Here is a 57671-nt window from a genome sequence, read left to right on the forward strand (position 1 = left end):
CCACTGGGGACAAGCCCGTCTGTCTGCGTTGGGAAGCGTCCTGACAAGTCGCTGAACTGCGAAAACTCGATCTAAACCACGCGCTGTGTACCCGGGCCAGCTGGCTCGACGCCAGCCTCGGTGGGGCGGTCTGGCTGGGGTCACTTGCTGGTGATGCTCCACGCGCCGTCGTCCGTGGCGGCTTTGCCGAGGGCGGTCCACGCGGTGTCGTCGACGGTGAGGGCGCCGAGGAGGTAGGCGGAGATCGCGTCGGCGACGAGGGCGACGCGGGCCGGGGCCTCGTCGGTGGTCTCGGCGACCTTCTCGCCGGCGACGCCGCCCATGGTGTGCTCGCCGTCGGCGATGGTGAGCAGGCTCTTCGGGGCCGGGCTGAGGTGGTAGGCGTCGGTGAACCAGTCCGGCCCCCGGGTGGAGAGCTGCGACTGGTCCCTGCCGCCCGCGATGACCAGGGTCGGGGTGGTCATGGTCGAGTAGTCCGGCCTCATGAACGCGAGGTGCTCGGTGGCGAACGGGGTGAGGGTGTCGCCGGTGCCGGTCGCGGCGATCAGCGCGCCGGCCGAGACCGCGGGGTGGGAGTAGTCCTCGCCGGGAACGCCGTCGGCGTCGAGCACGCGCGCGCCGAGGACCGCGCCGGCGGTCTGGGCGCCCCAGGAGTGGCCGACGACCGCGACGCGCTCGCGGTCGACGCGGGTCCCCAGGTCGCCGGCCTGGAGGAGGATGTCGCCGAGGCCGTCGAGCACCGCGTGGACGTCGGCGATCCGGACCCGCCAGATGGTGGCGAAGCGCGGGTCGTCCCAGCCGATGCCGTTGCGGCGGGAGTCCAGGTGGGTGGGCTGCACCACGACGAATCCGGCGGCGGCCCACCGGTCGACGAGCGGCCCGTATCCGTCCAGGGACCAGGCGTTGCCGTGCGAGAACACGATGACGGGCAGGTGGCGGCCCGAGAGCGGGGCGGTGACCTTCACCCGCAGGTCGAGGCCCCGGCCGGGCGCGGCGACCGTGATGGGCTTGACCGCGAAGATCCGCTGGTCGAGGGTGCTGGAAGACATGGGGGACCTGCTCTTTCTCCGAGGGAGCGCTCTGCCATACTTTGACGGAACGTCGTTCCGCCAATTTAGCGGAACATTGTTCCGCGAGCAAATGGAGGAGTCGTGCCGGAACCCGCCGGAGTACGCCAGGCCCAGGCGCAACGCACCCGGAGCGGGGTACTGGCCGCCGCCGCCGCGGTCTTCGTGGACCAGGGCGTCGGGGCCCCCATCCGCGACATCGCCGAACGCGCCGGAGTCGGCGTCGGCACCATCTACCGGAACTTCCCGACCCGGGCGGACCTCGTCACCGCCGTCTACCGGCACCAGATCGACACCTGCACCGCGCTCGCGCCCCGGCTCCTGGCGGAGTCGGCCTCGCCGTTCACCGCCCTGACCCGCTGGGCGGACGCGTTCGTGGAGTTCCTGGTGACCAAGCACGGCCTCGGCGCCGCCCTGGGGTCCGGCGATCCGGGGCTGGAGAATCTCCACGCCCTCATGCTCGACACCCTGGTCCCCGCCTGCGCGACGCTGCTCGACGCCTGCGCCGCCGCCGACGAACTCGGCCCCGGCATCACCGCCTACACCCTGCTGCGCGCCATCGGGAACCTCAGCATCACCGGCCCCGACTACGACCAGGCCGACGCCAGGCGCATGGTCGCCGTCCTCCTCGCCGGATGCCGCCGCGAGGCCCGGCCCTAGCACCGCCCACCGCTCGTCCGGGCCATAGTCGCTGGTACGACACGGGCTGGGGCCGGACGCGTGGACATGCGAGGTGCCCAAGACCCGGGGGAACTCGCAAGGACCGGCCCCACAGGTGGGCCGCGAAACAGAGGTGTCCAGGACCCGGGGGAGCCCGACGGTCCCGAGCCGGGCGGGACGGTCCGACCCGGAGCCCCGACGCGCTCATGCCGGTCGGGATTCCGCGCGGTTACATCCGGGCTCTGAGGACGTCGAACTCGCAGCCCGGGGAGTCCGGGTCGAAGCCGTGCTCGATCAGCCAGCGGGCCGCCCGCAGGCTCCGTAGCGACCACCAGCCGCGGATCACGTCGAGGTCCACGTCGGAGCCGTAGCCGGCGAGGAGGTCGCCCAGGTGCTCCTCGTGGCCGAGCGTCAACGTGGCGAGGTCGTAGAGGGCGTCGCCCTGTCTCGCCTCCGACCAGTCGATCACGCCGGTGACCTCGGCGCCGGCCACGAAGACGTGGGCGATCTGCAGGTCGCCGTGGATGAACACCGGCGTCCACGGGCGCAGCGCCGCCTGGGCGACCTCGCGGTTGCGGGTGACCAGGTCCGCCGGGAGGACGCCGTTCGCGATCAGCCACTCGCATTCGCCGTCGAGGTGCGCGGCGATGTCCCCGGGGCTCTGGTCGGTCCACGGTGGCAGGGGCGCGTCGTGCAGCCGCCGGATGGCGGCACCGGCCGCCGCCCACGCCGCCGGTGACGCGGTCGACGGCACGCCGAGGCGGCCGAGTGCCGCGCCGGGGACGGCGGCGAGCGCGAGTACGGGCGGCTCGTGCCACAGGACCCGGGGGGTCGGGATCGGCACGAGGGCCATGGCCTCGACCTCGACGGCGGTACGCGTCCGGTCGGCGTCGACCTTCAGGAACACGTCACCGACGCGCAGGGTCGTGCGCTCCTTGTGGGCTACGACGACCTCGACCTGATCCACGTCGGCCATTATCGCGGGGACGGCCACCGACGTCGCCGGGTTTTACCGCGCGCGACCCCGAGCCGAGTCCGCCGCAGGGCGGCCCCGTGCGGGCGACCGTCTCCGGCACGGCGGACACCTGCGTGCGACCGCCTCAGCCACCGGCGGCCACGTGTGTGGAACCGCTTCGGTCACGGGTGGTCATGTGCGTGCGACCGCCTCAGCTACCGGAAGTCGCGCGCGTGGAACCGCTGCCGTCACCGGCGGCCACGTGCGTGCCGCCGGTGGCGGGTCGCAGCCGGTGGAGCCGATCCGCCCGGTACCCGGGAAAGGTCAGTTGATCGTGACCTTGGCGCCGACGGTCCCCGGGGAGGCGTGCAGCTCCAGGTGCGTGAGGCTGGCCGTCTTCGGGATGTCGAACACCAGCACGCCGCTCGACCCGACGCCCGGGTTGTACTCCGTGATCCCGAAGTTGTCGTGCTCGAAGTTGACGAGCAGGGCCGCGCCGTAGTCCAGGCCGTACATGGTCCCGTCCGGGCCGAAGGCGCGCTGGCTGGACGACATGTACCACGTCTGCCGCTGGCCGATGTTCTTCACACTCATGTCGACCAGGCAGAACTGCCCCTTGGCCTGCTGGTCGAGCACCCCGGAGCGGACCTCCGGCACCCCGCACTGCACCTTCGTCACCGTGAACTCGAAGACCCCGTCCCGGACCGGCGTGTTCAGCCCGACCGTGACCGGCGACGGACTGGCCGACGGGGTCGGCCACGAGAACGGTGTGCGGGTGTCGGCCGCGCCGGGCCGGGCCGGACGCCGGTCGGAGGCGTCGTCGCGGGACCGGAGTACCAGGAAACCGGCGACGCAGCATGCGCCGATCAGCAGGAGCGCGCCGAAGGTCGCGCCGAGGACGATGAACAGGGTGCGGTTGCTCTTCCCCGCCGGGGGCTGCGGGTAGCCCGGGACCGGGCCGGCGGGCACCGGGTGCGGGCCGGTCGGCTGCGGGCCGGTCGGGTGGGCGCCGCCCGGGATCTGGAAGCCGCCGGTCGGCGGGTCGCCGGGGGTCTGGAAGCCGTCGGTCGGCTGCGGGCCGCCCGGCAGGTGGAAACCGCTGGTCGGCTGGGGTCCGGTGTGCGGAGCGACGGGGTCGGTCGCCGGCAGCCCGCCGGTCGCCGGGGGAGCGCTGACCGCCGGGGACGCGTCCGAGGGGCTGTCCGAGGCCGGGGACCCGCTCGGGGCCGACCACGGATCCGGGGAAGTGGGCTGGTGGCCCTCCGACGGGGTCGGCTCGGGACCGGGCTCACTGGGCGCTGACATGACGGTCCTTCGGGTCCTGGGGCGGGGCTCAGGGACGATACCCCTGCTCAGGGCCGGTTGAGGGCCCGTGGCCGCCGAATTGTGACCCTCCCGACCCCGGGGAGCCCGACCGGGGCCGCGTCGTCCGCGTCATGCGGCGGCGTCGTTCCCGTGGCGCGCCGCCGCCTCGGTGTCGGCCTGGCGGGGACGAGGGCCGACAGCTGGGAGGTCCATCGTGGCGGTCGGATCGGGTGAGCTTGACGGTCCCGCGCGCACCACCTAGAAAGAGGGCTCGCGTTCGGGTCTACCACGGGGAATGTCGACATGCGTCGTTTGGGTGTATCGGTACTGGTCACTGTGCTCGCGCTCGCCGGATGTTCGGACGGCTCACCGGGAAAGGCCGTGGAAAAGAGCGGGGCCGGTCCGGCCGCGTCGGCGGACTTCGCCCTGGACGACAGCGGGGACGCGACGGCGGCGGTCCTGAAGTTGGACAAGAGCCTGTGTGGCAGGTTCGACCTGCGGCCGTTGCTCGCGGTCTACCCGGCCATCAAGGCGGGGTCCGCCACCGCCGAGGAGGAACTGGTCAGCTGTTCGTTCAGCTACGCCAAGGACGCACCCGAGCGGCTGTCAGGATGGATGAACATCTCCGACCGGAAGTCCGCCCGGCTGGCCAGGTTCACCGTGCGGGGACTGTTCGTCGGGGAGGGCGAGGAGGACAGGAATCCGGAGGTGCTCGCCGACTTCGCGCAGCCCGCCTTCGTCGTCGCGAGGCGCAGTAAGCCCGACGCGAACTACCACAGCGTGAGCTACAACCTGTACGCGCAGGCGGACAGCCTCACCGTCGACTTCTTCTTCATCGTCGAGAGCGCCTCCCCGTTGCCGCCGAACGACAAGCTGCGGCCGGCGGTCCTCGACGCCGCGCGGAACACGCTCCTCCGCGTCACCGGGTGAGGCGCGCCCCGGTACCCGTCGGATCGGATCTTTCCCAGGTGGGTGGAAACGGACACCGGCGGGCCGGGCGCGTGGAAGCATGATCCTGGTGACCGGACCGGGGGAGGAACGCGTGACGGCTGACGGCACGTCCGGGGGCGACCGGTGGCGGTTCGAGGACCCGGGCACCGACTTCCCCTACTACGACGGCCGCCCCGTCGCGCTCACCACCCGCCAGTGGTGGCTGGTCGTCGCCGCCGTGGCCGTGGCGTTCGCGGTGCTGATCGCGCCGATCCGGGGCCTCAACGGCACGTACACCCAGCTGATCCCGGCCCTGGTCTTCGCCGCCCTCCCGCTGGCCGTGCTCGCGTGGGCCGCGCCGGGGCACTGGACCGCCCTGTTCCGCCGGGTCCGGGCGCGCGACGTCGGCTGGATGGTCGGGTTCTGGCTGCTGAACCTGGTGGTGACGTTCGTGGTCGGCGGCCTCGTCTCCGTCGTGTTCGGCACGAAGGCCAACCCCGCCGTCGAGGGCGTCGGCGACCTCGACACGGCGGGGAGGGTGATGTTCTTCCTCAAGACCCTGCCGCAGCTCCTCGGCGAGGAACTCCTCACCGTCCTGCCGTTCCTCGCCCTGCTCACCTGGCTGCACACCCGGAAGAACCTGAGCCGCAAGCGGGCGGTACTCCTGTCCTGGCTGCTCACCGCGCTCATGTTCGGCGCGCTGCACCTGCCGACGTACGACTGGCAGGTCGCCCAGGCGCTGATCGGGATCGGGGCGGCCCGGGTGGTGCTGACGGCCGCGTACATCAAGACCAAGAACCTGTGGGTGTCGACCGGCGCGCACGTCCTCAACGACTGGTCGCTGTTCGCCCTGGCCCTCTGACCCGCGAGGCTGACGATGAAGCCGATCGAATACACCCCTGACGGCGGGTACGTGTTCGCCGCCGACGAGGACGACATGAACCTGCTGCTCGCCGGTCTGGGGCTGCTGGAGGACGACCTGGTGGGCTACTCCCCGGAGACCAACGCCCGGGCGAAGGTGCTCCGCGGCGCGCTGCTGCGGTTCTTCGAGGCCGAGGCCGCCTGAGCCGGTGGGCGGCGGGGCCGGTGCCCGAGCGGCATCCCCCGCACTCCCCGGCTGTCCGAACTGACCGGGCTCGCCGGCGCCGCCCAGCCCCACCTCACCGTGGGGGTCGTCGCGGAACCGTCACCTGAGGACTGACGTGGCCGCCCGCGAGGAACGGCGTGGGCGTCGCGGGTGAGCGCGGCCGGACCTACCGTCCGCACACCGGGGAAGCGTTGGCCGGCACGGCGCCTCCGGCGGACTTCGCAGACCTGGTCGCCCGCACGTCCTGTTGCCGGTGGTCGATAGATTGGGATCATGGCGAAGGTTCTGGACCAGCTTCCGGCGTTGATCGGCCTGATGGGCGTCGTCGTCGGCGGGCTGGGGACGCTGCTGACCACCCGGTTCAACGAGCGGGCCAGGTGGCGTCGGGAGCAGCGGGTCCGGTGGGACGCGCGGCGCCTGGACACGTACGTCACCTACGCGGCGGTGGTGAAGGAGATCCACGCCGTGGCGCTCCGGATGACCGCGAACCATCGGCGGGTCACGTGGTCGCAGGCCATGGACTACGACCTCGGGCTGGAGGCGATCGCGCAGGCCGACCTGCGGCGGACCCGGGAATGGGAGTCCATGCTCCTGCTCGGCGACGAGGCCACCGTCGGCGCGGCCCGGGACTGGTGGACGGCGATCGTCAGGGTGGAGCGGATCGCCCGCGGGCTCCCGGCGTTCGACAACGAGGACTGGGACCTGGCGATCGAGGGGGTCGACACGGCCCGGGACCGGTTCTACGTGGCGGCCCGGGCGGGCCTGTCGGTGGACGGCGGATCCGTGGCGCAGGGGCCACACCAGCGTGCGAGGGCTTGGCGGGCGTGACCGCGCGCGGCCCGCGATGATGGTCGGCCGGCATCCGGTGACCGCCCGATGGACCGGACGCGGCGTCAGCCACCCGGGGTCGGGGTCAGACCAGGGTCAGCAGGTGGTCGGTGGGGGTGTAGTCGATCTTCCAGTCGGTGTAGACGCCCGCGAACGCGTCCCGCCGGCACAGCAGCCCCACCGTCACCCAGCGGACCGTCCCGTCGTCGCCCAGGGTGAACGCGACCGCCGCCTCGAACTCGCCGCCGCCGCACGGGCACTCGGCCTCGTCGGGTTCGGCCTCGTCCCAGTACTCGCCGCTGTCCGCGAGGAACGCCCGGGCCCCGCACGCCGCGCACTCGCGTTCCGCCGCGCCCTCGGTGTCGTCCAGGCGCACCACGAACGCGCGCCCGCCGCACCCGGCGCACACGCACGCGACGACCCTCAGTGGACGCCCGTCGCCCCCGTCGGCGAACAGCTCCACGAGCTGCGCGGGTACGGACTCGTCGATCTGGTCGTCAGGATGCACGCCGCCATCGTCGCAGACCCGTTCCGCGCCCGACCGTCCGACGACCGGCCAGACTTCCGCCGGGCCAGGGACGCTGGGTGGACGCGTCGCGCATCGCGGCGAACGTTCGTCCGTTGACGAACACAGTGGGCGTCCATCGGCCGCCGGGCGGGAGGACACCTCTCGGCGGCCGGCCTGGCGGGCAGCCGGCGGCTACCGGACCGGCAGCTGTCTGCCGCAGGGGCGACCTGGGGCGGGCCGAACCCGCCACGCGCGTACCCGGAAAAGGGGTTCAGGAGGCCCAGATCGTGCGGACGTGGTTGATGTGCAACGTCATGATCTTCTCGGACTCCTCGGTGTCGCCCTTGGCGATGGCGTCGAGGAGGGTGTGGTGCTCGCGGGCCGAGTCGACCAGGCCGCCGCGCTCGTGCAGCTCGGTGAGGCCGTAGAGCCGGGAGCGGGTGCGCAGGTCGTTGACGACGCTGACCAGGTGCTGGTTGCCGGCGAGCGCGAGGAGGCCGAGGTGGAAGCGCAGGTCCGCGTCGATGTAGGCGATCAGGTCGCCGCGTTCGGCGGCCGCGACGATCTCGTCGGCGATGGGGCGCAGCGCGGTGAGCGCGGGCTGGCTGGCCTGCTCGATCACCCGGCGCATCATCGGGACCTCGATAAGGGCGCGGATTTCGAGGAACTCGTCGAGGTCGCGGTCCGACAGCGCGGTGACCCGGAAGCCCCGGTTGCGGACGACCTCGAACATGCCCTCCTTGACCAGGTCGAGGAGGGCCTCGCGGACGGGCGTGACCGAGACGCCGAACGTGCTGGCGAGGGTGGCGGCCGAGTAGACCACGGCCGGGCGGAGCTCACCGGAGATCAGGGCGGCGCGCAACGCGGCGGTGACTTCCTCACGGAGGGTGCGCCGGGCTGCGGACGGCAGCCGGAGCGTGGGGAGGTCGTGCTCGCTCACCACAGGGTTCTCCGTTCGCCAAGGTGACCAGACGTTACCACCTGAGAGTCGGGAACCCGGTGTCGCGAAGGCCCGATTCTATGTAGTACGTCATATGCTAGGTCACTCTTCGGGCGGCTGCCAGCCGGCCACGATCATGGATAGGTACGGACCTCCACCGGCACCCTTGGCGAAGTCGGCCCTGCCAACAGCGTGCGGTCGTCCTGCGCACCCGTCAAGCCGGCAGGTGAAGGGGGCCTGCGGGGACCCGTCGCTCCCGGCCACGGCGTCCAGATCGATCGGCGGGTCGGCCCGTCCGGCTCGGGTGCCGTCCACCGGTGCGGCCGAGGGCCACCATCGGTGCGGGGCGGCCGGGCTGGGCCCCTCGCCTGGCCCGGCCGCCCCAACTCTCGCCGCGGCGACGACCGCGCGCCGCGCTCCACCAACGGACCGCGCCGCCCGCGCCGCCCGCGCTATCCGCGCCATCCGCGCCGCCAGGCGCTGCCGGGCGCTACCCCGCGCCGTACCAGGAAAAACTGCTCCATGCGTTTCGGGGAAGCCGTCGGTCGCCGGGGGCGGCGGACCGACGACTTCCCCGAGGGGTCCGCGTCACCGAGGGGCCGGCGGCGCGGCGGGTGGGGGTGCCGGGGAGGAGGGACCCGGCACCCCGTGTCCTACGGCTGCACGGTCCACTTCTGGTTGGCGGCCCCGGAGCATGTCGCCAGCTCCAGTTTCGTGCTGTTCGCGGTGCCGTTGCCCACCGGCGCCAGGCACTTGCCGCCCAGCCCGGTCACGGTCCCGTCGGACGCCTGCACCCACTGCTGCCCGGCCGCGCCGGAGCAGTTCTGGACCGCCACGACCGCCGCCGTCCCGTCCAGGCAGACGCCGTTCTTGCCGGTCAGCGTGCCGTTGCCGTTGAAGGCCCACTGCTGGTGCGGGGCACTGTTGCAGGAGTAGAGCGTCGGCTGCGTCCCCGGGGTGGTCACCCCGGCGGGCAGGTCCGCGCACTTCGACGACGTCTGGTGCACGAGGGCACCGGCGGTCGGCAGGGCCGGCGGCACCGTGCCGGTGGCGGACAGCTCCGCCACGGACGTCCACGGCCCGCGGTTGCCGGCCTCGGTGGTCGCCTTGAGCCGGAGGTAGCGGCCGATCTTCGGGGCGAACGTCACCGTCTTCTCGGTCGCGTCGTCGGCGAAGGTGCCGGTGGCCACGGCCGTGCCCCAGTTGCTGGTGGAGTCCGACACGTAGACCTCGTAGGAGCCGATCCGGCCGTTGACGCCGCCGTCCTGGCGGGGCAGGACCTTGAGCGAGTCCACCTTGTACGACGCCCCCAGGTTCACCTGGATCTCGTGCGGCAGGGTGCCGCCGTTCCAGACGGAGTGCCACATGGTGGACGTGTTGCCGTCGAACGCGTTGGTCGCCGCGTCGCCGCCGGTGGTGTTCTGCTGGCTGTCGACGTACTGCAGGGACCAGCCCGACTTCGGGATGGGCTGCGAGCCGGTCGGCGGGGTGGTCGCCGTGGGCAGGGTCGCCCCGGTCAGGGTCACCGCGAACGCGCCCGACTGGGAGCCGACCTTGGTCCAGAGCACCTTGCCGTCGAAGTACCAGCCGGTGGCGGCGCTGTCGTAGCCGGCCTTGGAGGACTGCTGCGTCAGCGTGGTCGAGCCCAGCTTCACCGTGCTCGGCGCGCCGGCCAGGTGGGTGGTGAACTCGTAGCCCCGCGAGGAGGGCTTGCCGGTGTAGGAGCCGGTGGAGGCGCCCACGTTGACCGTGATGTCGCCGGTGCCCGTCGTGGGCGCGGTCATCGTGACGGCCTGGGTGGCCGAGGAGCCGGTCCGGTACGCCCGGGTGATCCCGTCGTCCTCGTACAGGGTGAAGGAGGAGTTGCCGCGCGGGTACAGGTCGTACGTCAGCGTGGAGACGGCCTTCTCGCCGGTGTAGTTCATCTGCGGCCACATCGGGACGATGGCACCGCCCTTGACGAACAGCGGGAGGGTGTTCAGGGGCGCGCTGTAGTTGTTGATGGTGGTCGGTCCCTGGTAGACGGTCCCGGTCCAGTAGTCGGTCCAGGTGCCGGCCGGCAGGTAGATGCCGTCGCGGGTGCTGGTGTTGGTGACGACGGGGGCGACGAGGAACGAGTCGCCGGACAGGAACTGCCCCGACGTCTGGTTGCCCCGGGCGACCGGGTCGTTCGGGTAGTCCAGGACCATGGCGCGCACGGCCGGGGTGCCGGTGACGCTGGCGTTCTGGCTCATCGTGTACATGTACGGCATCAGACGCATCTTGAGCTGCAGGTACTTGCGGTTGATGTCGTTGTGCGCGGTGTCGAAGCGCCACGGCTGCTTGTCGCTGTACCCGGCGGCCGGGTTCGTCGCGCCCCAGCCGGACATGGTCATGAACGCCGGGGTGAACGCCTTCCACTGCAGGTCGCGGGCGTAGGTGTCCGGCGAGCCGCCGTAGATGCCGTCAACGTCGCCGGAGGCGTAGTTGAGCCCGGACAGGCCGGCCCCCGCGATGGCCGGCACGTGCCAGCGCATGTTGTCCCAGTCGCCCTCGGTGTCACCGGTCCACACCACGGCGTTGCGCTGGGTGCCGGCCCAGCCGTCCACGGTCCAGACGAACCGGCGGGCGTCGGAGTTGTCCTCGATCCCCGCGACGGCCTGGTTGACGCCGGTGAACGCGTTCTTGTAGCCGCCGCCGACCCAGGCGACGTCCGTCTTCACCGCGCGGGTGCCGGACACGCCCACCTCGGTGCCGATGTTGCCCAGGGTCCGCTCCGTCCACAGGCCCGTCTTGAAGCCCTTGGCGTTGAGGTCGGCCACGGTCTGGGTCAGGTCCTCGTACTCGCAGCCGTAGCCGTCGTTCGGCAGGAACCAGCCCGAGGGCATGTCCTTGGCGCGCGCGTCGGTGGCGTAGGCGACCACGTCGGGGGTGTGCCCGTGCCCGGCCCGGTTCACGGGGCCGCGCGCCGGGTCCGTGTTCCAGGTGCTCCAACAGTCGGCGTTGCCGAGCTCGAAGCCCCACATCGGCGCGAGGAACGGCTTGCCGGTGACGTCGGTGTAGGCGTTCAGGACGCCCTTGAGGTCACCGGGGCCGTTGCCGGCGAAGTAGTACGCGTCGAACCGGTTCTCGTTGTGCGTCAGGGCCGACGGGCCGGTGAACGCGTAGGAGCCGGTGGACCAGGTGTTGCGCAGGACGCCGTACCCGTTGGTCGACATGTAGAACGGCGCCGGGGAGGCGTTGTCGTTCTCGTTCCAGTGGTTGTCGATCTTGACGGGTACGGTCTTGTCGCGCAGTGCCCACTCGCCGAGCCGCAGCCCGGTGCCGTAGAACTGCTCGTCGGCGCCCCGGGTCAGCGACTGGGTCGTCGCGCTCCCCGTCCAGCTCAGCGCGGCGCTCTCCGACCACAGCAGCGTCGTGTTGTCGGCCTTGTACGCCGAGAACCGCAGCGGGGTCTTGTTCACCCGCAGCGAGACGGAGCTGGTGGCGACCTTGTAGTACGTGCCCTCGTCGGTGAACGCCGGCGCGGTGTACCCGAAGTCGGTCTTGATGGTGATGTCCGTGCCGGCCGGGTCGTCGTACGTCCCGTTCGGCGCGACCTGCACCCGGAAGATGTCGGCCCGCGCGAAGACCACTCTGGCCTTCGCGGTACCCGACGTCGTGATGTTGTACGTGTTGCCGGACTTGCTGAACCCGGTCACGTCCCCGGCGGTGGCGGCGGCCGCCGGGGAGAGGGGAACCACGCTCAGCGCGCCGCCGACGAGCAGCGCTCCGATGAATAGGCGGAGTCTTCGAGGGGAAGTCATGGCGTCATTGGACGAACGCTTGAGCATTCATGTCAATACTTGACTGGAAACGAGCAACTGCGTGCACCAATGCGCGTGAGCCCTGCGTATTCACGCAGATTCCGTGCAGGATCGCGGCCATCGTTGTCACATATTGCAAGTTCGCCACGGCCCGGCCCCGCCCCGGCCATGGGCCTACCCGCCGGGGGGCGTGCCTCAGGCGTTGACGTCCTCCAGGGCCTGCTCCGGCCGGGCGGCGGGCGTCCCCACCAGGTGCGCCACCACCTCGGCCACCACCCCGGGGTCCCGCAGGATCCGCCGGTGCCCCAGACCTTCGGTCGACCGCAGCTCCGCCCCGGGCCACGCCGCCACCAGCGTCTCCGCGTCGGAGTGCCGGACCTCCTTGTCCCGCAGGTCGTGCACCAGCAGCGCCGGCGGCAGCGGCGACACGGCCGCCCGGGCCCGGACCGGGACGTCGAAGTCGGTCATCCGCCGCTTGACCCGCAGTTCGAGCCGCGACAGGAAGGCCACCCGGGTCCGCTCGGAGAACCCGAAGGTCGCCGCGTAGTCCCGGGTGTAGGGGATCGCGTCGGCCATCGCGGCGACGAGGACCAGGTGCCGGGTGCGCAGGCCGTCGAGGACGGCGATGGCGGCGGCGGCCCCGCCCAGGGAGTGCCCGACGACGGCGTGCGCCGGCCCGACCGCCTCGACGACCCGGGTCAGGGCCACCGTGAACTCGGGCAGCAGCCCGCGCCCCCTGCCGAAGGACCCGGCGTCGGAGTCCCCGTGGCTGGGCGCGTCGAGGGCCACCACCCGGAACCCGGCGTCGAGCAGCGGCTGGCGGAACGCCGCGAACTGGCCGCGCCAGCCGCCCCAGCCGTGCAGCAGGTACACGATCGGGCCCTCGCCCCAGGACTCGACGACCACCGACCGGCCGTCCACGGGCACCACGAACCGTTCGCCGGGGACGTCGAAGGGGCGGACCGGGCCGCGCGGGACGGTGCACCACAGGCGTTCGGCGAGCCGGACGGCGGCGGGCGGGGCGACCTTCTCCAGGGTGCGGAACGTCACCCGAAGAGAACGAACGATCGTGCTTTTTACGAGCGAGACCTCAGCCATGGCGTACTCCAAAAAAGGGTTTTAGGGTCGGGCGTTGTTCAGGAGGGTGTCGAACGCGCGCCGGGCCCGGGTCTCGGCCAACGGATCGCGTAGCAGCCGGAACGCGTGGTAGAAGCCCAGCATCACGCCGTTGACGTCGTGCGCGAACTGCTCGGCGTCGGCGTCCGCGCGGAAGGTGCCCTCGGAGACCCCGGCGCGGAACATCTGCGCGACGGAGTCCAGCATGTCCTGGTGGTCGTGCACGAGCTGCTCGCGGACCGGGCCCTCCCGGTCGTCGAACTCGGTCGCCGCCGACACGAACAGGCAGCCGGCGGCGAAGGTGAGCCCCAGGTCCAGCCAGCGGTCGAGCATGACCTGCAGCCGGGGCTCGCCGCGCGGGGCCGCGAGGGCCGGGCGCAGGACGAGGTGGGTGAAGTTCTCCCGGGCGTGCGCCAGGACCTGCAGTTGCAGGGCCTCCTTCGACCGGAAGTGGCCGAACAGCCCGCTCTTGGACATGTTCATGCTGGTGGCCAGCGAGCCGATGGTCAGCCCCTCCAGGCCGAGCCGGGCGGCGATGGTGGTCGCCTCCTCCAGCACGGCCTGCTTGGTCAGCTCACCCTTGCTCATGGGGCCCATTCTGCGCACGGTCGTGCGGAAGTGTCAACCGGCGCACCAGGCCGAGCGCGTCCTCCACGCTCCCGGTGACGTCGGGGATGGGGTAGAGCACACCGCGTACGGTCCGGGCGGCGTCCACCACCAGCGTCAGGCGCTTGAGCCGGGCGGTGCCGGCGGCCCGGAACGTCGGCAGCCGCAGCGCCGTGGCGAGTTCGAGGTCGGAGTCCGACAGCAGCGGGAACCGGATCCGCTCGGCGGCGGCGAACGCGGCCTGCTCGGCCGGGGTCTGGGTGCTCACCCCGTGCACGGTCGCGCCGAGGGCGGCGAACTCGGCCAGCCGGTCGCGGTACGTGCAGGACTCCAGGGTGCAGCCGGCCGCGCCGGGGACGCCCGCGGCGCCCAGGCCGGTGCCGGGGTAGCAGTACAGCACCGTCCAGGGGGTGGCCGAGACCGGGTCGAAACCCTCCAGAACCGGGATCCGGGTACCGACGAGGGAGTGCACCCGGCGCGCCTCCGCCGAGTCCGGCGCGGCCGTGGCCGTCGTGCTCCCGTCACCCATCAGCCACCGGTCCCCCCAGTCCTGGAGCGCGACCAGCACGGGCAGCAGCCCCCGGCCGAGCTCCGTCAGCACGTACTCCGACCTCGGCGGCCGGTCCGTGTACGGCCGCCGCTCCAGCACCCCGTGCCCGACCAGCCCGACCAGCCGCTCGGTGAGCACCTTGCGCGAGACGCCGAGCGAGGACCGCAGCTCCTCGAACCGGTGCAGCCCCCGGGCCACGTCGCGCAGCACCAGCAGGCTCCACCAGTCGCCGACCACGTCGAGGGACTGGGCGATGGCGCAGGCGGGGTCCCGCAGCCGGGTTGTGCGGTCCATGCCGACCAGTCTAGGGTCAGTTCCGAAAAGAGACTAATTCGAAGTACCCCGGTGCGCGACATCCCCCGCCTCGTCTGGGTCCTGGCCGGCGGCCGGTTCGTCAACGCGATCGGCTCGTTCGTCTTCGTCTACCTGTTCCTGTACCTGACCGGCCCCCGGCACCTCACCCTCGGCCAGGCCGCGGTGGTCACGGCGGCCAGCGGCCTGGGCGTGCTCGCCGGCAACTTCACCGGCGGCTGGTTCGGCGACCGGTTCGGGCACCGGCGCACCCTCGTGGTCACCTCGGCGGTCGTCGGCCTCGGCATGATCGCCGTGCCCTGGCTGCCCTCGGGGGCGCTCGCCGTCCACCTGGCCCTCGTCGGGTACGCCAACGCCACCCTCATCGTGTCCCAGGGCGCGCTGGTGGCCCTCGCCGTGCCCGAGGGGGACCGCCGCCGGTCGGTGGCCGTCAGCCGGGCCGCGTTCAACGCCGGGTGCGTGCTCGGGCCGCCGCTGGGCGCGGTGCTCGCGAGCCACTCCTACACGTGGATGTTCGTGGTCGACGGGCTGGTGACCCTGGCGGTGCGGTCCGTGACGGTGCGGATGCTGCCCCGGGAGCCGGCCGTGGTCCGGCACGCGGGGGAGTCCGGTTCCGTCGTCCGGGGTGCGGGGGACCCCGGACGACGGTCCCCGGCCGGCGGCCCGCCGTTCTGGCGCACCCTGCTCGCCGACCGCCGGCTGCTCGCCCTGCTGCCCGCGATCGTCGCCGTCGACCTCGTCTACCGCCAGCTCTACTCGACCCTGCCCGTGTACCTGCGCGACCACGGCCATCCCGTCGGCCTGTACGCGGCCCTGATCGCGCTGGGCTCCGGCCTGATCCTGGTGTGCGAGATCCCGGTGACCCTGGCGCTGCGCGATCGGCCGCCCCTGGGGATCATCGGCACCGGGTACCTGCTGGTGGGGGTGGGTTTCGCGTTCTTCGGCCTCGGCCCGGCGGCCTGGACCATCGTGGTCGGCATGATGGTGCTGACCGCCGGGGAGATCCTCTACAAGACCACCGCGAACGCGCACGTGGTCGACGCCGCCGCCCCCGAGCTCGTCGGCCGCTACCAGGGCCTCTACGTCGGCCTCGCCACCAGCGGCACCCTGCTGTCCGCCCCGCTCGGCGCCGCCGTCTACGCCCGCGCGCCCGGCGTCCTGTGGGGAGGGTGCGCCGCGCTCGCCGCCGGGGCCGCCGTCCTCACCTGGTGGTCGGCGCGGGTTCCCGCCAGGGTCGCCGACCCCGTGTAAACGGCCGGCCCTTGCCGGTCCCTTGCCTACTCCCTTGTGCCGTTGTTCCGAACGGGAAAGTCCCCTTAACGTCCGTTCACCGGGTCGGACCTAGATCGAATCCCCTCACACGGCCCGGTGAAGGGAACAAGATGTCCAGCAGGAAGATGACGGTCGCCATCGGGGTGGCCGTGGTCGCCGTCGCGGTGACGGGGGTCGGCCTCGCGCAGGCCGGCACCGGGGCCAGCGGCGAGACCCTGGTGACCGCTAGGGCGCTCACCCCCGAGGCGCGGGCCGCCGCGCTGCGGGTCGGCCAGGACGAGGCCGTCGCCGCCGCCAAGGCCCTCGGCCTCGGCGCGAGCGAGAAGCTCGTCGTCAAGGACGTCGTGGTGGACTCCGACGGCTCCCGGCACGTCCGGTACGACCGCACCTACGCGGGCCTGCCCGTCGTCGGCGGCGACCTGATCGTGCACCGCGCCCCCGGCGGGGCCGTCCGGAGCACCCAGAAGGCCGTCAACGCCACGGTGACCGTGCCGAGCACCACGCCGAAGGTCAGCGGCCCCGCGGCAGCCTCGCGGGCCACCGGCGCGGTCGCCGGGATCACGGCGGGCAAGGCCAGCCCCGAGCTGGTCGTCTACGCCGTCGACGGCACCCCCACCCTGGCCTACCGCAGCACTGTGGAGGGTACTGACGCCGAGGGCCACTACGCCAAGTCCGCCGTCGTCACCGACGCGCAGACCGGCGCCCTGATCACGACCTACGAGCTGATCCACTCGGCCGTCGGCTCGGGCAAGGGCCAGCACAACGGCACGGTCAGCCTCGACACCACCCAGTCGGGCTCGCAGTACACGATGACGGACCCGGTCCGGGGCAACACCAAGGTGATGGACTCGCGCAACAGCCCGGATACCAACCCGGGCCAGAACGCGGTCGCCTACACCGACGCGGACAACGCGTGGGGCAGCGGCGCCAACTCCGACCGGGCGACGGCCGGCGTGGACGTCAACTACGGCCTGGCCCGCACCTGGGACTACTACAAGAACGTGCACGGCCGCTCGGGCATCCGGGGCGACGGGGTCGGCGCGACCGCGTACGCGCACGTGGGCAACAGCCTGGTCAACGCGTACTGGAACGACGACTGCTTCTGCATGTCCTTCGGCGACGGCGGCTCCCAGAACGGCAACCTGCCGCTGACCTCGCTGGACGTGGCCGGGCACGAGCTGACCCACGGGGTCACGAGCAACACGGCCGGCCTGCAGTACCAGGGCGAGTCCGGCGGGCTCAACGAGTCGATGAGCGACGTGTTCGGCACGATGGTGGAGTTCAACGCGGGCAACGCCAACGACGCGGGCGACTACTACATCGGCGAGAAGATCGGCTTCAACGTCGGCGGTTCCGGCGCGATGCGGCGGATGGACAACCCGACCGCGGACGGCGTCAGCAAGGGCTGCTGGTACTCCGGCGTCGGCAGCCTCGACGTGCACTACTCCTCGGGCATCGGCAACCACGCGTTCTACCTGCTCGCCGAGGGCAGCGGCACGAAGACGATCGGTGGCCGGGCGCACAACGGCACCACGTGCAACAGCTCCACCGTGGCCGGGGTCGGCCGGGACAAGGCCGCGAAGATCTTCTACCGCGCGCTGACCACCTACATGGGCTCGACCACGAACTACTCGCAGGCCCGCACCGCGTCCCTCAACGCGGCCAAGGACCTCTACGGCGCCTCGTCCGTCGAGTACTGGCAGACGTCCGTGGCCTGGGCGGCCGTCAGCGTCGGCACCGCCGTGCCGCAGCCGACGAGCACCCCGACCGGCGGTCCGACCTCGTCCCCGACGGCGTCGCCGACCACCTCGCCGACCGTCGGCCCCACCACGGGCCCCGGCGGCAACCTGATCGCGAACCCGGGCTTCGAGTCGGGCGTCACCGGCTGGACCCAGTCCGCGCAGGACATCACGAACAGCACGCAGCAGGTACCGCACGGCGGCACGTGGTACGCCTGGATGAACGGCGTGGGCTCGGCGAACACCGAGACCCTGTCCCAGAGCGTCACCATCCCCTCCAACGCCGCCGGGACCCTCACCTTCTGGGTGAAGATCTCCACGGCCGAGTCCGGCTCCACCGCGTACGACACCCTCAAGGTGCAGGTGGGGAACACGACACTGGCGACGTACTCGAACGCCAACGCCAGTGCCGGATATGTCCAGAAGACCGTGAACCTCAGCGCGTACCGGGGCCAGACGGTCACGCTGAAGTTCCTGGGCACCGAGGACCAGTACCTGCAGACGACCTTCCTCGTCGACGACGTGTCGCTGACGTAGGAGAGGCCGCCGGATGAACCGGCGGGTCCGGACGGTGGGCGCCGTCCGGACCTGCCGGTCTTTCGCGTACCCCGGGAGGAAGCGCACACTGTCCCGCATGAGCGATCAACCGACCCTGTTGGGGCGCGAGGACGTTCTCGAACGGTGCCGGGCCCAGCTGGACACGGGTGCCGGCGTGCTGCTGTACGGGCCGGCCGGCATCGGCAAGTCCGCGGTCGTGGAGGCACTGGGCGCCGAGGCGGCCGCCCAGGGGCAGCTCGTCCTGCGCAGCACGCCCTCGGCCGTCGAGGCCGGACTGCCGCACCTGACGCTGTGCGACCTGTTCTGCGGCGTGCTGGACGTGGACCCGCCCACGCTGCCCGGCCACCTGCGGGCCGCCCTGGAGACCGCCCTGCTGCGCGGCGCGCCCCTCGCCGGCGCGGCCACCGACCAGCTCGCCATCCGGCTCGGCGTCCTCGAACTGCTGCGCGGGCTCGCCCTGCGCGGCACCGTCCTGCTCGTCCTCGACGACGCGCACTGGATCGACCCCGCCAGCGCCGAGGTGCTCGCGTTCGCCGCCCGCCGGCTCGGCACGCTGCCCGTCCGGATGCTCGTCACCGAACGCGTCGAACCCGGCTCCGAACCCCTCGCCATCGAGCTGCTCCCGCCGCAGATGACGGAGATCCCGCTGGACGGGCTGCCGGAGACCGTCCTGGGTGAACTGTTGCGCAACCGGCTCGACATGCCGTTGACGGGCGACACCCTCGGCCGGGTACGGGCGTCCAGCGGCGGCAACCCGCTGTACGCGCTGGAACTCGGCCGGGCCCTGCGCCGCCGGGGCGAACCGGTGCGCCCCGACGAGCCGCTGCCCGTCCCCGACCGGCTCCGCCCCCTGCTGTCCGCCCGGCTGGCCGAACTGCCCGTCCAGGCCATGCCCGCGCTGCTCCTGGTCGCCGCCGCCGCCCGCCCCGGCCGCGAACTGCTGCCCACCGACGACCCGGGGCTGGCCGTCGGCCTGGCCACCGGCGTGCTCGGCCTGTCCCCGGGCGGCGAACTGCGGTTCAGCCACCCGCTGCTCGGCGAGCTCGTCTACGCCGACGCCACCCCGGCCCAGCGCCAGGCCGCGCACACCCGGCTCGCCGACCTCGTCCCCGACCCCGTCGAACGGGTCCGGCACCGGGCCCTGGCCACCCCGGGACCCGATCCGGCGCTCGCCCGGGCGCTGGAGGCGGCGGCAGAGGTGGCCCTCGCCCGGGGCGCGCCGGGCACCGCCGCCGAGCTGTGCCGCCTGGCCGCCGAGCACACCCCGGAGATGTCGGGGGAGATCAACGGATCATTCGGGTACTTCGGCGACGCGGCCGGTGACGCTTCCGGCGGCCCGGACCAGGTCGACGGCCCCTTCCTCGTCTCGCACCGCCTGCTCGCCGCCGCCCGGCACGCGCACGCCGCCGGCCTGCCCGAGCAGGTCCGCTCGGCGTGCCTGGCCGTCACCCGGGGCCCCGACCACACCGACCGGGTCGGCGCGCGGCTCCTGCTCGCCCGCCTCCCCGGCCAGGACCCGGCCGAGGTCAAGACCCTGCTCGACGCGGCCGAGATCGACGCCACCGGCGACCCCCGGCTCACCGGCTGGGTGCTGCTGGCCCGCGCCTACCAGACGTTCCGTGAGACGGGGGTCCGGGTCGGACCGTCCGGACTGGACCGGATCGAGCAACTCGCCCGCGACGCCGCCGACGAGGAACTGGAGGTCGAGGCGATCGCGACCCGCCTCGCCCACCAGCTGCACCGCGACCCGAAGGGCTCCCTGGAGATCCTCGACCGGGGCTGTGCGCTCGCCCACGGCCAGCCGCTCACCGAGGCCACCATCTTCATGCGGCAGATCCAGGCCGTGGCGCTGGTCCGCTCCGGGGACGTGACCGGGGCGCTCGGCACCCACGAACGGCTGAGGGCCGACACCGAACGCGCCGGCCGGACCCTGGACCTGTGCGACCTGCTGTTCACCGCCACCGGCCTGTACGAGCGGGCCGGCCGGTGCGCCGAGGCCCACGCCACGGGCCAGTACGGCGGGCGGCTCCGGGCGGAACTGGAGTCCGACCGGCTCGGCGAGCTGCTGCAACGCGGCGCGGCCGAACTCAACGGCGGCACCGCCGAGCGCGCCTTCGAACTCCTCGACGCCGCCGCCTCCGCCTGGGCGCGCACCGACGCCGTCGAGTGGCTGGCCTACGCGCTCGGTCTGCGCGGCCGGGCCGAATGGCTCCTCGGCCGGTACGAGGCGTCCGCGCGCAGCCAGCGCCGCAGCCGGTCCCTCCTGCACCGCCAGGGGTACACCGACCCGGCGATGTTCCTCGTCGACGCCGACCTCGCCGAGTGCCTGATCCTGACCGGCGCGACCGCCGAGGCCGCCGGCCTGCTGGGCGAGGCGCGGGCCGAGGCGAACCGGCTGGGCCGCGACGTCGTCACCCTGGGCCTGACCCGGTCCCGGATCCTGCTCGACGGCGTGACCGGCGACCCCCGGGCGGCGGCCGACGCGTTGCGCGCCCAGCTGCCGGCCGAGCACCCGTACCCGCTGGAGGTGGCCCGCGCGCTGCTCACCCTCGCCGCCCTGGAACGCCGGGCCCGGCGGCGCGCGGCGGCCCGGGCGGCGTTGCAGGACGCCGTGGAGCGCTACACCCTCGCCGGGTGCGTGCCCTACCTGCGCTACGCCGAGGCGGAACTCGCCCGCCTGGACGCGCCCGAGGGCCCGCTGACCGACCTGGAACTGCGGATCGCGGAGCTGGTCCGGGCCGGGGCCACGAACCGGGAGATCGCCGGGGTGCTGCACCTGTCGGTGAAGGCCGTCGAGGCGAACCTGACCCGGCTGTTCCGCCGCCTGGGCGTCCGCAACCGGGCCGAACTGATCAGCCGGGCGCCGACGGCCTGAGGCGCGGACCGGCCGCCCGGTCCGCGCCCTCCGACATCAGCCGCCGCCCGCCCGGCTCGTCACCGACACCCAGTCCACCAGCATCGGCTTCCCGGACACGGTCGCCGCGTTCGGGCCGCCCGGCATCGTGCCGCCGACCGCCACGTTCAGGATCAGGAAGAACCCGTGGTCGGTGGCCTGCCGCCAGGTCGCCGCGTCCACACTGTCCGCCCGCACCGTCTGGGTGAGGACCCCGTCGACGTACCAGCGGACCTCGGCGGCCTCCAGCTCCACCGCGTAGCTGTGGAACCCGGTGACGCACGCCGCGCACGGCCGCTCGCCCCCGCCCAGCCCCTTCGGCTCGGCGCACGGCCCGCCCTGGTAGACCCCGCAGTGCATGGTGGCCAGGACGCCCGGCCGGCCGTTGAGCTGTTCGACGATGTCCAGCTCGCCGACGCCCGGCCAGCCGGTGTACCCGTCGCGGAGCCGGTCGCCGAGCATCCAGAACGCGGGCCAGTACCCGGCGCCGTTGCCGGGGTCGACCTGGGGGAGCTGGATCGACGCCTCGACCCGCAGCGTGCCCGACCTCGGGGTGGCGAAGTCGGCGCGCCGGGTCTCGATCCGCCCCGACGTCCACCTCCCGTCCTTGAGGGTCGGGGTGATCGCGAGCCGGCCGCCGGCGACGGTCACCGCCTCGGCGGTCATGGTCTCGACCTCGCCGGTGCCCCAGTTCTGCGCGGGGCAGCCGGGATAGCAGGTGCCGAGGTCGTACAGCCAGTCGCGGGTGGACAGTGCCGTGCCGTCGAAGTCGTCCCGCCAGACCTGCTGCCAGCCGGTGCCGCCGAGCAGGCCGCGCTGTTCGAGCAGCTGGTCGATCCGGGGCGCGAGCAGCGTGGTCAGGGTGGCGGTCAGGTGGCTGTCGTCGCGGTAGAGCAGCACGCCGCCGATGACGGCCGGGCACTGCTCGGCCGGGCAGAGCAGGTCGTTCACGTCGACGACCCGCACCCCGGCCGGGGGCCGCTCGGCCAGCGGGTCGGGGCGCAGCGCGGCGGCGCGCGGGAACTGGCAGGCCCGCCAGTCGTCCAGCGCCCCGGACACGCAGGTCGGGATGTCGCGCCCGGGCAGCGGGGTGGCCCGCAGGTACCCCACGTTGAGGTCCCCGAGCCCGGCGAGGGTGGCGTCCCAGCCGGCCCTCGGGTCGGGCACGTACGCGTTGAGGGAGGCCACCAGGACGAGCTTGGGTTTCGGCCAGGCGTTGACCCGCCCGAGGGCGTGCCGGCGCCACTCGGCGCACTCGCGGTACTCGCGGCCGAGCTGCGGGTTGACCACGCTCAGGGTGGCCAGGGGGCAGCCCTGTTTGGTGAGGACCTCGACACCCAGGCCGCGCCGCCCGGCGAGCTGGAGCACGGCGGGGAACCACTGCGCGGCCTGCGAGTCCCCGAGCAGCACGATCCGGTCGGCGGAGACGGCCCCCGCCGAACCGGCCCCGAACCGGCACGGCGGACTCTCCACCGCCGCCGGCGCGACCAGGCACTCCCCGGGCAGCGGCCCGTAGTCCACCCGCGCGGCGGCCGGCGGCGGCACCACCGGCCCGCGCACCCCGGGCACCCCCGACGTCGCGGCGGCCGTGAACTCCGCCAGCGACGGCACCCGGCCGCCCCCGGTCCCGAGCCCGCGCGCCGCGTCGGTGCCGAGCAGCAGCCCGGCGATCAGCGGCAGCACGACGGCCGCCGCCCCGATCGCCAGCCCCCGGCGCGGGAACGCCGAGATGCTCACGGAGAACCGCACGGGGCGCTCCACGAGCCACAGGGTGGCCGCGGCGGGCAGGCCGGCGCCCAGGACCAGGGCGAGCTTCACCGGCCAGTCCAGCGGGCCCTGGGCGGCCTCCGCGAGGACCAGGACGGGCCAGTGCCACAGGTACCAGGCGAAGGACAGCCGGCCGACCAGCCGGACCGGGGCGAGGGTGAGCAGGGACCGGGCCGGCCCCGCGTTGGACAGCAGCACCGCGACGGCGCCCAGGGTGGGCGCGAGGGCGGCGGTACCCGGAAAAGGGGTCTGGCTCGTGAACAGCGCGGTCGAGGCCCCGATGGCGGCCAGCCCGGCCGCCCCGAGGACCCCGCGCGCCCACACCGGCACCCGGGCGGCCCACGGCGCGGCCAGGGCGGCGAGCCCGCCCACCCCGAACTGCCAGGCCCGCGACGGCGAGGACAGGTACGCCAGCGGCCCGGACGTCTCCGTCCAGTGCAGCGACAGCGCGAACGACGCCGCCGTGCCCGCCACCAGCACCCCGGCCACGACCAGGAGCGGCCGGCGCCGGGCCAGGTACGCCACGAGGGCCAGCACCGGGGCCCAGAGCAGGTAGAACTGCTCCTCGACACCGAGCGACCAGTAGTGCAGCAGCGGGCTCGGGTCCCCGGCGTGCAGGTAGTCGGTCTCGGTGGCGACGAACCGCCAGTTGCCGACGTGCAGGGCGGCGGCGAGCACATCGGCGGCCACGTCGCGCTGCCGGAGCGGCGGCAGCAGCACCCAGCCGGCCAGGGCCGTCGCGACCAGCACGAGCCCGGCGGCGGGCAGGATCCGCCGGGCCCGGCGGGCGTAGAACTCGGCGAGGGACACCCGGCCGGTGCGGGACAGCTCCGCGACGAGCAGACCGGTGATCAGGAAGCCGGAGATGGCGAAGAAGACGTCCACCCCGACGTAGCCGCCGCCGAGGTGCGGCACGGCGGCGTGGAAGCCCAGCACGGTGAGGACGGCGACGGCGCGCAGCCCCTCGATGTCGGCCCGGAAGCCGGGCCTGGCGGACCCTACCGTGTCCACGGCAGCATCGGGTCGACGAGCCCGGAGGCGATCAGGGCGAGGGTGGCCAGCACCAGGGTGGCGGCCAGGCCCTCGGGCCAGCCGTAGCCGGTGGTCCTGCGGCGGCCTGCGGAAACAGTGGTCATGACGACTCCCTACGGGTGAGCATCGGTCGGAGCAGAGCGAAGATCAGAGGCACTGTGAGGTACGAGGTGAGCGCGACGTAACCGGCCATCGCCCAGTGGTCGCGCCCGCCGAACCGGACGAGGTCGTAGCCGAGCCCCACCCAGGACAGCAGCGTCGTGGCCGACAGCCAGCCGATCGCGACCCGGGCCACGGTGTCGGCCAGCCTCGACTTCCCGGTCCCGGTGCCGGTGGGCACCCAGGTGACGCTGCGCCGGCGCAGCGTGTGCACCAGGGCGGCCCCGGCGGCGAAGCTGACCAGCAGGTGCGACCGGATCACCTCGACCCGCCAGTGCGTGGTGGACACCATCGGCAGCAGCACGAACCACATCCACACCGGCAGGATGATCGGCAGCACGTGCCAGGGCCGGATGTCCTCCGGATACAGCAGCATCATGATGATCGGCGGCAGCGGGGCGGCGAACGCGTTCACCGCTGTCAGGACATAACTGAGAATGCCGTTCCAGTAGGACACCTTGAAGCGCCACGGGGCGGACATCCGGTGGAAATCCCGGTCGTGCAGCAGGTGCAGATTGCCCATCGCCCACCGGTACTGCTGGTTGATGTACGCGGGCAATGCGTCCGGCGACAAACCCTTCGCGAGCACGATCGGGACATACTGAGTCCGGTATCCGTGTTTCAGCAGTTCCAGACCGGTGTACATGTCCTCGCTGTGTTCGAGTTTCGCGAATCCGTCGATCTCCTCGATAGCCGAACGCCGATAGAGCGCGTTGCTCCCGCAGCAGATCGCCGCATTGTCGGCGTCGCGGGACGGTTGCAGCCAGCGGAAGAACCATTCCTGCGCCGAGCCCGCCGAACGCTGGATCCAGTTCATCTCCGGATCGGTGTCGAAGAACTGCGGACTCTGCACGATCCCGACCGCCGGATCGGCCAGGTACGGCGCGAGGTGCCGGAGGAAGTCCGGCCGGGGACAGAAGTCCGCGTCCAGGATCGCGATCAGCTCGGCGCCGCTCACGGTCAGCGCGTGGTTGAGGTTGCCGGCCTTCTTCAGGAAGCCCCGGTCGGGCCGCACCACGTACCGGAAACCGTGCCCCAGGGCCAGTTCGCGCACCTCGGGGCGGTCGCCGTCGTCGAGCACCCACACCGTGAGCGGGCCGTCCCAGTCGAGCGCGGACACCGCGCGGTAGGCGTTGCCGAGCACGTCGAGCGGTTCGCCGCAGGTGGGCAGGAAGACGTCCACGCCCGGGACGGTCGCGGGGGTCCACGACCGGACCAGCAGTTCGTGCGAGGCGCGGGTCAGGCGGCGCTGGCGTTGACCGTCCACGAGGGACAGGCCCCAGCCCGCGACATTGACCGCCAGCACCGCGAGAAAGACCCACAGCGCGGGATGCCGCAGCGCGAACAGGAATAGCGTGACGGCAGTGAATATGTAGGAGAAGAGTACGGACAGGAGCACCCAGCGGCGCTGCGGACCGAAATACGAGTAGAGCTCGTCATCGTCGGGTGGAGCGGGGAGGAGCGTCGTCGCGGACATGCTGAAGGAAGACCCCCTGGACATGGGTCTGAATACGTGGGAATCGACGCGAGGCCGACCGGGCTGCCACACTGCCGGCCGGTCGACAGCTTTTAGTAAACACGCCTCGCAGTTAATGTGGGAAGCGTAAAGCCGACGCTGTGATCGGGCTCACCGGATACGCATTCCATTCTGGACGGTAATGATCCGTACGCCATTTCCCGGTCATCCGTTGTTTAATGGCGGGCATGGAAGACGCCAGCAACCGCACCCGCGCCGTGTACGACAAGGTCGCCGACCAGTTCGCCCGCCTGCACAGCCACATGCCCCCCGCGATCGTCACGCTCGCCGACGACTTCGCCCGGGTCGGCGGCGCGGCCGGGCCCGTCCTCGACCTCGGCTCCGGCGCCGGCCGGGACATGGTCTTCTGGGAGGCGCGCGGCGCCCGGGTCGTCGGCCTGGACCTGTCCGCCGGGATGCTCGCCCACGCGGCCGGGCTCGTCGCCGGGCCGCTCGTGCGGGGCGACATGCTCCGGCTGCCGTTCGCCGACGCGTCCTTCACCGGGGTCTGGTCGATCGCGTCGCTCCTGCACCTGCCGTACGCGGTCGCGCCCCGGGCCGTGGCCGAGATCGGCCGGGTGCTGAGGCCGGGCGGGGTGCTGGCGCTGAGCGTGCAGGCCGGCGACGGCGAGGCGTGGGAGGCGGGGCCGTACCCGGAGGCGGGGGAGCGGTTCTTCGCCCGGTACAGCCTGGCGGGGGTGCGGAAGCTGGTGTCCGGGGCCGGGCTCGCGGTGGGGGACTCCCGGGCGATCCGGCACGGGGACGGGCGCGGGTGGTTGCAGGTGCTGGCCGTCCGACCGGCGCCGAGGCCGCCCCGGCCGTGACGCCCGCGCGGTCCGTGACGCCCGCGCGGTCCGTGGGGGCCGCGCGGCCCGGGCGGTAATGTCTGCCGGATGCGCATCCTCGTCACCGGAGGGGCCGGATACGTCGGCTCCACCCTGGTTCCCCTGCTGCTCGCCGACGGGCACGCCGTCCGGGTGCTCGACACCCTGCGGTTCGGGGGGCAGGGGCTGCTCGGCTGCGCCCGGTACCCCGGATTCGAGCTGGTCCGGGGGGACGTGCGCGACGCGGCCATGGTCGAGGCGGCCGTCGAGGGCATGGACGTGATCGTGCACCTGGCGGCGATCGTCGGCTACCCGGCGTGCAAGAAGGAACCGGACGTCGCCGTCGGCACCAACGTCGAGGGCACCCGCAACGTGGTGGCCGCCCGCCGCCCCGGCCAGCGCCTCGTGTTCGCGTCCACGGGCAGCGTCTACGGCGCGGTGCCCGACTACCTGTGCCACGAGGACACCCCCCGGGCCCCGATCACCCTGTACGGGGAGACGAAGGCCGAGGGGGAGAAGCTGGTGCTCGCGGCGGGCGACGCGGTGGCGCTGCGGTACGCGACGGCGTTCGGCGCGAGCCCCCGGATGCGCCTGGACCTGATGCCCAACACGTTCGCCTACCAGGCCGTGCACGACCGCAGTCTGATCGTCTACGAGGGCGGCTTCAAGCGCACCTTCGTCCACGTGTACGACATGGCCCGCGCGATCCTGTTCGCCCTGGACAACTGGTCGACGATGCGCGACGACGTGTACAACGTGGGCCACGAGCGGATGAACTTCACGAAGGCCGAGGTGGCTCGCAAGATCCTGGAGCACGTGGACTACTACCTGTACTTCGCGGAGACGGGGTCCGACGAGGACAAACGCGACTACGAGGTGTCCTACGCCAAGATCCGCTCGCGCGGCTTCGAGACCGAGATCGACATGGACGCCGGCGTGGCGGAGCTGGTCAAGGCCGTGTCGCTGATTAACGTTGTGAACCCGTACGGCAACGTTTAACCCTTTCCATACCACCGGGGTGCCGGCGGGCTGGGAGCATATTGGGCATCTTCAATGCCCAAGGAGATCACATGCGCCTCCGTCGACCCCTCGTCACCCTCCTCCTCGCGGCCGGCACCCTGCTGGCCACGGCCCTGCCCGCCCAGGCCGCCGGCCCCGGGTACACGGCGCTGGGGGACTCCTACTCCTCCGGCGTCGGCACCCGCGAGTACTACGCGGACTCCGGCAGCTGCCAACGCTCGAAGCACGCCTACCCGACCCTGGACTCCGGGCGGCTCGGCGCGACCCTCACCTTCGTCGCGTGCAGCGGCGCGCGGGTCGCCGACGTGCAGAACAACCAGCTGGGCGCGCTGAACTCCACCACCGCCTACGTGACCGTCTCCGTCGGCGGCAACGACGCCGGGTTCGCCGACGTGATCACCCAGTGCGCCAAGCCGTGGCCGTGGACGTGCACCAGCGAGATCAACACCGCGAACGCGTTCATCCGCAACACGCTGCCGGGCCGCCTCGACGGGCTGTACTCCCAGATCAGGTCGCGGGCCCCGGGCGCCCGGGTCGTGGTCGTCGGCTACCCGCGGCTGTTCCAGGGCGAGTCCTGCAACACGCTCGCCCGGATCTCCGCCGCCGAGGCGTCCGCGCTCAACGGCACCGCCGACCTGCTGGCCACCACGACCGCGGGCCGGGCGTCGGCCCACGGGTTCGCGTTCGTCGACTCCCGGTCGGCGTTCACCGGGCACGCGGTGTGCTCGAACAGCGAGTGGCTCAACGGGCTGTCGAACCCGATCAGCGAGTCCTACCACCCCAACCGCAACGGACACGTCGGGTACGCCAACATCGTCGAGCCGGCCCTGCGCGGCTCGGTCGCCCCGCTGTTCCGCGACCCGGTGCCGTCCCTGACCGACCCGGCCGAGGTCGCCGCCGTGCTCGGCGCGGACTACCGGCGCGCCGCCGCCGTGGCCCGCCAGGAGCAGTTGGACGCCGAACGGCACGCCTCCGTGCCGGAGTAGCCCGCCCCGCGTGACCCGGGACGCCGCTGGCCCGCGCCGGCGGCGTCCCGTGCCGTGCGGGGCGCGGGGAGCCGGCCTTCCGGCGGCCGTCCCGGGGCCTCCGAGGGCGGGCGAGCGGCCCCCGGAGCGCGGCAGATAGCATTTCGGGCAGGTCCCGGCACCCGGTTGGGGCACCCGTCCGAAGGAGCTCACAGTGTCCGCACCGAACCCAGCCGTCAAGGCCGACGCACCTCCACGCGTTCTGGTCCCGGCCGGGACGACGGCGGCGGAGGCTGTCGAGGTCGCGGGGCTGCCGATGACGGGCCCGAAGGCGATCGTCGTGCTGCGTACCGACGAAGGGGTCCTGAAGGATCTGTCCTGGGTCCCCGACACCGACACCGGGGCCGAGGCCGTCTCGCTGGACAGCAAGGACGGGCTCAACGTCCTGCGGCACTCGACCGCGCACGTGCTCGCCCAGGCCGTCCAGGACGTGTTCCCCGACGCCAAGCTCGGCATCGGCCCGCCGGTCCTCAACGGCTTCTACTACGACTTCTCGGTGACCACCCCGTTCACCCCCGAGGACCTCAGCAAGCTCGACAAGCGCATGCAGGAGATCATCAAGTCGGGGCAGAAGTTCTCCCGCCGGGTCTTCGGCACCCTCGACGAGGCGAAGGCCGAGCTCAAGGACGAGCCGTTCAAGCTGGAGCTCGTCGACATCAAGGGCGACGTGGACGAGGACGTCATGGAGGTGGGCGGCGGCGAGCTGACCATCTACGACAACCTCGACGCCAAGACCGGCGAGCGCTGCTGGGGCGACCTGTGCCGCGGCCCGCACCTGCCGACCACCCGGCACATCCCGGCGTTCAAGCTGATGCGCACCGCCGCCGCCTACTGGCGCGGTTCGGAGAAGAACCCGCAGCTCCAGCGCATCTACGGCACCGCGTGGCCGACCCGCGACGCCCTCAAGGAGCACCTGCGCCTGCTGGAGGAGGCCGCCAAGCGCGACCACCGCAAGCTCGGCGCGGAGCTGGACCTGTTCAGCTTCCCCGAGGAGATCGGCTCCGGGCTGGCCGTGTTCCACCCGAAGGGCGGCATCATCCGCCGCGAGATGGAGAACTACTCGCGGCTGCGGCACGAGCAGGCCGGCTACGAGTTCGTGAACACCCCGCACATCGCGAAGGGTTCGCTGTTCGAGATCTCCGGGCACCTGCAGTGGTACAAGGACGGCATGTACCCGGCGATGCACCTCGACGGCGCCGACTACTACGCCAAGCCGATGAACTGCCCGTTCCACAACCTGATCTTCCGGTCGCGCGGCCGGTCGTACCGCGAGCTGCCGCTGCGGATGTTCGAGTTCGGCACCGTGTACCGGTTCGAGAAGTCCGGCGTCGTGCACGGCCTGACCCGGGTGCGCGGCATGACGCAGGACGACGCGCACATCTACTGCACCAAGGAGCAGATGGCCGGCGAGCTCAAGAGCCTGCTGGACTTCGTGCTGAACCTGCTCCGCGACTACGGCCTCGACGACTTCTACCTGGAGCTGTCGACCCGGGACGACTCGCCGAAGTTCGTGGGCGAGCAGTCCGACTGGGACGAGGCGACGGCGGCCCTCCAGGAGGCGGCCGACGCCTCCGGCCTGGAGCTCGTGCCCGACCCGGGCGGTGCCGCGTTCTACGGCCCGAAGATCTCCGTGCAGTGCCGCGACGCGATCGGCCGGACCTGGCAGATGTCCACGATCCAGGTCGACTTCCAGCTCCCGCAGCGCTTCGAGCTGGAGTTCAACGGCCCCGACGGCACCCGGCCGCGCCCCGTCATGATCCACCGGGCGCTGTTCGGTTCGATCGAGCGGTTCTTCGGCGTGCTCACCGAGCACTACGCGGGCGCGTTCCCGGCCTGGCTGGCGCCCGTGCAGGTGGTCGGCATCCCGGTCCGCGACGAGAACGTGGCGTACCTGGAGGAGTTCGTGGCGCTCCTGCGCAAGGAGGGCATCCGGGCCGAGGTGGACGCGTCCGACGACCGGATGCAGAAGAAGATCCGCACCGCCCAGCAGCAGAAGATCCCGTTCATGGCGATCGTGGGCGACGACGACGCGAACGGCGGCACGGTGTCCTTCCGGTACCGGGACGGGTCGCAGCGCAACGCCGTTCCGCTCGCCGAGGCCGTGGCGCATGTCGCCGAGGTGGTCCGGTCGCGGACGAACGTCGGCCCGTCGGCCCCGGCCGAGGTCGAGGCGTAGCTGTCCCGAACGGTGCCCGGGTCCCCGCGCGGGGACCCGGGCACCGTCGCGCGTGGGCCGGGCACCGTCGTTTCTCCGGTCGTGCGCGAAGCACCCTCGCCCCGGGCGGTTCGGCGGCGCAGGCCATAGGATCGGGCGCATGACGGACGATGGGCTGCAGCGACTCTGGACTCCCCACCGGCTGGCCTACGTGGCCGGTGGGGAGAACAAACCCGTCGGGGACGGGCCCGAGGGCTGCCCGTTCTGCCTGTCCCAGGCCCGGCTGGACGAGGAGGTCAACATCATCGTCCGGGGTGAGCACGTGTTCGCGCTGCTCAACCTGTACCCGTACAACTCGGGGCACCTGATGGTCTGTCCGCAGCGGCACGTGGCCGACTACACGGACCTGACGCCCGCCGAGGCCGTGGAGCTGGCGGAGTTCACCCAGAAGTCGATGCGGGCCCTCCGGCTGGCGCAGAGCCCGCACGGTTTCAACATCGGCATGAACCAGGGCTCGGCGGCCGGGGCCGGGATCGCGGCCCACCTGCACCAGCACGTGGTGCCCCGGTGGAGCGGCGACGCGAACTTCATGCCGATCGTGGGACAGACGAAGGTCATCCCCCAGCTTCTGCCCGAAACGCGCAAACTTCTCGTAGAGGCATGGAATTCCCTGGGGTAAATCCCGGATGTCAACCCGTGTTCACCCGTGAAACCATTCTCGGGGTACGAACGGACGACGGGGGCACGGGTGGGGATCACACGACGGGGGCTGTTGCGGGGCACGCTGCTCGCGGCGGGCGGGGCGGTGGCGGGTGCCGCGGCGGTGGTGGGCGCGGAGAAACTGCCCCGCTGGTTCGGGCCGGACCGCCAGCCGATCGGCGGGGGCTACGCGCCGGGCAGCGACCGCAACATCTGGGCCGACGACGGCCAGCAGAGCGTCACGTGGCACGTGAACACCGAGCAGCCGCTGGTCGCGTTGACGTTCGACGACGGGCCCGGGCCGCAGTACACGCCGAAGGTGCTCGACGCGCTGGACAGGGCGGAGTGCCCGGCGACGTTCTTCATGGTCGGCGAGCGGGTGAAGAAGCACCACGCGCTGGTGGAGGGGCGGCTGGACCGGCACGAGGTCGGCAACCACACCTGGAGCCACGCGGACCTCGCCGAGCAGGACTTCGACGGGGTCACCTCGCAGCTGCGCCGCACGCACGCCGCGATCGTGAAGTACACCGGGAAGACGCCCCGGCTGATGCGCCCGCCGTGGGGGCACCTGGGCGGCAGTACCCTGCTGGCGGCCAACGCGCTGGGCTACAACGTGGCCCTGTGGTCGCACCAGATGCGCGAGAAGTTCTACAAGAACGACCCGGCCGGCAACGTCCGCTACATCGTCGAGGGCGTGCGCCCGGGCGCGGTGATCCTGGCCCACGACGTCGGCGACCCGCTGCGGCTGGTGTCCATCGACCACCTGGGGCCGATCATCGACGGCATCCGGGCCCGGGGCCTGAAACTGGTCACCCTCTCCGAGCTCCTCGCGGCCCGGCAACAGCCCGTTCAGCACTGAGAAAGACCCGTTTAGTTGTACCGTGCGTTTTATGGCCAAAGGCATGGTTCTCGGTCTGGTGCTCGTCCTGGGCGGCTGCACGGCGCAGGAGGCCCGCTACGTCGCCGCGCCCAGCGTGGCCCCGCCGGCCGGCCCGGTCACCGCCGCCGTCACCAGCCCCGCGCCGGGCGCGACCGGGGTGTCCACGGCCCCTGAGATCCGCACCGCCGTCACCGGGGCGGCCACCGGCACGGTGACCCTGACCGGTCCCGGCGGCCCGGTCGAGGGCGCGCCCTACCCGGACGGCGCGAGCTGGGTCCCGGCGGCCCAGTTGGACTTCGGCGCCACCTACACGGCCACGGTCACCGCCACCCGGTCCGACGGACAGAAGACGACGGCGACCAGTTCGTTCCGCACCATGGGCCGGTCCGGCAACACGGCCGGCTCGGGGCTCTACCTGGCCGACGGCGAGACGGTCGGCGTCGGCATGCCCGTGGTCGTCGAACTGGCCCGCGACGTCGCCGACGGCAACCGGGAGGCCGTCCAGCGCCGGGTGTCGGTGCGTTCCGACCCGCCCCAGGTCGGCGGCTGGCACTGGTTCAGCGCGCACGAACTGCACTACCGGCCCCAGGTGCCGTGGCGGGCGGGCACCCGGATCGACGTCCGGGCCGGGATCGGCGGGCTGGACATGGGCGGCTGGTACGGCGAGGCCGACCGGTCCGCGTCCGTGACCGTGGGCCCCGACCAGCGGTTCGTCGTCGACAACGGCACCAAGCAGATGACGGTCAGCCGCGACGGGGAGGTGCTGCGGACCATCCCGGTCAGCCTGGGCAAGCCGAGCACCCCGTCGTCCAGCGGCAACCTGGTCGTGATGGAGAAGGCCGAGTCGATGGTGTTCGACTCCAGCACCTTCGGGGTACCGGTCAACTCCGCCGACGGCTACCGCACCACGGTGTACTGGGACCTGCGCCTCACCTGGGGCGGCGAGTTCGTGCACGCCGCCCCGTGGTCCGTCGGCGACCAGGGCGAACGCAACGTGTCGCACGGCTGCGTGAACATGTCCACCGAGAACGCGACCTGGCTGTTCCGGCTCGCGCACCGGGGCGACATGGTGACCGTCGCGGGCACCGAGGTGAAGGTCGGCGCCGGCGACGGGTGGACGGACTGGGAGCTCGGGTTCGACCAGTACCAGCAGGTCGGGCCGTCGCCGAAGCCCGGGCTGCCGGACGCGGTCCAGGAGGCCCGGCAGCGCTGAACCGACCCGGCGAGCGCACCGGGCCGGCCCCGGCCGTACCCCTCTGAGGGTTGTCTCAGTGGGTGGAGTGTGCCTTGCGGACCTGGTCGGCCACGTTCGCCGGCATCGGGTCGTAGCGGGCGAAGGTGCGCTGGAACGTGCCCGTGCCCGAGGTCATGGCGCGCAGCTCGACCGCGTAGCGCAGCAGTTCCGTCGCCGGCACCTCCGCGCGCACCACGGTCCGCTCCGGCGCGCCGGTCAGCTCCGGCTCGCTGCCCAGCACCCGGGCCCGCCGGGGGGACAGGTCGCTGAGCACCGCGCCCACGAACGCGTCGGGCACCACGATCCGGACCTCGTCCACCGGCTCCAGCAGCGAGATCTGGGACTTCTCGGCGGCGTCCTTCAGGGCGAGCGCGCCGGCGGTCTGGAACGCCGCGTCGGAGGAGTCCACGCTGTGCGCCTTGCCGTCGACCAGGGTGACCCGCAGGTCCACGACCTCGTTGCCGGTGACCAGGCCCCGGGTCAGCTGGTGCCGGACGCCCTTCTCCACACTCGGGATGTACGCCTTCGGCACCGCCCCGCCGACCACCCGGTCCACGAACTCGAAGCCCGAGCCCTGGGGCAGCGGCTCCACCTCGATGTCGCACACCGCGTACTGCCCGTGCCCGCCGGACTGCTTCACGTGCCGCCCGTGCCCCTTGGCGGCGGCGGCGAACGTCTCCCGGAACGCGACCCGGACCGGCTCCGTCTCCAGCTCCACCCCGCCCGTGCGCAGTCGGTCGAGCACCACGTCGGCGTGCGCCTCGCCCATGCACCACAGCACCAGCTGGTGGGTCTCCGCGCTGCGCTCCAGCCGCAGGGTCGGGTCGCCCGCGACGAGGCGGGCCAGGTTCTTCGCCAGGTTGTCCTCGTCGGCGCGGCTGCGGGCCACGATCGCGATCGGCAGCAGCGGCTCGGGCATCTCCCACGGCGCGACGAGCAGCGGCCGGTCCTTCGCCGAGATCGTGTCCCCGGTCTCGGCCGTCGTGGACTTGGTGATGGCGCACAGGTCGCCGGCCACGCAGTACGCCACCTCGCGCAGCTGCGCGCCCAGCGGACTGAACAGGTGCGCCACCCGCTCGTCCGCGTCGTGGTCGGGGTGGCCGCGCTCGGCGAGCCCGTGGCCGGAGATGTGCAGCGCGGTGTCGGGGCGCAGGGTGCCCGAGAACACCCGGACCAGCGACACCCGGCCCACGTACGGGTCGATGGTCGTCTTGACCACCTCCGCGACGAGCGGGCCGTCCGGGTCGCAGGTCAGGTGCTCGACCGGGTTGCCGTCCAGCGTCGTCACCGGCGGCAGGTCGTGCTCCAGCGGCGACGGGAACGCGCTGGTCAGCACCTCCAGCAGCACGTCGAGGCCCAGGCCGGTGGGCGCGCAGACCGGGATCACCGGATAGAAGGTGCCCCGGGCGACGGCGGTCTCCAGGTCCTCGACCAGGGTCTCGACGGGGATCTCCTCGCCCGCGAGGTACCGATCCATCAGGGTCTCGTCCTCGCTCTCGGCGATGATGCCCTCGATGAGCTCGGCGCGGGCCTCCTCGATCGCGGAGACGTGCTGCGGGTCCGGCTCCTTGATGACCGCGGGGTGCCCGGCGGAGTAGTCGAAGACCCGCTGGGTGATCAGGCTCAGCAGGCCGACCACGCTGTCGTCGTCGCCGTGCATCGGCAGGTACAGCGGCAGCAGGCCGTCGCCGAACACCCGCTGGCACAGGGCGACCATCTCGTCGAAGTCGGCGCGGTGGTGGTCCATCCGGGCCACGGCCACGGCGCGCGGCATCCCGACGGCGGCGCACTCCTCCCACAGGGCCACGGTCGCCGCGTCCATGCCGTCGACGGCGGACACGACGAAGAGGGCGGCGTCGGCGGCGCGCAGACCGGCGCGCAGCTCACCGACGAAATCGGCGTACCCCGGGGTGTCCAGGAGGTTGATCTTGATGCCCTGGTAGGTCAGCGGCGCGCACGACAGGCTGACGGACCTCTGCTGGCGGACGGCGGACGGGTCGTTGTCGGTGACCGTGGTGCCCTCGGTCACGGAACCGGCGCGGGCGACGGTGCCGGTCGCGGCGAGCAGCGCCTCGACGAGCGTGGTCTTCCCCGCGCCGGAGTGGCCGACGAGCACGACACTGCGGACGACGTCAGGCCGCTCCGCCACCGGCGCGGCGCCGGTCACCCCACGTTCCTGGCTCTTCTGGGCCATGCGAATTCTCCCTGCTTCATGGGCGCTCGGCCGCCGCCGTTGCCGGCCCGGGCCGGGGCCTTGCTCTTCACGCCCTAGATCCACGGAGTGTGACCGTTGCCACTACTCTGTGTCCGATTCCATACCCGAAGTGCCGGGTAGCGCAACCCTTGACGCTACCCGGCCCGTATCGTGTCACCCGACATGGCAAAGCTTCTCAGTGTGTTCGGCCGAGCCCGGCTCGCGCGCGTCCTCGACCCGGTGGGTTCCGCCCTCGTGCGCGCCGGCATCTCCCCGAACACGGTCACCGTCGCCGGCACCCTCGGCGTGGTCCTCGGATGCGTCGGTTTCGTCGCCCGGGGCCACTTCCTCGTCGGGCTGGTCATCGTGACCCTCAGTTGTCTCACCGACCTCATCGACGGGGCCATGGCCCGGGCGAAGGGCACCGCCAGCCGGTTCGGCGCGTTCCTCGACTCGACCATGGACCGGGTCGCCGACGGCGCGATCTTCGGCGCGCTCGCCTACTGGTTCGGCACCACCGGGCACCCGTGGCCGGCGGCGGCGGCCCTGCTCGCGCTCGTCCTCGGCCAGGTCGTCTCCTACGCCAAGGCGCGCGCCGAGGGCCTCGGCATGACCTGCAACGTGGGCATCGCCGAACGGCCCGAGCGCCTCATCCTGATCGGGATCGGCGGACTCCTCGCCGGCCTGGGCGTGCCCTACGGCCTCGACGTCGTCCTCTGGCTCCTCGTGGCGCTGTCCGGCATCACGGTGTGGCAGCGGATCGCCCACGTGTACAGGCAGGCGTCGTGACCCCGCAGGAGTGGGGCTACACGGCCGGCTGGCGGATCGTCCGCGCGCTGCCGGGACCCGTCGCCTCGGGGCTGTTCCGGGCCGGGGCCGACCGGGCCGCGCGCCGCCGGGGCCCCGGGGTGCAGCGCCTGGAGGCCAACCTCCGCCGGGTCGCCGCCCCCGGTACCGACATCGACGCGCTGGTCCGCGCCGGCATGCGCTCCTACGCCCGGTACTGGATGGAGGCCTTCCGCCTGCCGTCGCGCAGCCGGGCCCAGATCCTCGACGGGTTCCGCCTGGAGGGCGGCGAGACGCTGATCCAGCACGGCAAGGCCGGCGAGGGCGCGGTCGTGGCCCTGCCGCACGGCGGCAACTGGGACGCCGCCGGGGCCTGGGCCGCCGCGAGCGGGATCCCGCTGACCACCGTCGCCGAACGACTCAAGCCGGAAGGGCTCTACCGGAAGTTCCTGGAGTTCCGCGAGAGTCTGGGCATGAGCATCATCCCCGAACGCGGCGGCGACCGACCGCCCGTGGAGGTCCTCGTCGAACGGGTCCAGGCCGGGCACCTCGTGCCGCTGCTCGCCGACCGGGACCTGTCCCGCCGGGGCGTCGAGGTCACCTTTTTCGGCGGCCGGACCCGGATGCCCGCCGGCCCGGCCCTGCTGGCGCTGCGCACCGGGGCACCCCTCTACACCGTGTCCATGTGGTACGAGCCGGACGCCGCCTGCGGCAAGCTCGTCGGACCCCTGCCCGTACCCGCCGACGGCACCCTCGCCGAGCGGGTCAAGGTGCTCACCCAGTCGGTCGCCGACTCCCTCGCCGTGGGCATCGTCGAGCACCCCGAGGACTGGCACATGCTCCAGAAACTGTGGCTGGACCCGTCGTGAGGATCGGCATCGTCTGCCCGTACTCCTTCGACGTGCCCGGTGGCGTCCAGTTCCACATCCGCGACCTCGCCGAGGCGCTGATGGCGCTCGGGCACGAGGTCAGCGTGCTGGCCCCCGCCGAGGACGAGGACGGGCTGCCGGCGTACGCGGTGTCGGCCGGGCGGGCGGTGGCCGTCAAGTACAACGGATCCGTCGCGCGGTTGACCTTCGGCCCCATCTCCGCCGCCCGGGTCCGGCGCTGGCTGGCCCGGGGCTCCTTCGACGTCCTGCACGTGCACGAACCGGTCACCCCGAGCCTGTCCATGCTCGCCACCCTCGCCGCGCGCGGACCGGTCGTCGCCACCTTCCACACGGCCATGACCCGGTCGCGGACCATGGCCGCCAGCGCGCCCGTCCTGCAACTGGTCCTGGAGAAGATCACCGCCCGGATCGCCGTGAGCGCCCTGGCCCGCAAGGTGCAGGTCGAACACCTCGGCGGGGGAGCGGTGGAGATCCCCAACGGGGTGGCCGTCGCCGCGTTCACCGGCGCGGAACCGCTGCCCGGCTGGCCCGGCACCGGCGGCGCGGTCGGCTTCCTCGGCCGGTTCACCGAACCCCGCAAGGGCTTCGACGTGCTGGTGGAGGCGTTCGCCCGGCTCGCCGCCGACCGCCCCGGCCTGCGGCTCCTGCTCGCCGGGCCCGGCGACCTGTCCGAGATGGACCTGCCCGACCTGGTCCGCGAGCGGATCACGTTCCTCGGCAAGGTGTCCGAGGCGGACAAACCCCGCATGCTGAGAAGCGTCGACGTGTACGTCGCCCCCAACACCGGCGGCGAGTCCTTCGGCATGATCCTGACCGAGGCCATGGCGGCCGGGGCCCCCGTGCTCGCCAGCGACATCGACGCGTTCCGCCGGGTCCTCGACGACGGCCGGGCCGGCGCCCTGTTCACCGTGGGCGACCCCAAGTCCCTCGCCGCCGAACTGGGCGACCTGCTCGACGACCCCGGGAAGCGCGCGGGCCTGTCGGCGGCGGCGACCCGGGCGGTCGCGCACTACGACTGGCCGGTGGTGGCCCGCCGGATCCTGGAGGTGTACGCCACGGCCATCGCGGCGACGACCGGGGTCGTGACCGGGGACGATCCGGAGCTGGACGCGCGGCTCGCCGGGCTGCCGTAGCCCCCGGGGCCGTGTGGGGCCCCTGTGCCGCCCGGGCCGGGCCGCCGTAGCCCGCGCGACCCACTGGCCTGCCGCGATGCCCGCGCCGGGTCGCCGGGCCCGCCATGGTGCTCGCCGGACCGGTCGGCTCACGCCCGGAGCCGCCGCACCGAGAGCCGTCCCCCCGCCCCCTTGCGCCCGGGGGATAGGATCCGGCCTCATGTGGTGGGTCGTCGTCGTAGTCCTCGCCGTGGTGCTGGTGGCGTCCTACGTGACCTGGCTCGCCGCGCGGGTCGAACGCCTGCACGACCGGGCCGCGGCGGCCGCCGCCGCCCTGGACGCGCAGCTGGTCCGCCGCGCCGTCGCCGCCACCGGCCTGGCCAACGGCGGCCTCCCGGAGCTCCGCGACGCGGCCCGCACGGCGCTGGCGGCCGGCCCCGACGACCGCTCCGGCGCGGAGAACGACCTGACCCGCCAGTTGCGCGCGCTGGACTGGGACCCCGACACCATGGCTGACGTCGTCACCACCAGCCGTCGGGTGGCCCTGGCCCGCCAGGTGCACGACGATCTGGTCCGCGACGCCCTGGCCGCGCGCCGTCGGAACATGGTCCGGATGCTCCGCCTGGCTCGTAAGTACCCCAAACCCACGTATTTCGACATCGAGGAACCCACCCTGGGCACGTGAGGCCTCTCACACCGCCGGGCGGGTTCCCGGGGGCTGGGACGTACCATGAGGTTGACGATCCCTATTCCCCTCAGCAAGGAGCACGAACGTGACTGAGACCGCCGTCACCGGTACCGCCCGCGTCAAGCGCGGCATGGCCGAGATGCTCAAGGGCGGCGTGATCATGGATGTGGTCAACGCTGAGCAGGCCAAGATCGCCGAGGACGCCGGCGCCGTGGCCGTCATGGCCCTCGAGCGCGTCCCCGCCGACATCCGCGCCCAGGGCGGCGTGTCCCGGATGAGCGACCCCGACATGATCGACGGCATCATCAACGCCGTCTCGATCCCGGTGATGGCCAAGGCCCGCATCGGACACTTCGTCGAGGCCCAGATCCTGCAGTCCCTCGGTGTCGACTACATCGACGAGTCCGAAGTGCTGACCCCCGCCGACTACGCCAACCACATCGACAAGTGGGCCTACACGGTCCCCTTCGTCTGCGGCGCGACGAACCTCGGCGAGGCGCTCCGCCGGATCACCGAGGGCGCGGCCATGATCCGCTCCAAGGGTGAGGCCGGCACCGGTGACGTCTCCAACGCCACCACCCACATGCGCAAGATCCGTGGCGAGCTCCGCCGCCTGAGCACCCTGGCCGAGGACGAGCTCTACGTCGCCGCCAAGGAGCTCCAGGCCCCGTACGAGCTGGTCAAGGAGGTCGCCGAGTCCGGCAAGCTCCCCGTGGTCCTGTTCACCGCGGGCGGCATCGCCACCCCGGCCGACGCCGCGATGATGATGCAGCTCGGCGCCGAGGGCGTCTTCGTCGGCTCCGGCATCTTCAAGGCCGGCAACCCGGCCGAGCGCGCCGCCGCGATCGTCAAGGCCACCACGTTCTTCGACGACCCGGACGTCCTCGCGAAGGTGTCCCGCGGCCTCGGCGAGGCCATGGTCGGCATCAACGTCGAGGAGATCCCGCAGCCCCACCGGCTCGCCGAGCGCGGCTGGTAGTCACCTCCGCGAAGCAGCCCTCCCGATCTCCTCGGGAGGGCTGTTTCCGTTCCAGAACACATCCGACGGGTACGCGGCGCCCGCGCGCCCCCGCCCCGGTTCCGCGCTGTCCCCGTGTCCGCTCCGGGTGGCGCGACCTTCCCGGCGCTCGTCCCGGGATCCCCGGCGAGCCGCTTCCGGCGATCCCCGGCGATCCGCGTCACCAGATGACGACGCCACCGCCTTCGACGCCCCGGGCCCGGTCGACGGCGGCGGCGATGTTGCCGACCCGGTCGGCGACGAACTCCTCGGTGTAGCCGGTCGCCGCGGCGACCGCCGCGAGGCGGTCCCGGATCGCCGCGCAGTCCGCCGCCAACCCGTCGAGCCCGTCCGGCCCGACCCACAGGTCGCCCCAGGCGAGGGTGGGCAGGAAGCGCAGGCCGAGCCCGAGGTCGGCGACCGCCGACGATCCCCAGAGCGTATGTCTGGTGCGCTCGGCCCCGGCGGCGTCGGGCACGTCCGGACCCTCGTCGAGGACGGCCGAACCGCCGTCGGGGAGCAGGGCGAACACGTGAACGCAGAGGCTCATGTGCCCACTTCATCATGTCCTCGCACCCGGGACGCCGCAGCCGCGGGCTCGACGGGCGGGGGAGTGGACGCGTGACGCTGGGAACCGGGCGCCTTGCGGGTGACGGGTGGCGCGTTCCGGCGGTGAGCTGCGAGGACCGCCGGGGGCTCCGCCGACGACAGCGGACGCGGTCCCGGTGGTCTACTCCAGGGCGAGCAGGTCCGAGGCGAGGGCCAGGGCGAGCAGCCCCGCCATCGAGGCCGCCGCGACCAGCGCCCGCCGCCGGGCTCCGCCCCGCTTGCGCACGGACCGGTAGTACGCCACGGTGCCGGCCACGATCAGCGCACCCTCCACGACGGCGCTGAGCCAGCCGATCCGCCACAGCCCGAACCCGAACCTCGGCAGCCCACCGAGGTCGCCGGGCAGAACCGGCAGGTCGGCGCGGTGCACGAGCAGGTCGAGGATCCAGTGGCTGAACACGAGCCCACCGAACAGCAGCCCGCCGCGCCGCCCCCACCGCCAGGCGGCCAGCCCGCCGCCGACCGCCGCGATGGCCAGCGCCCCGACCAGGGAGTGGGTGTAGTCGGCGTGGATGAACAGGCCGCCGTAGCCGGGGTGCACCTCGTCGGCGTACTCGACCCTGCCCGCCAGGAACAGGATCACGAAGAACACGTCGAGCAGTTGGGTGGCGAGCATGAGCGCCCACAGCGGCGCGGTGCGGTCGGTGGTCCGAGTCGCGGCGGCGGCGAGGGCGAAGTGTCCGGCGAACATCAGAGGGCACCTTTCGGGGTACGCGTGGCCCAGCGGTCGAGCCAGCCGCCGAGCAGGACGAACAGCAGGGTGAAAACTATGAAGCTCATGTCTCGCCTCTCTCGCTAACATGCTTAGCTAAGGACTATAGCTAAGCATGTTAGGTAGGTCGTCCGCAAGCCGCCCCGGAACCCGCACGAGCTGTCCGCCCGACGTGAACCGACGCCGTCCGGCCCAGCGCAGCCCATCCCCCGGCGCCCGCCCGCCCGGCGCCCGCCCGCCCGACGCCCGCCCGCCCGGCGCCCGCCCACTCGCCGCCGAGGCCCCGCCTCGCTCGTCGGCCACGACACCACTGCCGTGCGCGCGGGCCAGCGGAATCGGGTGTGACCGTGATTTGCTCCCTGCGGAGCTACCGCCGTGCGCGCGCTGGCCAGCGGCACCGCCGCCGGGCCGGCGTGGAGCGGACCGGCACCGCCCCTCGCGCCCCGTGCGGCGCTGCCTCGCGCACTCGTCTCGCCGGCACCGCCCGGCGCGCCCCACGGGCCACAGCCGCGCGCGCTGGCCAACTGAATTGAGCGTGACCGTCATCTGGTCCTCGCGGAGCCATCGCCGTGCACGCGCTGGCCAGTGCCACCGCCGCCCGGGCCAGCGTGGACCTGGCCGGCACCGCCCGGCGCGGCCCCCGATCAGCGCCGCCCCTCGCCCGGCCTGCGGCGGCCTGGCGCCCCGCACCCGAGCATCTCTCCGGCCCCGGCCGGCGCCGCGGGCCGCGTGGTCCACGGCGTCCCCGGGCCGGCCAGGCCGTCCGGCGGGCCGGCCCACTCCGGCCCCCGTCGGCGCGGCCACTAAGCTCGCACCGTGAGTGAAGACTTGATCATTGGTGTGTTCGCCCTCCAGGGGGACGTCCGCGAGCACCTGGCCGCGCTGGCCGAGTGCGACGTGCTGGCCCGGCCCGTCCGCCGTCCCGAGGAGCTGGCGTCCGTGCACGCCCTCGTGATCCCCGGCGGCGAGTCCACGACCATGAGCAAGCTGGTCGAGATCTTCGGGATGCTGGAGCCGATCCGGGACCGGATCAAGGCCGGCATGCCCGTGTACGGCTCCTGCGCCGGCATGATCATGTTGGCGGACCGGGTGCTCGACGGCCGCCCCGACCAGCAGACCTTCGGCGGGATCGACATGGTCGTGCGGCGCAACGCGTTCGGGCGGCAGGTGGACTCGTTCGAGGCGGACGTGGAGTTGGCGGGCGTCGAGGGTGACCCGTTCCATGCCGTGTTCATCCGCGCGCCGAGGGTCGAATCGGTCGGCGAGGGCGTCGAGGTGCTCTCGCGGATCACGGGCGGGGACGCTGACGGTACGATCGTGGCGGTGCGGCAGGGCCCCCTGCTGGCGACGGCGTTCCACCCGGAGTTGACGGGGGACCTGCGCGTACACGCTCTCTTCGTCGAGATGGTGCGCGCCGCCGCGCGTTAGTCGAGACGACGGAGGAAAGCGACAGATGAGCGGCCACTCAAAATGGGCGACGACGAAGCACAAGAAGGCCGTCGTCGATGCCAAGCGCGGAAAGATGTTCGCCAAGCTCATCAAGAACATCGAGGTCGCCGCCCGCACTGGCGGCGGTGACCCCACGGGCAACCCGACCCTGTTCGACGCCATCCAGAAGGCGAAGAAGAGCTCGGTCCCCAACAACAACATCGACAGCGCGGTCAAGCGCGGCTCGGGCGCCGAGGTCGGCGGGGCCGACTGGCAGACGATCATGTACGAGGGCTACGGCCCCAACGGCGTCGCGGTCCTGATCGAGTGCCTCACCGACAACCGCAACCGCGCGGCCGCCGAGGTGCGCACCGCGCTGTCCCGCAACGGCGGCAGCCTCGCCGACCCGGGCAGCGTCGCGTACATGTTCAACCGCAAGGGCATCGTGATCATCGGCAAGCAGGGCCGCTCCGAGGACGACATCCTGGAGATCGTGCTCGACGCCGGTGCCGAGGAGGTCAACGACCTCGGCGACGAGTTCGAGGTCGTCTCCGAGCCGACCGACCTGGTCGCCGTGCGCACCGCGCTCCAGGGCGCCGGCGTGGACTACGAGTCGGCCGAGTCGAGCTTCGTGCCGACCATGAACGTCCCCCTCGAGGAGGAGGGCGCGCGCAAGATCTTCCGGCTGATCGACGCCCTGGAGGACAGCGACGACGTGCAGAACGTCTACGCCAACTTCGACGTGTCCGACGAGGTCATGGAGAAGCTGGACGCCTGAGCACGCACCCGGCCGGTGGGATCACCCGGGCCGGCGGAACGGTTCCATCGGCGCGCCCCGGGTCACCCGGGGCGCGCCGATCCGTCCCCGGGCTGGGATGAACCGATCCGTCCCCGGGCTGGGATGAACCGATCCGTCCCCGGGCTGGGATGAACCGATCCGTCCCCGGGCTGGGACGAGCCGAACCGTCCCCGGGCTGGGACGAGCCGAATTGTCCCGGGGTAGGGATGAACCGATCCGTCACGGCGCAAGGACGAACCTGGCTGCCCCTGGGCTGGGACGAACCGAACGGTCACGGCGCAGGGACGAACCGGTCCCCGGGCTGGGGCGAACCGGGCGGTCTCCGGGCTGGGCCGCATCGGACCGGGGCCGTAGCGAACGGCCGCCGTCACCGGAAGAACGCCCCGGCCGCTGGCCCCGCGCCGCTCACCGTCTTCGCCCCGGGCGGAACCCCGTCACCCGACCGGGTTGAACGCGGCCGCCACCGCCTCCAGTACCCGGAAATCGGCCTTGAAGTGTCCTTCCGCCCGTGGCCAGTGCACGACGACAGCGGAGAACCCCATCCGGGTGTACCGGCCGACGCAGTCCCGGAACGCCTCCACCGAGTCGAGCGGCCGGCTGTCCCCGGTCCCGAGCAGGATCAGCCGTTCGACGGTGCGCCCGGTCTCCGCGCACGCCGCGTCGAGGCGCTCCACCTGCGCCGGAACCTCCCCGACGTCCTGGGTGATCCACGTCTGGGCATGGGTCGCGGCGAGCCGGAGCCCGCGCGGCCCGGTGCCGGCGACCGCGAGCGGGATCCGGGGCAGCCGCCCGCCGGTCCAGGCGTTCTCCGCCGACCAGTGCTTCCCGTGGAACGTCGTCTCCGACGTGCTGAGCAGGGTGTCCACGAGACCGACCCACTCGGCGAACCGGTCGGCCTTCTCCCGGGGCGGCCACGGCCCCTCCCCGGTGACCCGGACGTCGCTGGAGTTGCCGCCCGCCCCGACCCCGAGCGTGAACCGGCCGCCGGAGATGTCGTCGATGGCCAGCGCGGCCTTGGCGGTGGTCACCGGATGGCGGAACCCGGGCGCGGTGACCATCGTGCCGAGCCCGATCCGCGAGGTCACGGCGGCGGCAGCGGCCAGCGTCGGGTACGCGTCGAACCACGGCCGCAGGTCCCGCCAGGCCACGTGGTCGAACAGCCACGCCCGGCCGAAGCCCAGCTCCTCGGCCAACAGCCAGTCGGCCCGCGCCTCGGCCCAGGGCGCGGTGGGCCACATCATCACGTCCACCCGGGTCACGGCCGCACCCCCAGCGGCAGCCGGCCGTACGGGCCGCCCAGCACGTGGTAGTCGGGGTCGTCGGGCGTCAGGCTGCCCAGCCGGTCGGCCCAGGCCTCGGAGTCGTCGCGCGCGAAGTAGCCGATCGCCTCGCCGCCCGCGTGGCTCAGCCAGCCCTGGGTGTTGGCGGAGACCCCCCACACGTGGTGCAGGCCCCGCTCCGGGGTGCTCAGGCACGCCTCGACGAGCCGGGCCGCGTCGGCGGGGGACAGCCACATCGTGAGTGCGCGGGGGGCGTCGGGTTGCGGGAAGCACGCGCCGATCCGCAGACAGAAGACCGTCATCTCCGGGTACCGCCGCTGGTAGAGCGCGCCCAGCGACTCCAACGCCGCCTTGCTCCAGCCGTAGAACCCGTCCGGCAGCGGCGGGGCGTCGGCCGGCAGCGGGGCCTCGGCACGGGTCCGGTAGCCCACCGCGTGCCCGGAGGAGGCCAGCAGCACCCGGGGCACGCCCGCGTCGGCGGCGGCCTGCAGTACGTTGCGGCTGCCCTCGACGTTGACGGCCAGGAGGTCCGCCCACGGGGCCTCCTGGCTGAGGCCGCCCAGGTGCAGCACCGCGTCGACGCCGGCGGTCGCGGCGGCCAGCGCGGCCGGGTCGGTCACCGAACCGGCGACGACCTCCTCGCCGGGCCCGGGGTCGGGCACCGGGGCGATGTCGAACAGTCTCAGCACCCGGCCGGGCCGGGCCAGCAGGGGCCGCAGCAGTGCGCCGATGTTGCCGGCCGCACCCGTGATGAGCAGTGTCTCCACGCGTCCTCCCTCGTCAGCTGGCTCCACTGTAGGGCGGGGCGAACACCACCAGCAGCGTCAGATCCTCGGACACGTCGGTGAACCTGTGCTCCTCGTGCGCGGGCACGAACACCACCGAGCCGGGGCCGAGGTCCGCCTCGCCGTCCGACGTCACGATCCGCGCCCGGCCGGCCGTCACCACGTAGATCTCGTCCTCGCGGTGCGGCGACTGGTCGTCCTCGCCGCCGGCCCGGATCGAGTACGTCCCGAGGGACATGTCGGGCGTGCGCAGTGTCTCCACATAGTGGTTCGGCGCGTCGCCCGGGATGCTGAAGGCGTGTTCGATGAGGCGCATGTCAGTACCCTACGGTAGGTTTTGCCGAACAGGTGTTCGTCGGGAGAGGGCTGAGGCGTGCGGGTTCTAGGAGTCGACCCCGGGCTGACCCGGTGCGGCGTGGGCGTCGTCGAGGGCCTGCCGGGCCGGCCCTGCCGACTCGTGCACGTCGAGGTCATCCGCACCGACCCCGACCTGGATCTGGCCCTGCGGCTGCTCGCCGTGTCCGACGGGATCGCCGCCGCCGTGGCCGCCTGGCAGCCCGAGCAGGTCGCCGTCGAGCGGGTCTTCAGCCAGAACAACGTCGGCACCGTCATCGGCACGGCCCAGGCCTCGGGGGTGGCGCTGGTGACCGCCGCCCGGGCCGGCCTGCCCGTCGTGACGTACACGCCGAGTGAGGTCAAGGCCGCCGTCACCGGCTCCGGCACCGCCGACAAGGCCCAGGTCACGGCCATGGTCACCAAGCTCCTCCAGCTGAAGGTCGCCCCCCGGCCGGCGGACGCGGCCGACGCCCTCGCGCTGGCCATCTGCCACGTCTGGAAGGGTGGCACCCAGGCCCGGATCGCCGCCGCGATCCGCGCCGCGAAGACCGCGCAGTCGGCCCCGAGGGCGCGGCCGGCCGGTGCACAGACACAGACGGGAGTCCGACGGTGATAGCGAGCGTGCGGGGCCAGGTGACGGCCATCGGGTCGGACACGGTCGTGGTCGAGGTCGGCGGGGTGGGCCTCGCGCTGCACTGTTCGCCGGGCACCCTCGCCGACCTGCGGGTGGGCGCCCAGACCCGGCTGGCGGCGAGCCTGGTGGTCCGCGAGGACTCCCTCACGTTGTACGGGTTCGCCGACGACGACGCCAAGTCCCTGTTCGAGCTGCTCCAGACCGCGAGCGGGGTCGGGCCGCGGGTCGCGCAGTCCATCCTCGCGGTGCACAGCCCCGACGCGGTGCGGGTCGCGATCGCCACCGCCGACACCGCCGCGCTGACCCGGGTGCCCGGGATCGGCAAGAAGGGCGCCGAGCGCCTCGTCCTGGAACTGCGGGACAAGATCGGCGCGGTCGCGGTCCTCGGCGACGGGGGAGTGACCACGGTCGGCGGGGCGCACGTGTGGCAGGAGCAGGTCCGCCAGGCCCTGATCGGCCTGGGCTGGATCGCCCGGGACGCCGAGTCGGCCGTGTCCGCCGTGCACGACTCGCTCGACAAGAGCGCCGACCCGCCGCCGGTCCCGGTGCTGCTCAAGCAGGCGATCCGGATGCTCGGGCGGACCCGGTGACCCGGGAACCGGCCGCCGGGGCGGGGACCTCCACCCTGGCGCGGGCGACGGGTGCCGACCGGGGAGCCGCCGCGCGCCGTCGTGCCGCCTCCGGCCGCCCGACCACGGCCGACCGTCATGCCCGCGCCGACTGTCGGGCCGTCGGCCACGGTGCCCCCACCGGCCGTCCGGCCACCGGCCCGACCGCTCCCGGCGGGGTACCCGTCGCATGGTCCTTGCCCTTGTGGTGGTCGCGGTGACCGACGAGTACTTCGACGACGGCTCGATGCTCGTGTCGCCCGACGCCACGGACGCCGACCTCGCCGCCGAGACCAGCGTCCGGCCGAAGCGGCTGGAGGAGTTCATCGCCCAGCACCGGGTGCGCGAGCAGCTCCAGGTGCTGCTGCAGGGCGCGGTCCGCCGGGGTTCGCCGCCGGACCACATCCTGCTGTCCGGCCCGCCGGGTCTCGGCAAGACGACGCTGGCCATGATCGTGGCCGCCGAGCTGGGCACCGGGCTGCGGATGACCTCGGGTCCGGCGATCGAGCGGTCGGGCGACCTGGCCGCGATCCTGACCGGGCTCGGGCCGGGCGACGTGCTGTTCATCGACGAGATCCACCGGATCGCCAAGCCCGCCGAGGAACTGCTGTACTCGGCGATGGAGGACTTCCGGGTCGACGTGATCGTGGGCAAGGGCCCCGGGGCGACCGCGATCCCGCTGGACGTGGAGCCGTTCACCCTGGTCGGGGCCACCACCCGCGCCGGCCTGCTGACCGGCCCGATGCGCGACCGGTTCGGCTTCGTCGCGCACCTGGACTTCTACGAGCCCGACGCGCTGCGGCACATCCTGCACCGCTCGGCCCGGATCCTCGGCGTCGACGTCTCCGACGACGGGGCCGTGGAGATCGCCGGCCGGTCGCGGGGCACACCCCGGATCGCCAACCGGCTGCTGCGCCGGGTCCGCGACTACGCGGAGGTGCGGGGCGACGGTCGGGTGACGTTGGACGCGGCCCAGGCCGCCCTGAAGGTCTACGACGTCGACGAGCTGGGGCTCGACCGGCTCGACCGCGCGGTGCTCCGCGCCCTGGTCACCTCGTTCGGCGGCGGGCCGGTGGGGTTGTCGACCCTGGCCGTGGCCGTGGGGGAGCAGCCGGACACGGTCGAGGAGGTGTGCGAACCGTTCCTGGTCAGGGCCGGTCTGCTCGCCCGGACGCCCCGGGGCCGGATGGCCACGCCGGCCGCCTGGCGGCATCTGGGGCTCCAGCCGCCGGACAGCGCGTTCGGGGCGGCGCAGACCCGGATCGACGTTCCGGATATCTTTGGTTCTGATCCGTGATCGGACCGTGACCCACGCCACTACGGGTGTGCTCCACGGCGCCGACTAGACTCCCCCGCGATCCAACTCATCGCGCGTGACCGGAAGGCTTTACAAGTGCTTCTCGCAGCAGAAGGCTCTGGCGGCAGCAGCCTCTTCCCGCTGATCATGTTCGGAGCCCTGATCGTCGGGATGTATTTCCTGCTGATCCGCCCGCAGCAGAAGCGTCGCCGCGAGATGGCGGAGCAGCAGCGCAGCATCGGGATCGGCGACGAGATCGTCACCATCGGCGGCCTGTACGGCACCGTGGTCGCCCTCGATGACGACACGATGACTCTGCGTATCGCCGAGGGCGTCGACGCGAAGTACGCACGGCAGGCCTTCGGTCGCGTCGTCACCCAGCAGGACGGTTCCAACGAGTCGATCGCTGACGAAACCGGCGACGGCGACTCCGCTAAGTAACGTTTTCCCGTGGATTCCGGGAGTGACTCTTCCCGAGCGGACGCGGATACTGAATAGTCATGTCCGGCCAGTATTGGCCGGACATGCGGCCTGGGCCGGCCTGCGCCGGCGACGACATTGCAGGGAGACGGGACAGCCGTGGCAGCACCACAAGGACAGCTGCGGGTGAAGTGGTACTTCATCTCGCTCTTGAGCATCACAGCGGTGCTCTTCGCGTTGGTATTCGGAACCGGCTCCGGTTCGATCACCGACCGGCTCAAGCCCCGGCTCGGCCTCGACCTGCAGGGTGGCACGAGCATCACGCTGCAGACGAAGACGGAAAACGGCAAGCCCCCGGCCAAGGACAAGCTCGACGAGGCCCGCAACATCATCGAGCAGCGGGTCAACGCGACCGGTGTCGCCGAGCCCGAGGTCGTCGTCGAGGGTGACCGCAACATCGTCGTCAACATCGCCGGCGCGCAGACCGGTGACGGCTTCCGCGCGCTGGTCGCCCCGGCGGAGCTCCGGTTCCGCCAGGTCGTGACCTCGACGCCGGACATCGACGAGGCCGCGGTCAACGCCACCCCGTCGCCGTCGCCGAGCGCGTCCGGTTCCCCGGCGCCGAGCGCGAGCCCGTCGGCCTCCGCCAGCCCCAACGCGGCGGTCTCCCCGACCCCGTCGGCGAGCGCGGCCCCGAGCGCCACCCCGTCGGCGAGCGCGTCGCCCAGCGCGGCCCCGTCCGCCAGCGCCGCCCCGTCGGGCACCCCGGCCCCCAGCCCCAGCGCCAAGGTCGACCCGGACCTGGCCTCGCGCCGGGCCACCGACCTCGCGGCCGCCAAGGCCGCCGTGGGCGAGAGCAACTGGGCGCTCGCGGAGGCCCTCATCGCCGACGCCACCCAGTTCCAGGGCAAGGAAAAAGAGGTCTACAACCAGCTCAAGCCGTTCGGCAAGCTGACCGGGGCCCAGGTCGACGCGCTGCCGCTGAAGATGCAGTTCGGCATCTACAACGTCTCGTGCAAGCAGCTCGGTGAGCGCGCGCCCGGTGCGGTGCAGGCCATCGACCAGCAGGTCGTCGCCTGTGGCAAGGACACCAGCACCGACCCGAAGACCAAGAAGAAGACCACCACCTGGACGAAGTACGTCCTGGACGTCGCCAAGGTGCTCGGCACCGACGTGGCCGACGCCACCGGGTCCTACGACACCGGGTGGAAGGTCAACATGAAGTTCAAGGGCGCCGGCCAGGACAAGTGGACCGAGCTGACCAAGCTCGCCTACAACAACGGCCAGAACGCCGCCGCGCAGAACGGCACCGACCGGGTCGCGATCGTCCTGGACAACACCGTCGTGTCGGCCCCGGCGATCCAGGGCGTCATCAACGGCGACGCGCAGATCACGGGCACGTTCAGCCGGGAGGACGTCACCAACCTGGCCGCCCAGCTCCGGTTCGGCTCGCTGCCGCTGACCTTCGAGCAGAGCCAGGCGCAGACGATCTCGCCGACCCTGGGTACAGCCCAGCTCAAGGCGGGTCTGCTCGCGGCCGGTATCGGCATGCTGCTGGTCATCCTGTACTCGTTCTTCTACTACCGGCTGCTCGGCTCGGTCATCTTCCTGAGCCTGATCATGTCGGCGATCCTGGTCTTCGGCGCCCTGGTGCTCCTCGGCCGCCAGATCGGCTTCACCCTGACGCTGGCCGGCATCGCCGGATTCATCGTCTCGCTGGGCGTCGCCGCCGACTCGTTCGTCATCTACTTCGAACGACTGAAGGACGAGATCCGCGAGGGCCGCAGTCCCCGGAGCGCAGTGCCGCGCGCCTGGGCCCGGGCCCGGCGGACGATCATCTCGGCGAACGCGATCTCGATCCTCGCGGCGGTGGTGCTCTACATCTTCGCGATCGGCACGGTGCAGGGCTTCGCGTTCGCGCTGGGTCTGGCCACGGTGCTCGACCTCATGGTGGTGTTCCTCTTCCGACACCCGATCATGGCGGCCTTCGCCAGTACCAAGGCGTTCCTCTCCCCCCGGGTGAGTGGTCTCGGCCGGGTGCTGCAGAAGCCCACCGAGCAGGGCGACCTCCCCGTCAGCACCAACCCGAAGGAGGCGTGACATGGCTGGTTCCGGTCTCGCTAACCGGCTCTACCGCGGTGACGCCGGCCTCGACATCATCGGCAAGAAGAAGGTCTGGTTCACCGTCGCCGGTGTCGTCCTCCTGATCGCCGCGTTGAGCTTCGTGTTCCAGGGCCCGCATCTGGGCATCGACTTCACCGGTGGCAACAAGTTCCAGGTGCCGGCCAGCGTCGGCACGGCGCACGAGGTCGAGTCGGCCATCGAGAAGGCCGTGACGGACGTCGACCCCAAGGGCAAGACCCTGGCGGCGGTGAAGATCGGCGGCGGCGAGACCAGCTACGAGGTCAAGACGACGTCGCTGAACCCGGACCAGGCGTTCAAGGTCAAGACGGCGCTGTCGAAGAAGTTCGGCATCGACGTGACCAAGATCAGCGACACGCAGGTCAGCGGCGCGTGGGGCAGCCAGGTCACCTCGAAGGCCCTGACGGGTCTGGCGGTCTTCCTCGCGATCGTGATCGGGTACCTGATCATCCGGTTCGAGTGGCGGATGGCGATCGGCGCGGTGGCCTCCCTGCTGCTGGACCTGACCCTGACCGCCGGCGTGTACCTGCTGGTCGGCTTCGAGATCACGCCGTCCACGGTGATCGGCTTCCTGACGATCCTCGGCTTCGCGCTGTACGACGTGGTCGTCGTGTTCGACAAGGTCCAGGAGAACACCGCCGGGATCCTGGCCCGCAACACGATGACGTACTCGGAGGCGGCCAACCTGGCCGTCAACCAGACCCTGATGCGCTCCATCAACACCGGTCTGGTCGCGCTGCTCCCGGTCGGCGGTCTGCTGTTCATCGGCGCCGGCCTGCTCGGCGCGGGCACCCTGAAGGACCTCGGCCTCGTGCTGTTCATCGGTATGGGCGCGGCGGTCTACTCCTCGATCTTCTTCGCCACGCCGGTCCTGTGCTGGCTGAAGGAGAAGGAGCCCCGGGTCGTGGCGCACACCCAGCGGGTGCTCGCCCGCCGGGCCAGCGTCGCCGAGAAGGGCGAGGACGGCGTGCCGAGCCCGCGCACCCCGGTGTTCGCGGCGGACGGCGGCACCCTGGCCCCGAAGCCGGGCCAGCGCCCGGTCAGCCGGCCCCGGAAGCGGTAGTTGGTGGATTTCGCGGGGGACAGCGGTCCCGAGGCCGCCCGGCTGGTCTCCAGCCGGGTGGCCGACGTTCCGGACTTCCCGAAACCGGGCATCCTGTTCAAGGACCTGAGCCCGCTGTTCGGGGACGGCGCGGTGTTCCGTGCCGTCGTGGACGAGATCGTCGCGTTCCACGGCGCGGACAGCTTCGACGTGGTCGCGGGCATGGAGGCCAGGGGCTTCCTGCTCGCCGCCGCGATCGGGTACGCGACCACCAAGGGCGTCGTACCGGTCCGTAAGGCGGGCAAACTGCCCCGCGAGGTGCTGTCGGCCTCCTACGACCTGGAGTACGGCCAGGCGACCCTGGAGGTGCACGCCGACGCGTTCGCCCCGGGTGCCCGGGTGCTGGTCGTGGACGACGTGCTGGCCACGGGCGGTACGGCGGAGGCCACCCTGGGCCTGGTGGAGCGGGCCGGCGGCGTGGTGAGCGGGTTCAGCGTCGTGCTGGAACTCGGCTTCCTGCCCGGCCGCGAGCGCCTGGCCCCACGCCCGGTGCATGCCCTCCTGACGGTTTGACGTAGCTTGGGGTACGACGCGGGGGAGTGAGGGACGCTCAAGGGCTACGATGAGACGTCCTGAGAGATCTCATGGCGAGGAGCAGGCGGTTGTCGAGCGACGTCACATCCCCAGCGGAGGGTTCAGTGGCGGGTCCCGGCGCGCCGGTCCCGCCAGGTCCCACGGACACCTCCGCAGTCAACGGACAAAAGTCCGTGCTGAACGTCGTGGCCACCGAGGAACCCGTGGTGCCCGGCGAGGAGGCCAGCGGCGTCCGCCCCGGCCTCGGCAACGTGCCCACCGGCCGGCGGGTCCGGGCCCGGCTCGCCCGGTTCAACGCGCCGTGGCAGAGCACCCAGGTCCGCGAGGTCCTCGAACCGCTGGTCGCCACGCACCGCGCCAGTCACGCCAAGGCCGACGTCCGCCTCCTCCAGCAGGCCTACGACGTGGCGGCGAGCTACCACACGGGGCAGTACCGCAAGTCCGGTGACCCGTACATCACGCACCCGCTGGCGGTGGCGACGATCCTCGCCGACCTCGGGATGGACACCACCACCCTGGTGGCCGCGCTGCTGCACGACACGATCGAGGACACGCCTTACTCCCTGGAGGAGATGCGGCGCGACTTCGGCGGCGAGGTGGCGCTGCTCGTCGACGGCGTGACGAAGCTGGACAAGGTCAAGCTGGGCGACGCGGCCAAGGCGGAGACGATCCGCAAGATGGTCGTCGCCATGGCCAAGGACCCGCGCGTTCTCGTCATCAAGCTGGCCGACCGGCTGCACAACATGCGCACCCTGACGTTCCTGCCGCAGGCGAAGCAGGAGCAGAAGGCCCGGGAGACCCTGGAGATCCTGGCGCCCCTGGCCCACCGGCTGGGCATGAACACGATCAAGTGGGAGCTGGAGGACCTGTCCTTCGGCACGCTGTACCCGAAGCGGTTCGACGAGATCCGCCGGCTCGTGCAGGACCACTCCGGCCAGCGCGACGCCCTGCTGGTCCAGGTCACCGACCGGGTCAACACGGACCTGCGCACCTCGAAGATCAAGGCGAGCGTCACCGGCCGCCCGAAGCACCTGTACTCGATCTACCAGAAGATGATCGTCCGGGGCCGCGACTTCAACGACATCTACGACCTGGTCGGCGTGCGGATCCTGGTGGACACCGTGCGCGACTGCTACGCCGCGCTCGGCGTGGTCCACGCGAACTGGCAGCCCGTCCCGGGCCGGTTCAAGGACTACATCGCGATGCCCAAGTTCAACATGTACCAGTCGCTGCACACCACCGTGATCGGCCCGAACGGCAAGCCGGTCGAGATGCAGATCCGCACGTACGCGATGCACCGCACGGCGGAGTACGGCATCGCGGCGCACTGGAAGTACAAGGAGACCAAGGGCGCCACGATCGTCGGGCCGCCCGCGCACATCGACGAGATGGCGTGGCTGCGCCAGCTCCTGGACTGGCAGCGCGAGGCCGCCGACCCGAGCGAGTTCCTCGACGCGCTGCGCTACGACCTCTCCAGCCAGGAGGTGTACGTCTTCACCCCCAAGGGCGACGTCATCGCCCTGCCGAAGGGGTCCACCCCGGTCGACTTCGCGTACGCGGTGCACACCCAGGTCGGGCACAAGTGCATCGGCGCGCGGGTCAACGGCAAGCTCGTACCCCTCGAATCGTCGTTGAACAACGGCGACGTGATCGAGATCTTCACGTCGAAGTCGGAGACGGCCGGCCCGACGCAGGACTGGCTGGGCTTCGTCAAGAGCCCCCGGGCCCGTACCAAGATCCGGCAGTACTTCAACAAGGAGCGCCGCGAGGAGGCGATCGAGGACGGCAAGGAGCAGATCACCAAGGCCATGCGCAAGCAGGGCCTGCCGCTCCAGCGGATGCTGACCCTCGACTCGCTGACCACGATCGCCCGCGACCTGCACCTGCAGGACGTCTCCTCGCTGTACGCGGCGGTGGGCGAGCACCAGGTGTCCGCGCAGTCCGTGGTGCAGAAGCTCGTCGCCGGCTACGGGGGCGAGGAGGGCCTGGTCGAGGATGTCGCCGAGACCGCGCTGCCCACCCGGGTGTCGCGTTCGCGCGGCCAGTACGACCCGGGCGTCGTCGTGCACGGGGTCTCCGATGTCTGGATCAAGCTCGCCCGGTGCTGCACCCCGGTGCCCGGCGACCAGATCATGGGCTTCGTGACCCGGTCCGGCGGGGTGAGCGTGCACCGCCAGGACTGCGTGAACTCCGACGACCTGCGCAGCCAGCCCGAGCGGCTCGTCGAGGTGACGTGGAAGCCCAGCGCCGGGTCGACGTTCCTGGTCGCGATCCAGGTGGAGGCGCTCGACCGGCACAAGCTGCTCGCGGACGTGACCCGGGTGCTGTCCGAGGAGAAGGTCAACATCCTGTCGGCGACCGTGACCACGACCCGGGACCGGGTGGCCGTCAGCCGGTTCACGTTCGAGATGGCCGACCCGAAGCACCTCGGGCACCTGTTGAGGGCTGTGCGTGGCGTTGACGGGGTCTACGACGCCTACCGGGTGACGTCCGGGGCCTGACTCAGGCCGGTGCGGAGTCGTCGGCCGTGGCCAGGTGCCGGGCGACCGTCAGCAGGTCCCGGAGCGGCCCGAAGCCGAGGTCGAAGGACTCCGCCCGGCGCAGGGCCGCGACGTGACCGTCGAGGAGCCGGCGCCCGGCGGGGTCGAGCCGGCCCGTGGCCAGGCACTCGTCCATCAGGCGGCGCAGGTCCAGTACCACCGGGTGCCCGGTGGCGGTCAGGTGGGCGAACCGTTTGGTCCGCCAGTACCAGAGCGCGTGCAGGGCGCCCCCCCGCGGGTCGGCGTGCCACCACAGGTCCTGGACGGGGTCGCGGTCCCCGACGGTGGGGACCCGTCGGCCGGCGAGCTTGGCGGCCGTCCGGCGCTCCGCGTACGCCGCCTGGTCGCGGAGCCGGGCCGCCCGGCCGTCGACCAGCAGGTCCAGGGCGCGCATCAGGGCGGCCTCGTCCTTCTGGTACGGGCCGGCCAGGCGGGTCAGCAGGCTCAGGGTGACCACGTGGCCGAGCGGCGCGTAGAACCGCACGCACGCGTGCAGGGCGCCCACCCGGCGGCGGAACGGCAGGTCCCGATCGCGGACCTTCGCGGCCGAACTGTTGAAACTCACGGCGGGCCTCCCGGGCTGGACTACGCGGGACCATCCTCGCCCGCCCGGGCGGGGGAGCGCGACGGAATAGCCGGTGCCCGCCCGCCGAGCACGGGTACCCGTCGAAGGGTTGCGAAAGGGGGCGCCCCGGGAAATCCCGGAGCGCCCCCTTTCTCGTGCGGTGTGACCTGGTGTTACGGCGCCGAGGTCGGGCTGACGCTGGCGCCCGGCGACGGGGACGCCGCGGCCGACACGGGGCCGACCTTCAGGGACTTGATCTCGAACGGCTCCTTGGGAGCGCCGTCCGTCGCGTCCTTGCCGTCCTTCGTCGCGCCCTTGGCGGCCACGGCCTTCACGAGGTCGAGGCCCTTGGTGACGCGGCCGACGACGGTGTAGTCGGCACCGAGGTCGGTGTCGGCGTACACGATGAAGAACTGGCTGCCCGTGGAGTTGGGCGCGTTGGTCTTCGCCATCGCCAGGGTGCCGGCCGGGTAGGTCGGCTTCTTGCCCTTCGGCAGGTTCTCCTCGGCGAACTTGTACATCGGGCCGCCCATGCCGGTCGCCGACGGGTCGCCGCACTGGAGCACGAAGATGCCCTCGGTGGTCAGGCGGTGGCACTTCGTGTTGTCGAAGAACTTCTTCTCCGCCAGGAACGCGAAGCTGGCCGCCGCGCACGGCGCGTTCGCCACGTCGAGCTCGAAGGACACCTCACCGGCGCCGGACGTGATGTCCATCGTCCGGGTACCGGTGCGGGGCTCGCCCTTCGCCGGGGTGCCGACGTCCCGCAGGCTCGGGTTGCCGTTCTTGTCCTCCGGCAGCCAGGTGCAGGCGTTCGCCCCGGCCGACGGGGTCGCCCCCGGGCTGGCCGTGTCGTCCTTCTTCTTCTCGCCGCCGAACACGGCGATACCCACCCAGATGCCGATGCCGATCACCAGGACGAGGGCGATCGCGGAACCGATCGCGGCCTGCAGCTTGCGACGCTTCGCTGCGGCTTCGGCCTTGACGGTCATGCCCTGCTGGAGTTTGGCGCGCGCGGCGTCCCGCTGCACGCGCTCCCGCTGAGAACTCACGTGAACTGCTCCTCTGTCGCTCAGGTGGCCGATTCGGTCGGCTTCGCGACGGTCAGGGTCTGGATGATGATGTCGTTCTTCGGCTTGCCGTCATTCACCTTGGCACCGCTGGCGTTCACGGCACCCGCCTCGGCGGCCTTTGTGATCAGCTCGAGACCCTTGGTGACCTTGCCGACGATGGCGTACGCGGGGCTGGCCGGCGTGTCCTTGTAGAAGATCATGAACTGGCCGCCGTTGGTGTTCGCACCCTTGTTGACCAGGGCGATCGTACCCGCCGGATAGGTCACCGCCGGGGACGGCGAAGCGCTCGCGGCCGGGTCCGGCACCGGCGCCTGGGGCAGGTTCTCGGTGGCGTAGGTGTAACCGGGCTCACCGGTGCCCTCCGCGTTGTGGCTGCCGCACTGCAGGACGAACATCTGTTCCTGGGACAACCGGTGGCAGGCCGTGTTGTCGAAGTACTTCTTGCTCGCCAGGTACCGGAAGCTCTCCGCCGCGCACGGGGCCTTCGCCACGTCCAGCTCGGCCGAGATCGCGCCGAGGTTCGTGGTGATCACCGTCGGCGCGACGCCGGCCTTCGCCATCCCGGTCGTCGGCGGCGTGCCGACGTCCTTCACGGTGGGAGCCGTGTTGGGCTGCCAGGTGCAGTCGCCGATCGCGGCGGGCGGCGTGGGCTTCTTGTCGAAGACCCCGCCCATCCACAACGCGCCGACGATGATGACGAGCAGCGCGATCCCGCCGGCGA

At 72.3% G+C, this 57671-nt stretch carries 52 protein-coding genes (2 of these 52 only partly in view); 31 read left to right on the forward strand and 21 right to left on the reverse strand.

Annotated features, from left to right (window positions below; all coding sequences use genetic code 11):
- A protein-coding gene (locus AB0M43_RS22675; RefSeq protein ID WP_363728019.1) for an Imm1 family immunity protein crosses the window boundary here: on the forward strand, positions 1–44 show its final stretch. Its footprint begins 361 nt before the window's first position; the window shows 44 of its 405 coding nt (coding positions 362–405); its start codon lies off the left edge, out of view; it ends in the stop codon at positions 42–44.
- Positions 45–140: 96 nt separating this feature from the next.
- Here the strand turns inward: AB0M43_RS22675 and AB0M43_RS22680 are convergent, their stop codons facing one another.
- A complete protein-coding gene (locus AB0M43_RS22680; RefSeq protein WP_363727711.1) occupies positions 141–1049 on the reverse strand; it encodes a chlorophyllase in 909 nt (302 codons plus the stop codon).
- Between the two features lie 102 nt (positions 1050–1151).
- On the opposite strand from AB0M43_RS22680, the gene AB0M43_RS22685 reads away from it, so the two are divergent.
- On the forward strand, positions 1152–1727 hold the full coding sequence (locus AB0M43_RS22685) for a TetR/AcrR family transcriptional regulator (RefSeq protein ID WP_363727713.1): 576 nt from the start codon (positions 1152–1154) through the stop codon (positions 1725–1727).
- Positions 1728–1956: 229 nt separating this feature from the next.
- On the opposite strand, the gene AB0M43_RS22690 is transcribed toward AB0M43_RS22685, so the two are convergent.
- Positions 1957–2703 (reverse strand): phosphotransferase, encoded by a 747-nt coding sequence (locus tag AB0M43_RS22690; protein ID WP_363727715.1) that lies wholly within the window; start codon positions 2701–2703, stop codon positions 1957–1959.
- A 303-nt stretch (positions 2704–3006) separates the two neighbouring features.
- A complete protein-coding gene (locus AB0M43_RS22695; protein ID WP_363727717.1) occupies positions 3007–3987 on the reverse strand; it encodes a DUF4352 domain-containing protein in 981 nt (326 codons plus the stop codon).
- Between the two features lie 381 nt (positions 3988–4368).
- On the opposite strand from AB0M43_RS22695, the gene AB0M43_RS22700 reads away from it, so the two are divergent.
- From AB0M43_RS22700 to AB0M43_RS22715, 4 genes are all read left to right on the forward strand, one after another.
- Positions 4369–4917 carry a hypothetical protein gene (locus tag AB0M43_RS22700; protein WP_363727719.1) on the forward strand — a complete coding sequence of 183 codons (549 nt, stop codon included), beginning with the start codon at positions 4369–4371 and terminating at the stop codon, positions 4915–4917.
- A gap of 112 nt (positions 4918–5029) precedes the next feature.
- Positions 5030–5779 carry a type II CAAX endopeptidase family protein gene (locus AB0M43_RS22705; protein ID WP_363727721.1) on the forward strand — a complete coding sequence of 250 codons (750 nt, stop codon included), beginning with the start codon at positions 5030–5032 and terminating at the stop codon, positions 5777–5779.
- A gap of 15 nt (positions 5780–5794) precedes the next feature.
- Positions 5795–5983: a hypothetical protein gene (locus tag AB0M43_RS22710; protein ID WP_363727723.1), complete on the forward strand. Its 189-nt coding sequence runs from the start codon at positions 5795–5797 to the stop codon at positions 5981–5983.
- Positions 5984–6277: 294 nt separating this feature from the next.
- Complete coding sequence (locus AB0M43_RS22715) at positions 6278–6832, forward strand: hypothetical protein (RefSeq protein WP_363727725.1); 555 nt, start codon at positions 6278–6280, stop codon at positions 6830–6832.
- A gap of 85 nt (positions 6833–6917) precedes the next feature.
- Here the strand turns inward: AB0M43_RS22715 and AB0M43_RS22720 are convergent, their stop codons facing one another.
- The 6 genes from AB0M43_RS22720 to AB0M43_RS22745 all read right to left on the reverse strand — a co-directional run bounded on the left by AB0M43_RS22720 (position 6918) and on the right by AB0M43_RS22745 (position 14631).
- Positions 6918–7340 carry a hypothetical protein gene (locus AB0M43_RS22720; protein ID WP_363727727.1) on the reverse strand — a complete coding sequence of 141 codons (423 nt, stop codon included), beginning with the start codon at positions 7338–7340 and terminating at the stop codon, positions 6918–6920.
- 271 nt (positions 7341–7611) lie between these two features.
- Entirely contained in the window at positions 7612–8280 is a 669-nt protein-coding gene (locus tag AB0M43_RS22725) for a GntR family transcriptional regulator (protein WP_363727729.1), read from the reverse strand.
- Between the two features lie 653 nt (positions 8281–8933).
- Positions 8934–12065 (reverse strand): TIM-barrel domain-containing protein, encoded by a 3132-nt coding sequence (locus AB0M43_RS22730; protein ID WP_363727731.1) that lies wholly within the window; start codon positions 12063–12065, stop codon positions 8934–8936.
- A gap of 195 nt (positions 12066–12260) precedes the next feature.
- On the reverse strand, positions 12261–13115 hold the full coding sequence (locus tag AB0M43_RS22735) for an alpha/beta fold hydrolase (protein WP_363727733.1): 855 nt from the start codon (positions 13113–13115) through the stop codon (positions 12261–12263).
- Between the two features lie 69 nt (positions 13116–13184).
- Positions 13185–13769: a TetR/AcrR family transcriptional regulator gene (locus AB0M43_RS22740; protein WP_363727735.1), complete on the reverse strand. Its 585-nt coding sequence runs from the start codon at positions 13767–13769 to the stop codon at positions 13185–13187.
- A complete protein-coding gene (locus AB0M43_RS22745) occupies positions 13756–14631 on the reverse strand; it encodes a winged helix-turn-helix transcriptional regulator (RefSeq protein WP_363727737.1) in 876 nt (291 codons plus the stop codon). Before AB0M43_RS22745 ends, AB0M43_RS22740 begins: the two co-directional genes overlap by 14 nt.
- 51 nt (positions 14632–14682) lie before the next feature.
- On the opposite strand from AB0M43_RS22745, the gene AB0M43_RS22750 reads away from it, so the two are divergent.
- The 3 genes from AB0M43_RS22750 to AB0M43_RS22760 all read left to right on the forward strand — a co-directional run bounded on the left by AB0M43_RS22750 (position 14683) and on the right by AB0M43_RS22760 (position 21093).
- The gene (locus tag AB0M43_RS22750; RefSeq protein WP_363727739.1) at positions 14683–15900 is read left to right on the forward strand and encodes an MFS transporter; all 1218 of its coding nucleotides are present in this window, start codon (positions 14683–14685) and stop codon (positions 15898–15900) included.
- Positions 15901–16031: 131 nt separating this feature from the next.
- Positions 16032–18197, forward strand: coding sequence for a M4 family metallopeptidase (locus AB0M43_RS22755; protein ID WP_363727741.1), 2166 nt, complete (start codon positions 16032–16034; stop codon positions 18195–18197).
- A gap of 97 nt (positions 18198–18294) precedes the next feature.
- On the forward strand, positions 18295–21093 hold the full coding sequence (locus AB0M43_RS22760) for a LuxR family transcriptional regulator (protein ID WP_363727743.1): 2799 nt from the start codon (positions 18295–18297) through the stop codon (positions 21091–21093).
- 36 nt (positions 21094–21129) lie between these two features.
- Here AB0M43_RS22760 and AB0M43_RS22765 read toward each other — a convergent pair whose 3' ends face one another.
- The 3 genes from AB0M43_RS22765 to AB0M43_RS22775 are packed head-to-tail and all read right to left on the reverse strand — an operon-like array spanning position 21130 to position 25546.
- Positions 21130–23889 carry an acyltransferase family protein gene (locus tag AB0M43_RS22765; RefSeq protein WP_363727745.1) on the reverse strand — a complete coding sequence of 920 codons (2760 nt, stop codon included), beginning with the start codon at positions 23887–23889 and terminating at the stop codon, positions 21130–21132.
- Positions 23877–24014, reverse strand: a complete 138-nt coding sequence (locus tag AB0M43_RS22770) for a hypothetical protein (protein ID WP_363727747.1) — start codon at positions 24012–24014, stop codon at positions 23877–23879. The genes AB0M43_RS22765 and AB0M43_RS22770 overlap by 13 nt, the downstream gene beginning before the upstream one ends.
- Positions 24011–25546 (reverse strand): cellulose synthase catalytic subunit, encoded by a 1536-nt coding sequence (locus AB0M43_RS22775; RefSeq protein ID WP_363727749.1) that lies wholly within the window; start codon positions 25544–25546, stop codon positions 24011–24013. The genes AB0M43_RS22770 and AB0M43_RS22775 overlap by 4 nt, the downstream gene beginning before the upstream one ends.
- A 227-nt stretch (positions 25547–25773) precedes the next feature.
- Between AB0M43_RS22775 and AB0M43_RS22780 the strand changes: the two genes are divergently transcribed.
- The 7 genes from AB0M43_RS22780 to AB0M43_RS22810 all read left to right on the forward strand — a co-directional run bounded on the left by AB0M43_RS22780 (position 25774) and on the right by AB0M43_RS22810 (position 33401).
- Entirely contained in the window at positions 25774–26409 is a 636-nt protein-coding gene (locus AB0M43_RS22780) for a class I SAM-dependent methyltransferase (RefSeq protein WP_363727751.1), read from the forward strand.
- Between the two features lie 69 nt (positions 26410–26478).
- Positions 26479–27408: an SDR family oxidoreductase gene (locus tag AB0M43_RS22785; RefSeq protein WP_363727753.1), complete on the forward strand. Its 930-nt coding sequence runs from the start codon at positions 26479–26481 to the stop codon at positions 27406–27408.
- Between the two features lie 71 nt (positions 27409–27479).
- Positions 27480–28415: an SGNH/GDSL hydrolase family protein gene (locus tag AB0M43_RS22790; protein WP_363727755.1), complete on the forward strand. Its 936-nt coding sequence runs from the start codon at positions 27480–27482 to the stop codon at positions 28413–28415.
- A 193-nt stretch (positions 28416–28608) separates the two neighbouring features.
- Complete coding sequence (thrS, locus tag AB0M43_RS22795) at positions 28609–30630, forward strand: threonine--tRNA ligase (protein WP_363727757.1); 2022 nt, start codon at positions 28609–28611, stop codon at positions 30628–30630.
- 139 nt (positions 30631–30769) lie between these two features.
- A complete protein-coding gene (locus AB0M43_RS22800) occupies positions 30770–31288 on the forward strand; it encodes an HIT domain-containing protein (protein ID WP_363727759.1) in 519 nt (172 codons plus the stop codon).
- Between the two features lie 69 nt (positions 31289–31357).
- A complete protein-coding gene (locus AB0M43_RS22805) occupies positions 31358–32167 on the forward strand; it encodes a polysaccharide deacetylase family protein (protein ID WP_363727761.1) in 810 nt (269 codons plus the stop codon).
- Positions 32168–32198: 31 nt separating this feature from the next.
- On the forward strand, positions 32199–33401 hold the full coding sequence (locus AB0M43_RS22810) for an Ig-like domain-containing protein (RefSeq protein WP_363727763.1): 1203 nt from the start codon (positions 32199–32201) through the stop codon (positions 33399–33401).
- Between the two features lie 55 nt (positions 33402–33456).
- Here AB0M43_RS22810 and AB0M43_RS22815 read toward each other — a convergent pair whose 3' ends face one another.
- The gene (locus AB0M43_RS22815; protein WP_363727765.1) at positions 33457–35616 is read right to left on the reverse strand and encodes an elongation factor G-like protein EF-G2; all 2160 of its coding nucleotides are present in this window, start codon (positions 35614–35616) and stop codon (positions 33457–33459) included.
- 183 nt (positions 35617–35799) lie between these two features.
- Here AB0M43_RS22815 and pgsA point away from each other — a divergent pair, with 183 nt between their 5' ends.
- From pgsA to pdxS, 5 genes are all read left to right on the forward strand, one after another.
- On the forward strand, positions 35800–36405 hold the full coding sequence (pgsA, locus tag AB0M43_RS22820; RefSeq protein WP_363727768.1) for a phosphatidylinositol phosphate synthase: 606 nt from the start codon (positions 35800–35802) through the stop codon (positions 36403–36405).
- Positions 36402–37271: a phosphatidylinositol mannoside acyltransferase gene (locus AB0M43_RS22825; RefSeq protein WP_363727770.1), complete on the forward strand. Its 870-nt coding sequence runs from the start codon at positions 36402–36404 to the stop codon at positions 37269–37271. Before pgsA ends, AB0M43_RS22825 begins: the two co-directional genes overlap by 4 nt.
- A complete protein-coding gene (locus AB0M43_RS22830; RefSeq protein ID WP_363727772.1) occupies positions 37268–38425 on the forward strand; it encodes a glycosyltransferase family 4 protein in 1158 nt (385 codons plus the stop codon). Before AB0M43_RS22825 ends, AB0M43_RS22830 begins: the two co-directional genes overlap by 4 nt.
- A gap of 199 nt (positions 38426–38624) precedes the next feature.
- Positions 38625–39089 carry a hypothetical protein gene (locus AB0M43_RS22835; protein ID WP_363727774.1) on the forward strand — a complete coding sequence of 155 codons (465 nt, stop codon included), beginning with the start codon at positions 38625–38627 and terminating at the stop codon, positions 39087–39089.
- 88 nt (positions 39090–39177) lie between these two features.
- A complete protein-coding gene (gene pdxS, locus AB0M43_RS22840; protein ID WP_363727775.1) occupies positions 39178–40071 on the forward strand; it encodes a pyridoxal 5'-phosphate synthase lyase subunit PdxS in 894 nt (297 codons plus the stop codon).
- 199 nt (positions 40072–40270) lie between these two features.
- Here the strand turns inward: pdxS and AB0M43_RS22845 are convergent, their stop codons facing one another.
- The gene (locus AB0M43_RS22845) at positions 40271–40639 is read right to left on the reverse strand and encodes a hypothetical protein (RefSeq protein WP_363727776.1); all 369 of its coding nucleotides are present in this window, start codon (positions 40637–40639) and stop codon (positions 40271–40273) included.
- Between the two features lie 180 nt (positions 40640–40819).
- On the reverse strand, positions 40820–41389 hold the full coding sequence (locus AB0M43_RS22850) for a metal-dependent hydrolase (protein WP_363727777.1): 570 nt from the start codon (positions 41387–41389) through the stop codon (positions 40820–40822).
- A gap of 837 nt (positions 41390–42226) precedes the next feature.
- Here AB0M43_RS22850 and pdxT point away from each other — a divergent pair.
- Positions 42227–42838 carry a pyridoxal 5'-phosphate synthase glutaminase subunit PdxT gene (gene pdxT / locus AB0M43_RS22855; protein ID WP_363727778.1) on the forward strand — a complete coding sequence of 204 codons (612 nt, stop codon included), beginning with the start codon at positions 42227–42229 and terminating at the stop codon, positions 42836–42838.
- A 25-nt stretch (positions 42839–42863) separates the two neighbouring features.
- Positions 42864–43616 (forward strand): YebC/PmpR family DNA-binding transcriptional regulator, encoded by a 753-nt coding sequence (locus tag AB0M43_RS22860; RefSeq protein WP_363727779.1) that lies wholly within the window; start codon positions 42864–42866, stop codon positions 43614–43616.
- Positions 43617–44071: 455 nt separating this feature from the next.
- Here AB0M43_RS22860 and AB0M43_RS22865 read toward each other — a convergent pair whose 3' ends face one another.
- From AB0M43_RS22865 to AB0M43_RS22875, 3 genes are read right to left on the reverse strand one after another with little or no spacing between them, the layout of a single operon-like run.
- Positions 44072–44896, reverse strand: coding sequence for an LLM class flavin-dependent oxidoreductase (locus tag AB0M43_RS22865; RefSeq protein WP_363727780.1), 825 nt, complete (start codon positions 44894–44896; stop codon positions 44072–44074).
- Positions 44893–45684 carry an NAD(P)-dependent oxidoreductase gene (locus AB0M43_RS22870; protein WP_363727781.1) on the reverse strand — a complete coding sequence of 264 codons (792 nt, stop codon included), beginning with the start codon at positions 45682–45684 and terminating at the stop codon, positions 44893–44895. The genes AB0M43_RS22865 and AB0M43_RS22870 overlap by 4 nt, the downstream gene beginning before the upstream one ends.
- A gap of 13 nt (positions 45685–45697) precedes the next feature.
- On the reverse strand, positions 45698–46018 hold the full coding sequence (locus AB0M43_RS22875; RefSeq protein ID WP_363727782.1) for a cupin domain-containing protein: 321 nt from the start codon (positions 46016–46018) through the stop codon (positions 45698–45700).
- A 57-nt stretch (positions 46019–46075) separates the two neighbouring features.
- Between AB0M43_RS22875 and ruvC the strand changes: the two genes are divergently transcribed.
- The 8 genes from ruvC (at position 46076) to AB0M43_RS22915 (ending at position 55276) form a co-directional block, all read left to right on the forward strand.
- Positions 46076–46651, forward strand: a complete 576-nt coding sequence (ruvC, locus tag AB0M43_RS22880; protein ID WP_363727783.1) for a crossover junction endodeoxyribonuclease RuvC — start codon at positions 46076–46078, stop codon at positions 46649–46651.
- Positions 46648–47262 carry a Holliday junction branch migration protein RuvA gene (gene ruvA, locus AB0M43_RS22885; protein WP_363727784.1) on the forward strand — a complete coding sequence of 205 codons (615 nt, stop codon included), beginning with the start codon at positions 46648–46650 and terminating at the stop codon, positions 47260–47262. Before ruvC ends, ruvA begins: the two co-directional genes overlap by 4 nt.
- Positions 47263–47527: 265 nt before the next feature.
- Entirely contained in the window at positions 47528–48577 is a 1050-nt protein-coding gene (gene ruvB, locus AB0M43_RS22890; RefSeq protein WP_363728020.1) for a Holliday junction branch migration DNA helicase RuvB, read from the forward strand.
- Positions 48578–48718: 141 nt separating this feature from the next.
- Positions 48719–49018, forward strand: a complete 300-nt coding sequence (yajC, locus tag AB0M43_RS22895; protein WP_363728021.1) for a preprotein translocase subunit YajC — start codon at positions 48719–48721, stop codon at positions 49016–49018.
- Positions 49019–49183: 165 nt separating this feature from the next.
- Entirely contained in the window at positions 49184–51097 is a 1914-nt protein-coding gene (gene secD / locus AB0M43_RS22900; protein ID WP_363728022.1) for a protein translocase subunit SecD, read from the forward strand.
- A gap of 1 nt (position 51098) precedes the next feature.
- The gene (gene secF, locus AB0M43_RS22905; protein ID WP_363727785.1) at positions 51099–52202 is read left to right on the forward strand and encodes a protein translocase subunit SecF; all 1104 of its coding nucleotides are present in this window, start codon (positions 51099–51101) and stop codon (positions 52200–52202) included.
- 3 nt (positions 52203–52205) lie between these two features.
- Positions 52206–52754, forward strand: a complete 549-nt coding sequence (locus AB0M43_RS22910; RefSeq protein ID WP_363728023.1) for an adenine phosphoribosyltransferase — start codon at positions 52206–52208, stop codon at positions 52752–52754.
- Positions 52755–52825: 71 nt separating this feature from the next.
- Positions 52826–55276, forward strand: coding sequence for a bifunctional (p)ppGpp synthetase/guanosine-3',5'-bis(diphosphate) 3'-pyrophosphohydrolase (locus AB0M43_RS22915; protein WP_363727786.1), 2451 nt, complete (start codon positions 52826–52828; stop codon positions 55274–55276).
- Position 55277: 1 nt separating this feature from the next.
- Here the strand turns inward: AB0M43_RS22915 and AB0M43_RS22920 are convergent, their stop codons facing one another.
- From AB0M43_RS22920 to AB0M43_RS22930, 3 genes are all read right to left on the reverse strand, one after another.
- Positions 55278–55880: a hypothetical protein gene (locus AB0M43_RS22920; RefSeq protein WP_363727787.1), complete on the reverse strand. Its 603-nt coding sequence runs from the start codon at positions 55878–55880 to the stop codon at positions 55278–55280.
- Between the two features lie 173 nt (positions 55881–56053).
- On the reverse strand, positions 56054–56929 hold the full coding sequence (locus AB0M43_RS22925; protein WP_363727788.1) for a peptidylprolyl isomerase: 876 nt from the start codon (positions 56927–56929) through the stop codon (positions 56054–56056).
- Between the two features lie 20 nt (positions 56930–56949).
- On the reverse strand, positions 56950–57671 hold the 3' portion of the coding sequence (locus AB0M43_RS22930; protein ID WP_363727789.1) for a peptidylprolyl isomerase. 109 nt of this gene lie beyond the right edge of the window; the window shows 722 of its 831 coding nt (coding positions 110–831); its start codon lies off the right edge, out of view; its stop codon occupies positions 56950–56952.

Origin of the sequence: Longispora sp. NPDC051575 (assembly GCF_040681875.1) — a bacterium.
Taxonomy (GTDB): Bacteria; Actinomycetota; Actinomycetes; order Mycobacteriales; family Micromonosporaceae; genus Longispora.

What these genes read in the sequence shown, in the direction of transcription:
- AB0M43_RS22785 (WP_363727753.1), top strand. Translation starts at nt 26,479, where the DNA reads ATGCGCATCCTCGTCACCGGAGGGGCCGGATACGTCGGCTCCACCCTG.
- AB0M43_RS22755 (WP_363727741.1), top strand. Translation starts at nt 16,032, where the DNA reads ATGTCCAGCAGGAAGATGACGGTCGCCATCGGGGTGGCCGTGGTCGCC.
- AB0M43_RS22835 (WP_363727774.1), top strand. Translation starts at nt 38,625, where the DNA reads ATGTGGTGGGTCGTCGTCGTAGTCCTCGCCGTGGTGCTGGTGGCGTCC.
- AB0M43_RS22770 (WP_363727747.1), bottom strand. Translation starts at nt 24,014, where the DNA reads ATGACCACTGTTTCCGCAGGCCGCCGCAGGACCACCGGCTACGGCTGG.
- AB0M43_RS22875 (WP_363727782.1), bottom strand. Translation starts at nt 46,018, where the DNA reads ATGCGCCTCATCGAACACGCCTTCAGCATCCCGGGCGACGCGCCGAAC.
- AB0M43_RS22730 (WP_363727731.1), bottom strand. Translation starts at nt 12,065, where the DNA reads ATGACTTCCCCTCGAAGACTCCGCCTATTCATCGGAGCGCTGCTCGTC.
- AB0M43_RS22850 (WP_363727777.1), bottom strand. Translation starts at nt 41,389, where the DNA reads ATGTTCGCCGGACACTTCGCCCTCGCCGCCGCCGCGACTCGGACCACC.
- ruvB (WP_363728020.1), top strand. Translation starts at nt 47,528, where the DNA reads ATGCTCGTGTCGCCCGACGCCACGGACGCCGACCTCGCCGCCGAGACC.
- AB0M43_RS22790 (WP_363727755.1), top strand. Translation starts at nt 27,480, where the DNA reads ATGCGCCTCCGTCGACCCCTCGTCACCCTCCTCCTCGCGGCCGGCACC.
- AB0M43_RS22860 (WP_363727779.1), top strand. Translation starts at nt 42,864, where the DNA reads ATGAGCGGCCACTCAAAATGGGCGACGACGAAGCACAAGAAGGCCGTC.
- pgsA (WP_363727768.1), top strand. Translation starts at nt 35,800, where the DNA reads ATGGCAAAGCTTCTCAGTGTGTTCGGCCGAGCCCGGCTCGCGCGCGTC.
- AB0M43_RS22780 (WP_363727751.1), top strand. Translation starts at nt 25,774, where the DNA reads ATGGAAGACGCCAGCAACCGCACCCGCGCCGTGTACGACAAGGTCGCC.
- AB0M43_RS22695 (WP_363727717.1), bottom strand. Translation starts at nt 3,987, where the DNA reads ATGTCAGCGCCCAGTGAGCCCGGTCCCGAGCCGACCCCGTCGGAGGGC.
- AB0M43_RS22845 (WP_363727776.1), bottom strand. Translation starts at nt 40,639, where the DNA reads ATGAGCCTCTGCGTTCACGTGTTCGCCCTGCTCCCCGACGGCGGTTCG.
- AB0M43_RS22775 (WP_363727749.1), bottom strand. Translation starts at nt 25,546, where the DNA reads ATGTCCGCGACGACGCTCCTCCCCGCTCCACCCGACGATGACGAGCTC.
- AB0M43_RS22710 (WP_363727723.1), top strand. Translation starts at nt 5,795, where the DNA reads ATGAAGCCGATCGAATACACCCCTGACGGCGGGTACGTGTTCGCCGCC.
- AB0M43_RS22915 (WP_363727786.1), top strand. Translation starts at nt 52,826, where the DNA reads ATGGCGAGGAGCAGGCGGTTGTCGAGCGACGTCACATCCCCAGCGGAG.
- AB0M43_RS22760 (WP_363727743.1), top strand. Translation starts at nt 18,295, where the DNA reads ATGAGCGATCAACCGACCCTGTTGGGGCGCGAGGACGTTCTCGAACGG.
- AB0M43_RS22690 (WP_363727715.1), bottom strand. Translation starts at nt 2,703, where the DNA reads ATGGCCGACGTGGATCAGGTCGAGGTCGTCGTAGCCCACAAGGAGCGC.
- AB0M43_RS22815 (WP_363727765.1), bottom strand. Translation starts at nt 35,616, where the DNA reads ATGGCCCAGAAGAGCCAGGAACGTGGGGTGACCGGCGCCGCGCCGGTG.
- AB0M43_RS22740 (WP_363727735.1), bottom strand. Translation starts at nt 13,769, where the DNA reads ATGAGCAAGGGTGAGCTGACCAAGCAGGCCGTGCTGGAGGAGGCGACC.
- AB0M43_RS22745 (WP_363727737.1), bottom strand. Translation starts at nt 14,631, where the DNA reads ATGGACCGCACAACCCGGCTGCGGGACCCCGCCTGCGCCATCGCCCAG.
- AB0M43_RS22715 (WP_363727725.1), top strand. Translation starts at nt 6,278, where the DNA reads ATGGCGAAGGTTCTGGACCAGCTTCCGGCGTTGATCGGCCTGATGGGC.
- AB0M43_RS22810 (WP_363727763.1), top strand. Translation starts at nt 32,199, where the DNA reads ATGGCCAAAGGCATGGTTCTCGGTCTGGTGCTCGTCCTGGGCGGCTGC.
- AB0M43_RS22800 (WP_363727759.1), top strand. Translation starts at nt 30,770, where the DNA reads ATGACGGACGATGGGCTGCAGCGACTCTGGACTCCCCACCGGCTGGCC.
- AB0M43_RS22680 (WP_363727711.1), bottom strand. Translation starts at nt 1,049, where the DNA reads ATGTCTTCCAGCACCCTCGACCAGCGGATCTTCGCGGTCAAGCCCATC.
- secF (WP_363727785.1), top strand. Translation starts at nt 51,099, where the DNA reads ATGGCTGGTTCCGGTCTCGCTAACCGGCTCTACCGCGGTGACGCCGGC.